The 57,671-nt window shown below is 65.4% G+C and carries 48 protein-coding genes, 1 tRNA gene and 1 pseudogene (2 of these 50 only partly in view); 16 read left to right on the top strand and 34 right to left on the bottom strand.

What is annotated here, in order from left to right:
* Together U1708_RS16940 and U1708_RS16935 are read right to left on the bottom strand one after the other, a co-directional pair.
* On the bottom strand, nt 1-1,266 hold the 5' portion of the coding sequence (locus tag U1708_RS16940) for an ABC transporter permease (protein ID WP_332747140.1). The gene continues 1,233 nt to the left of window position 1, outside the view; the window shows 1,266 of its 2,499 coding nt (coding positions 1-1,266); the start codon lies at nt 1,264-1,266; its stop codon lies beyond the left edge, outside the window.
* Nucleotides 1,263-1,961 carry an ABC transporter ATP-binding protein gene (locus U1708_RS16935; protein WP_332747138.1) on the bottom strand — a complete coding sequence of 233 codons (699 nt, stop codon included), beginning with the start codon at nt 1,959-1,961 and terminating at the stop codon, nt 1,263-1,265. The genes U1708_RS16940 and U1708_RS16935 overlap by 4 nt, the downstream gene beginning before the upstream one ends.
* A 25-nt stretch (nt 1,962-1,986) precedes the next feature.
* Here U1708_RS16935 and U1708_RS16930 point away from each other — a divergent pair, with 25 nt between their 5' ends.
* Nucleotides 1,987-2,700: an arylesterase gene (locus U1708_RS16930; RefSeq protein WP_332747136.1), complete on the top strand. Its 714-nt coding sequence runs from the start codon at nt 1,987-1,989 to the stop codon at nt 2,698-2,700.
* A 123-nt stretch (nt 2,701-2,823) separates the two neighbouring features.
* The gene (locus U1708_RS16925) at nt 2,824-3,552 is read left to right on the top strand and encodes a Crp/Fnr family transcriptional regulator (protein ID WP_332747134.1); all 729 of its coding nucleotides are present in this window, start codon (nt 2,824-2,826) and stop codon (nt 3,550-3,552) included.
* Nucleotides 3,553-3,592: 40 nt separating this feature from the next.
* Here U1708_RS16925 and U1708_RS16920 read toward each other — a convergent pair whose 3' ends face one another.
* The 3 genes from U1708_RS16920 to U1708_RS16910 form a co-directional block, all read right to left on the bottom strand.
* On the bottom strand, nt 3,593-3,928 hold the full coding sequence (locus tag U1708_RS16920) for a hypothetical protein (protein ID WP_128454646.1): 336 nt from the start codon (nt 3,926-3,928) through the stop codon (nt 3,593-3,595).
* An 89-nt stretch (nt 3,929-4,017) separates the two neighbouring features.
* The gene (locus U1708_RS16915; RefSeq protein ID WP_332747132.1) at nt 4,018-4,860 is read right to left on the bottom strand and encodes a transglutaminase-like domain-containing protein; all 843 of its coding nucleotides are present in this window, start codon (nt 4,858-4,860) and stop codon (nt 4,018-4,020) included.
* 14 nt (nt 4,861-4,874) lie between these two features.
* Nucleotides 4,875-5,795 (bottom strand): transglutaminase family protein, encoded by a 921-nt coding sequence (locus U1708_RS16910; RefSeq protein WP_332747131.1) that lies wholly within the window; start codon nt 5,793-5,795, stop codon nt 4,875-4,877.
* 16 nt (nt 5,796-5,811) lie between these two features.
* Here U1708_RS16910 and U1708_RS16905 point away from each other — a divergent pair, with 16 nt between their 5' ends.
* The 3 genes from U1708_RS16905 (at nt 5,812) to U1708_RS16895 (ending at nt 12,042) form a co-directional block, all read left to right on the top strand.
* Complete coding sequence (locus U1708_RS16905; RefSeq protein WP_332747129.1) at nt 5,812-6,612, top strand: N-formylglutamate amidohydrolase; 801 nt, start codon at nt 5,812-5,814, stop codon at nt 6,610-6,612.
* An 81-nt stretch (nt 6,613-6,693) separates the two neighbouring features.
* Entirely contained in the window at nt 6,694-9,588 is a 2,895-nt protein-coding gene (locus U1708_RS16900; protein ID WP_332747128.1) for a PAS domain-containing protein, read from the top strand.
* 291 nt (nt 9,589-9,879) lie between these two features.
* Nucleotides 9,880-12,042: a TonB-dependent receptor gene (locus tag U1708_RS16895; protein ID WP_332747127.1), complete on the top strand. Its 2,163-nt coding sequence runs from the start codon at nt 9,880-9,882 to the stop codon at nt 12,040-12,042.
* Nucleotides 12,043-12,143: 101 nt separating this feature from the next.
* Here U1708_RS16895 and treY read toward each other — a convergent pair whose 3' ends face one another.
* Genes treY through glgX form a run of 4 tightly spaced genes read right to left on the bottom strand, consistent with a single transcriptional unit; the run spans nt 12,144 to nt 20,333 of the window.
* On the bottom strand, nt 12,144-14,561 hold the full coding sequence (treY, locus tag U1708_RS16890; protein ID WP_332747124.1) for a malto-oligosyltrehalose synthase: 2,418 nt from the start codon (nt 14,559-14,561) through the stop codon (nt 12,144-12,146).
* Nucleotides 14,558-16,531: a 4-alpha-glucanotransferase gene (gene malQ, locus U1708_RS16885; RefSeq protein WP_332747122.1), complete on the bottom strand. Its 1,974-nt coding sequence runs from the start codon at nt 16,529-16,531 to the stop codon at nt 14,558-14,560. The genes treY and malQ overlap by 4 nt, the downstream gene beginning before the upstream one ends.
* On the bottom strand, nt 16,528-18,234 hold the full coding sequence (treZ, locus tag U1708_RS16880) for a malto-oligosyltrehalose trehalohydrolase (protein ID WP_332747120.1): 1,707 nt from the start codon (nt 18,232-18,234) through the stop codon (nt 16,528-16,530). The genes malQ and treZ overlap by 4 nt, the downstream gene beginning before the upstream one ends.
* Nucleotides 18,231-20,333, bottom strand: coding sequence for a glycogen debranching protein GlgX (gene glgX, locus U1708_RS16875; protein ID WP_332747118.1), 2,103 nt, complete (start codon nt 20,331-20,333; stop codon nt 18,231-18,233). The genes treZ and glgX overlap by 4 nt, the downstream gene beginning before the upstream one ends.
* 183 nt (nt 20,334-20,516) lie before the next feature.
* Between glgX and U1708_RS16870 the strand changes: the two genes are divergently transcribed.
* Entirely contained in the window at nt 20,517-21,620 is a 1,104-nt protein-coding gene (locus U1708_RS16870; protein ID WP_332747116.1) for an NADH:flavin oxidoreductase/NADH oxidase, read from the top strand.
* 147 nt (nt 21,621-21,767) lie between these two features.
* Here U1708_RS16870 and U1708_RS16865 read toward each other — a convergent pair whose 3' ends face one another.
* Together U1708_RS16865 and U1708_RS16860 are read right to left on the bottom strand one after the other, a co-directional pair.
* Nucleotides 21,768-23,603, bottom strand: coding sequence for a glycoside hydrolase family 15 protein (locus tag U1708_RS16865; RefSeq protein ID WP_332747114.1), 1,836 nt, complete (start codon nt 23,601-23,603; stop codon nt 21,768-21,770).
* Entirely contained in the window at nt 23,596-24,387 is a 792-nt protein-coding gene (locus U1708_RS16860) for a glucose 1-dehydrogenase (protein WP_332747112.1), read from the bottom strand. Before U1708_RS16860 ends, U1708_RS16865 begins: the two co-directional genes overlap by 8 nt.
* A 171-nt stretch (nt 24,388-24,558) precedes the next feature.
* Here U1708_RS16860 and U1708_RS16855 point away from each other — a divergent pair, with 171 nt between their 5' ends.
* Nucleotides 24,559-26,706 carry a catalase gene (locus tag U1708_RS16855; RefSeq protein ID WP_332747110.1) on the top strand — a complete coding sequence of 716 codons (2,148 nt, stop codon included), beginning with the start codon at nt 24,559-24,561 and terminating at the stop codon, nt 26,704-26,706.
* A 47-nt stretch (nt 26,707-26,753) separates the two neighbouring features.
* Nucleotides 26,754-27,122: pseudogene (locus U1708_RS20855) on the top strand (glycosyltransferase); the annotation flags it as partial.
* Between the two features lie 507 nt (nt 27,123-27,629).
* Here U1708_RS20855 and U1708_RS16845 read toward each other — a convergent pair.
* From U1708_RS16845 to U1708_RS16835, 3 genes are all read right to left on the bottom strand, one after another.
* The gene (locus tag U1708_RS16845; protein ID WP_332747108.1) at nt 27,630-28,220 is read right to left on the bottom strand and encodes a class I SAM-dependent DNA methyltransferase; all 591 of its coding nucleotides are present in this window, start codon (nt 28,218-28,220) and stop codon (nt 27,630-27,632) included.
* Complete coding sequence (locus tag U1708_RS16840; protein ID WP_332747106.1) at nt 28,210-28,866, bottom strand: PIG-L deacetylase family protein; 657 nt, start codon at nt 28,864-28,866, stop codon at nt 28,210-28,212. Before U1708_RS16840 ends, U1708_RS16845 begins: the two co-directional genes overlap by 11 nt.
* A gap of 83 nt (nt 28,867-28,949) precedes the next feature.
* Nucleotides 28,950-29,933, bottom strand: a complete 984-nt coding sequence (locus U1708_RS16835) for an acyl-CoA dehydrogenase family protein (RefSeq protein ID WP_332747104.1) — start codon at nt 29,931-29,933, stop codon at nt 28,950-28,952.
* A 305-nt stretch (nt 29,934-30,238) separates the two neighbouring features.
* Between U1708_RS16835 and U1708_RS16830 the strand changes: the two genes are divergently transcribed.
* Nucleotides 30,239-30,391 (top strand): hypothetical protein, encoded by a 153-nt coding sequence (locus U1708_RS16830; protein WP_332747101.1) that lies wholly within the window; start codon nt 30,239-30,241, stop codon nt 30,389-30,391.
* Nucleotides 30,392-30,399: 8 nt separating this feature from the next.
* Here U1708_RS16830 and U1708_RS16825 read toward each other — a convergent pair whose 3' ends face one another.
* Nucleotides 30,400-30,666, bottom strand: coding sequence for a hypothetical protein (locus tag U1708_RS16825; protein WP_332747099.1), 267 nt, complete (start codon nt 30,664-30,666; stop codon nt 30,400-30,402).
* Between the two features lie 131 nt (nt 30,667-30,797).
* On the opposite strand from U1708_RS16825, the gene U1708_RS16820 reads away from it, so the two are divergent.
* A tRNA-Ser gene (locus U1708_RS16820) sits at nt 30,798-30,887 on the top strand.
* A 12-nt stretch (nt 30,888-30,899) separates the two neighbouring features.
* Here the strand turns inward: U1708_RS16820 and U1708_RS16815 are convergent.
* From U1708_RS16815 to U1708_RS16800, 4 genes are read right to left on the bottom strand one after another with little or no spacing between them, the layout of a single operon-like run.
* Nucleotides 30,900-31,331: a DUF1178 family protein gene (locus tag U1708_RS16815; protein WP_332747097.1), complete on the bottom strand. Its 432-nt coding sequence runs from the start codon at nt 31,329-31,331 to the stop codon at nt 30,900-30,902.
* Nucleotides 31,328-32,155 (bottom strand): carbon-nitrogen hydrolase family protein, encoded by an 828-nt coding sequence (locus tag U1708_RS16810; RefSeq protein ID WP_332747096.1) that lies wholly within the window; start codon nt 32,153-32,155, stop codon nt 31,328-31,330. The genes U1708_RS16815 and U1708_RS16810 overlap by 4 nt, the downstream gene beginning before the upstream one ends.
* Entirely contained in the window at nt 32,155-32,409 is a 255-nt protein-coding gene (gene grxC, locus U1708_RS16805; RefSeq protein WP_332747093.1) for a glutaredoxin 3, read from the bottom strand. The genes U1708_RS16810 and grxC overlap by 1 nt, the downstream gene beginning before the upstream one ends.
* 32 nt (nt 32,410-32,441) lie before the next feature.
* Nucleotides 32,442-33,167 carry a ComF family protein gene (locus U1708_RS16800; RefSeq protein WP_332747091.1) on the bottom strand — a complete coding sequence of 242 codons (726 nt, stop codon included), beginning with the start codon at nt 33,165-33,167 and terminating at the stop codon, nt 32,442-32,444.
* A 30-nt stretch (nt 33,168-33,197) separates the two neighbouring features.
* On the opposite strand from U1708_RS16800, the gene U1708_RS16795 reads away from it, so the two are divergent.
* On the top strand, nt 33,198-34,103 hold the full coding sequence (locus U1708_RS16795) for a class I SAM-dependent methyltransferase (RefSeq protein ID WP_443030071.1): 906 nt from the start codon (nt 33,198-33,200) through the stop codon (nt 34,101-34,103).
* Here U1708_RS16795 and U1708_RS16790 read toward each other — a convergent pair.
* From U1708_RS16790 to U1708_RS16750, 9 genes are all read right to left on the bottom strand, one after another.
* A complete protein-coding gene (locus U1708_RS16790; protein WP_332747087.1) occupies nt 34,100-34,492 on the bottom strand; it encodes a response regulator in 393 nt (130 codons plus the stop codon). The two genes, U1708_RS16795 and U1708_RS16790, sit on opposite strands and share 4 nt — an antisense overlap.
* A gap of 64 nt (nt 34,493-34,556) precedes the next feature.
* Complete coding sequence (locus U1708_RS16785; RefSeq protein WP_332747085.1) at nt 34,557-37,037, bottom strand: ATP-binding response regulator; 2,481 nt, start codon at nt 37,035-37,037, stop codon at nt 34,557-34,559.
* Between the two features lie 5 nt (nt 37,038-37,042).
* Nucleotides 37,043-38,395, bottom strand: a complete 1,353-nt coding sequence (locus U1708_RS16780) for an EAL domain-containing protein (protein WP_332747083.1) — start codon at nt 38,393-38,395, stop codon at nt 37,043-37,045.
* Nucleotides 38,396-38,908: 513 nt separating this feature from the next.
* Entirely contained in the window at nt 38,909-40,396 is a 1,488-nt protein-coding gene (locus tag U1708_RS16775) for a flavin-containing monooxygenase (RefSeq protein ID WP_332747081.1), read from the bottom strand.
* A gap of 69 nt (nt 40,397-40,465) precedes the next feature.
* A complete protein-coding gene (locus tag U1708_RS16770) occupies nt 40,466-44,713 on the bottom strand; it encodes a translocation/assembly module TamB domain-containing protein (RefSeq protein ID WP_332747078.1) in 4,248 nt (1,415 codons plus the stop codon).
* Nucleotides 44,713-46,914, bottom strand: a complete 2,202-nt coding sequence (locus tag U1708_RS16765; protein ID WP_332747075.1) for an autotransporter assembly complex protein TamA — start codon at nt 46,912-46,914, stop codon at nt 44,713-44,715. Before U1708_RS16765 ends, U1708_RS16770 begins: the two co-directional genes overlap by 1 nt.
* A 94-nt stretch (nt 46,915-47,008) precedes the next feature.
* Nucleotides 47,009-47,464 carry a hypothetical protein gene (locus U1708_RS16760; protein WP_332747073.1) on the bottom strand — a complete coding sequence of 152 codons (456 nt, stop codon included), beginning with the start codon at nt 47,462-47,464 and terminating at the stop codon, nt 47,009-47,011.
* Nucleotides 47,461-48,216 (bottom strand): prepilin peptidase, encoded by a 756-nt coding sequence (locus tag U1708_RS16755; RefSeq protein ID WP_332747071.1) that lies wholly within the window; start codon nt 48,214-48,216, stop codon nt 47,461-47,463. The genes U1708_RS16760 and U1708_RS16755 overlap by 4 nt, the downstream gene beginning before the upstream one ends.
* A gap of 24 nt (nt 48,217-48,240) precedes the next feature.
* A complete protein-coding gene (locus U1708_RS16750; protein ID WP_307084531.1) occupies nt 48,241-48,492 on the bottom strand; it encodes a hypothetical protein in 252 nt (83 codons plus the stop codon).
* An 88-nt stretch (nt 48,493-48,580) separates the two neighbouring features.
* Between U1708_RS16750 and U1708_RS16745 the strand changes: the two genes are divergently transcribed.
* Nucleotides 48,581-49,774, top strand: coding sequence for an acetyl-CoA C-acyltransferase (locus U1708_RS16745; RefSeq protein ID WP_443030069.1), 1,194 nt, complete (start codon nt 48,581-48,583; stop codon nt 49,772-49,774).
* Nucleotides 49,775-49,850: 76 nt separating this feature from the next.
* The gene (locus U1708_RS16740; protein WP_332747068.1) at nt 49,851-50,234 is read left to right on the top strand and encodes an endonuclease domain-containing protein; all 384 of its coding nucleotides are present in this window, start codon (nt 49,851-49,853) and stop codon (nt 50,232-50,234) included.
* Nucleotides 50,235-50,379: 145 nt separating this feature from the next.
* On the opposite strand, the gene U1708_RS16735 is transcribed toward U1708_RS16740, so the two are convergent.
* Nucleotides 50,380-50,880 carry an SH3 domain-containing protein gene (locus U1708_RS16735; protein WP_332747067.1) on the bottom strand — a complete coding sequence of 167 codons (501 nt, stop codon included), beginning with the start codon at nt 50,878-50,880 and terminating at the stop codon, nt 50,380-50,382.
* A gap of 104 nt (nt 50,881-50,984) precedes the next feature.
* On the opposite strand from U1708_RS16735, the gene U1708_RS16730 reads away from it, so the two are divergent.
* Both U1708_RS16730 and U1708_RS16725 read left to right on the top strand, forming a co-directional pair.
* On the top strand, nt 50,985-51,983 hold the full coding sequence (locus tag U1708_RS16730) for a 2-hydroxyacid dehydrogenase (protein WP_332747066.1): 999 nt from the start codon (nt 50,985-50,987) through the stop codon (nt 51,981-51,983).
* 90 nt (nt 51,984-52,073) lie between these two features.
* Complete coding sequence (locus tag U1708_RS16725; protein WP_093399163.1) at nt 52,074-52,265, top strand: YMGG-like glycine zipper-containing protein; 192 nt, start codon at nt 52,074-52,076, stop codon at nt 52,263-52,265.
* 126 nt (nt 52,266-52,391) lie between these two features.
* Here the strand turns inward: U1708_RS16725 and U1708_RS16720 are convergent, their stop codons facing one another.
* From U1708_RS16720 to U1708_RS16705, 4 genes are all read right to left on the bottom strand, one after another.
* Entirely contained in the window at nt 52,392-52,637 is a 246-nt protein-coding gene (locus U1708_RS16720) for a hypothetical protein (protein WP_307084522.1), read from the bottom strand.
* A gap of 166 nt (nt 52,638-52,803) precedes the next feature.
* The gene (locus tag U1708_RS16715; protein ID WP_332747063.1) at nt 52,804-53,430 is read right to left on the bottom strand and encodes a LysE family translocator; all 627 of its coding nucleotides are present in this window, start codon (nt 53,428-53,430) and stop codon (nt 52,804-52,806) included.
* 214 nt (nt 53,431-53,644) lie between these two features.
* Entirely contained in the window at nt 53,645-55,048 is a 1,404-nt protein-coding gene (locus U1708_RS16710) for an NAD(P)H-dependent flavin oxidoreductase (RefSeq protein ID WP_307084518.1), read from the bottom strand.
* 69 nt (nt 55,049-55,117) lie between these two features.
* Complete coding sequence (locus U1708_RS16705; RefSeq protein WP_332747059.1) at nt 55,118-56,254, bottom strand: glycosyltransferase family 4 protein; 1,137 nt, start codon at nt 56,252-56,254, stop codon at nt 55,118-55,120.
* Nucleotides 56,255-56,525: 271 nt separating this feature from the next.
* Between U1708_RS16705 and U1708_RS16700 the strand changes: the two genes are divergently transcribed.
* The gene (locus U1708_RS16700; protein ID WP_332747058.1) at nt 56,526-56,882 is read left to right on the top strand and encodes a hypothetical protein; all 357 of its coding nucleotides are present in this window, start codon (nt 56,526-56,528) and stop codon (nt 56,880-56,882) included.
* A 49-nt stretch (nt 56,883-56,931) separates the two neighbouring features.
* Here U1708_RS16700 and U1708_RS16695 read toward each other — a convergent pair whose 3' ends face one another.
* Nucleotides 56,932-57,671, bottom strand: partial view of a glycoside hydrolase family 130 protein gene (locus U1708_RS16695; RefSeq protein ID WP_332747056.1) — the 3' portion only. 370 nt of this gene lie beyond the right edge of the window; 740 of the gene's 1,110 nt are visible here — the last part of the coding sequence; its start codon lies off the right edge, out of view — the gene reads right to left on this strand; its stop codon occupies nt 56,932-56,934.

The following is a 57,671-nucleotide window of genomic DNA, read 5'->3' as shown; positions in this document are numbered from 1 at the left end:
GAAGCCTGCGCTGAGGCCGGGCTGTTCCGCGGTCGACAGGGCTAGCGCGACGATCGCCGCTCCGGCACCAAGGACCCAGGGCAAGGTTCGGCGCAACGGGACGGACCGGTTGCCAAAGACCCCGCGCAACAGGCCCGCGGCGGGAATGCTGCCCGCCTCGATCAGGGGCGGTGCGGTGAAGGCGAGCGCAATCAGCATGCCATAGGCCGCGGCCAACGCGAGCGGCGCGAACTGGAGCGAGAACTGCGGCGCGACCGGCAGCACGTCGCCCGCGAGCCAGACGATCAACGGCACCGTCACCGCGCCCGCGACCAGCCCGAGGACGATCCCCATCGCCGCGACGACACAAACCTCCAGAAGATAGATCTTGGCGATCAGACCGGACGTCGCGCCGAGGACCTTCAACGCCGCGATGCTGCTGCGGCGGGCGGCTAGGTAGGAAGACACGCCGTTGCCGACGCCGATCCCGGCGATGACGAGTGCGGACAGCCCGACCAGCAACAGGAACTGGCCCATGCGATCGACGAAGCGTTCGGCACCGGGCGCCGCACGATCGCGCGTCTTGGTTTCCCAGCCGCCGGTCGGGAACGCCGCCTTGAACCGATCGACTGCGGTCGCCGGCGAAGCACTTGGGGAGAGCCGAACGCGGTACTTGCTTTCGTACAGGCTGCCCGGCTGGACCAGACCGGTCCGCGCTATGCCCGCCATCGAGACGATCGCGACGGGGCCGAGCGTGAAGCCTTCGCCGAGCCGGTCCGGTTCGTTCGCGATCACGCCGGCGACGGTGAAGTCGGCGATTCCTAGGCGTATGCGCGCTCCGGTTCCGACGCCGAGCCTCTGCGCCAAGGCCGGAGCGATCCAGATCGCCTTGGGATCGTCGACCTTCGCGACCGATCCTCCCTGTACGGCTAGCGTGCCGTAGAGCGGATAGACCGCATCAACGCCCTTGAGTTGGACCGGGACGCTGTTGGTGCCGCGGATCGCGGTCGCCTGCATTCGTACTGTTTCGGACACCCTGCCGAGCCGCGCCATCGCCGTGCGCTCGTCAGGGGTGGCGGCGCGCTGCGACGTACCGAACTCGACGTCCCCACCGAGGATCGCGCTGCCGCGCGCCGCAAGCTCGCCGTCGATCGACTGCGTCAGGCTGCCGATCGCGGCCAGGGCGCCGACGCCAAGGAACAGGCATGCGAGCAAAAGCCGCAGCCCGCGAAACCGAAGATCGAGTTCGCGACATGCAAGCCGCCACGCCAGTCGCCATTCGCTCACCGCAAACGGTCCGCTACGATACGGCCATCGCTCAATTCGACAGTGCGATCGCACCGCGCCGCCAGCACCGGATCGTGGGTGATGATGATCAGCGTGGCGCCGGTTGCAGCGCGGCGATCGAACAACAGGTCCATGACCGAGGCGCCGGTGGCGGCGTCGAGGTTGCCGGTCGGTTCGTCGCCGAAGACGAGTGCCGGACGCGGGCCTAGCGCGCGGGCGATCGCCACCCGCTGTTGCTCACCACCCGACAACTGAGTGGGATAATGGCCGATCCGATGCGACAGGCCGACAGCCGCGAGTTCGACTTCCGCTCGCTCGAACGCGTCGGGCATCCCGGCCAGTTCCATCGGCACCGCGACGTTTTCGAGCGCGGTCATCGTCGGCAGCAGGTGGAAGGCCTGCAGGACGATGCCGATCCGACCGCGGCGCGCGCGCGCGAGGGCATCCTCGTCGAGCTTGCCGAAGTCGAGCCCCGCCACCTGGACCCGACCGCTGGTCGCCCGCTCCAGTCCGGAGAGCACGGCCATCAGCGACGATTTGCCCGACCCCGATGGCCCGAGCAGCGCGACGCTGGCGCCCTGGGCAATGTCGAGATCGATGCCCTTGAGGATCGTCGTCGCGGCAGTCGATGCGCCGAGTGTCAGCGTGACATCGCGCACCGAGATCACCATATCGGCGGAAGCAGGTTCGAACATGGAGACCAATATTTTGGAGAAACAGATGCGACGCTGGCCTCTTTATGGGGGCGGACTGGCGCTTCTCCAAGCGGGGTTGCTGGCCGGCTGCGACCGGACACCCGAGATCCCTGCCCCGCCGCCCGCGACGAACACGATCGCGCCAGTTGCTGCGACGCCAGCGCCGCAGGGTCCGGAGCGCGTTATCCTCGCCTTTGGTGACAGCCTGTATGCCGGCTATGGCCTCGACCGCGGGCAGAGCCTGCCCGATGCCTTGCGGGACCGGTTGCGCAAGGACGGGATCAACGCGACGATCGTCAATGCCGGGGTGTCTGGCGATACCAGCGCGGCGGGACGGCAGCGGTTCGCGTTCGCGCTCGACAACATGAAGCGCAAACCGGACCTGATTCTGTTGGGGCTCGGCGGCAACGATGTTCTCCGCCAGATATCGCCGGACGAAACGCGCGCCAACATGACGGCGATGATGGACGAGGCGAAGCGTCGGGGCATTCCGGTGATGCTTACGGGCATGATGGCGCCGCCTAATCTCGGTCCGGAGTATTCGCGCCAGTTCAACAGCATATGGACCGACTTGGCCAAATCCTATGATGCCACGCTGTACCCGTTCATCCTCGACGGCGTCATCGGCAATGCCGGACTGATGCAGGCGGACCGTGTCCATCCGAACCGGACCGGGGTCGACCGGATCGCCGCTCGCGTTGCGCCGGTGCTCGAAAGCGCGTTAGGACAGTCACGATGACGGCGTCGTATTGCCGTCGATATATTCTGGAAGGATCGCGCGAACCATGACGCGCGACACGATTATTTGGCGACGTGACCGGCAAGAGCGGCGCGCGGGCAGGGAAAAGGGTGAAGCATGCAATTGAGCGGTTTGATCGCACGACTAGGGCGGCATCTCGATCTCACCGACGCCGAACGCGAGGCGATCCTCCACGCCGAACGCGGCGAGCGGCGGCTACGCGCGGGCGACGTCCTGGTCGCGGAAGGCGGTGAAAGCCACGCGCTGTACGTCGTGCGCCAGGGGTGGCTGCATTCCTCGGCGAAGCTGGTCACCGGCGGGCGCCAGATCCTGCGGTTTCATTATGCGGGCGACCTGATCGGGACGTCGAGCATGGCGTGGTCGCAGGCGGCGGCGACGCTGACCGCGATCTCCGACTGCATCGTGATCGATTTGCCCAAGACCGAACTCGGCCTTCTGTTCCGCGCGCAGCCGCGCATTGCCGGGCTGCTCTACGCGATCGCCGCGGCCGAGAACGTCGCGATGAGCGACCGGCTGACGACGATCGGGCGGATGGGTGCGAGCGAACGGCTGTCGACGCTGTTGCTCGACATCATCGCACAGTTGCGGGTCACGGCAGGCGGGATCGTCGACTCGTTCGACCTGCCGCTCACGCAGACCGATATCGGCGACGCGCTGGGGCTGACCAAGGTCCACGTAAACCGGACGATCCGCGCGCTGGAGAAGACGGGCGTTATCGAGCGCACCGGACGACGGGTACGGATCGTCGACGAAGCGGCGCTGGTCGCGGCTACCGGATTTACCGATCGGTACGGCGAGATCGAGACGGCATGGTTGCCGCCTGCGATGTGACGCTATCTGATCCTCCCCCTGCGAGGGGGAGGATTTAGGCTTAGGTGCGGTCGACGACGAACAGGGTCACCCGGTCGTACTTGATGTCGCCGGGGTTGAAGATCGCGTCGGGGACGAACGGGCGGTCGATGACCTCGATATCCTTCAGCCCTGCGAGCTTGAACGTGCCGAGCTTGATTTCCTTCGGTGGCTGACCGTCGCGTTCCAGCGTGATCGCGTCGACGAACACGTCGTCATGCTTGGTATAGAGAATGTGCGGCGCCAACGTGCAGACCATCCGGTTATAGGTTGCCGTGATGCACTGGCGCAGCGCGATCGCCTGCAATAGCAGCGCGTTCGCGTTGGAGGGAGCGGACTGATCTGGGGTCGAGGTCATGTTGTGCATCGCAGCATAAGTTAAGGGATCGGTGGCGTTAGGCCCATCGCGGCTGCCGCGACAAGACCTAACTTGACGCTACGGTGGGATTACTTCGTTGGCGCTACACCATCGGCGCGGGCTTCGAGACCGACTTCGTCCGTATGGACGTCGAAACCGACCAGGCGTGCCGGACCGAAGGTCGTGGTCAGCGCGGTATCGGTCGCGTCCCTGCCCCGCGCCATAAGGATGCGGCCGATCCGCGGTCGATTATGGCGCGCGTCGAACGTATGCCAGGTGCCGCCGAGATACACGTCGAACCAGGCGGAAAAATCCATCGGCGCGTCGACCGGCGGGATGCCGATATCGCCCAGATAGCCGGTGCAATAGCGTGCCGGAATGTTCATGCAGCGGCACAGCGTGATCGCGAGATGCGCGAAATCGCGGCACACGCCCTGGCGTTCCTGATAGACGTCCCATGCAGTCTTGGTCGGACGGGCGAAGTGATAGCCGAACTCGACATGGTCATGCGCGAAGTCGACGATCGCCTGGACGCGCTGCCAGCCCGCGGGGACATGCCCGAACAACGACCACGCCGTCTCGGACAGGCGGTCCGTCTCGCAATAGCGGCTGCCGAGCAGATAGATCAGGATGTCGTCGGGAAGATCCTCGACCGCGTGCTGGATCGCCTCCGGCGTCACCGGATCGGGCTTGCCGCTGTCCTGAACGGTGAAGTCGCACGACAGCGTCAGGCCGCCCTTCGGCACCGTGATCCGCGTGCAGACGTTGCCGAACGCATCGAGATAATCATAGGCCGGCACGTCGGGATCGTCGACGATCCGGTGCGGGGTGACGAGGTCCTTGTTCCGCGACGGATGCAGGCTGAGCATCGCCATCATCGGAGTCGCAACGTCGGTTTCAAATCGAATGTTATAGCCTGCCCTGATCAGCATAGAAGTCCCCCGGTTCAGGCCGTTATCGCCGTGTGTTGAGAATTGTTGGCATCGCCCGTGGCGGCATCGTCGACGGCGATGTTCACGGACACGCTCATGTCGAGAAAGCTTCCCGGAAACCCGCTCCAGGTGCCCGAGATCGGCACCGCCTGGTAAATGTCGCGCGCGACCGCGACGCGGATCAGGCCGCGATTGCCGACGATACCGTTGGTTGGATCGAACTCGACCCAGCCCGAACCGGGAAGATAGACGCGGACCCAGGCATGGGTGTTGCCGCCTCCGGTGCGCTGCTCGCGGCTGCTGGGGTTGTAGACATAGCCCGAGATGAAGCGCGCCGCGAAGCCGAGCGCGCGGACCGCCTCGATCATCAGCATCGCATAGTCGCGGCACGTGCCCTTGCGCATCGCGAGCGTCTCCATCGGCGACTGCGTGCCTTTCTCGGGCCGCGGCACATAGGTGAACTCGCGCTTGATAGCGGCGGTCATCTCCGACAGCATCGCCAGCGTATCGGTCTGCCCCCCGGTGCTGACGAAACGCCGCGCCCAGGTGTCGATCTCGCGCAGCGGATCATGATGCTGGCGCTCGATCGACCGCAGCAGGTCGGGCATTTCCTCGGACGAATAAGTGAACGGATAGAAACGCGCGTAACGTTCGATATCGACGTTCTGCAGTTCGGCCGGACTGTGGTTCAGCCGTATTCGGCTGTCGATGACGAGATCCTTCGCGCGCTTGTCGAACGTCGCGATCGCCACGGAGTTGCCGAACACGTCCTGCAACCAGCGAATGTCCGACGGCTCCGGGGAGATCGTCAACTGGGCGTCGATCAGGTGCTGGTCATAGCTTTCCCGCGGCCGAACCATGATCCGATGCTCGCCAAACGCTACCGGCTGGCGGTAGGAGTATTTCGTTACGTGGGAGAGCGTTAGAGATGGCATCCAGGGTCCGTGTCGCATGAACAGCAATGTCAGCCAATCGCTGCTAACGACCGAGGATACCTCTCCGGTCACGGTGATCAACCCGGCAGGCGCGTCATCGTTCCTGCTGATCGGCGACCATGCCGGGAAAGCGGTACCGGCACGGCTCGGGTCGCTGGGCCTGAGCGATGCGGAACTGTCTCGCCATATCGGCTGGGACATCGGCGTGGGTGAACTTGGCGTGGCATTGGCGGAGCGGCTCGACGCTGTATTCGTCCGCCAGAGCTATTCGCGGCTGGTGATCGATTGCAACCGCAGCCCGGATCAGCCGGACGTCATCGCCGCGGTCAGCGACGGCACGGTCGTGCCGGCCAATGCCGCGCTGAGCGAAGCGGATCGTGCGGCACGGTTCAGCGAGATCCACGAGCCTTACCACGCCGCGATCGATGCCGAACTGGCGCGACGCGATGCACTCGGACTTCCTACGACGCTGATCGCGCTGCACAGCTTCACCCCGATGATGAGCGGGCCGCTCCGGGACCAGGCGCGTCCGTGGCAAATCGGCATTCTCCACGACGGCGGCGACACGAGGTTCGCACAGGCCCTGCTGGCGGTGTTGCGGACCGAAGGCGACCTGACGGTCGGCGACAACGAACCTTACCGGATGGACCTGATCGACTACACCATTCCGCGGCATGCCTACCCTGCCCGCGGCTATGCCGAGATCGAGATACGACAGGATCTGCTGGAGTCTGCCGAGGACTGCGCAGCGTGGGCCGATCGCCTCGCCCGGCTGTTGCCGGTCGCGCTCGAACGGGTCACAGCGCACCCGGTCTAACCACGGGATCGGAACTCTCGTTGGTGCGTTTGCTCGCCGGCCTTGTTGCGTAAGGTCGCGTCCTCCGACCTTCGAGATACGATGTTACGACCGACGACCCAGGCTGAGCGTGCCAATCCGGCCCAAGAACGTTACGACGCGTTGTTCGAAGCGATCGACGCGGGGTTCTGCATTATCGAGATGGTGTTCGACGGCGATCGCGCGACCGACTACCGCTTTGTCGAGGTCAATCCGCGGTTCGAAAGCCAGACCGGACTGGTCGACGCGGTCGGTCGAACCGCGAGCGAACTCGTTCCGGATCTCGAGCGCGTCTGGTTCGACACCTATGGCAAGGTCGCGCTGACAGGCGAACCGGCACGGTTCGATCATGGTTCGGACCCGATGGATCGGTGGTTCGACGTCCATGCCTTCCCGATAGGCGCTGCCGCGCCGCACCTCGTCGCGGTGCTGTTCACGGACGTGTCCGCCCAGCGCCGGGCCGCCATTGCCGCGCAGGAAAGCGAAGAGCGGCTCCACCAGGCGCTCGCGGCCGGCAACGGTATCGGCACCTGGGACTGGGACGTTCCGAACGATCGTGTGAAGGCCGACGACCGCTTCTCGCGCCTCTACGGCGTTCCCGAGGAACTCGGACGCAAGGGCGCGCCACTCGAACGATTTTTCGGCGGCATTCACCCCGACGACCTGCCTGCGACCCGCGCCGCAATCGCCGATGCGCTCGAGGGTGGCAGCGATTTCGCAGCCGAGTACCGGTTGGTCCAGCCGGACGGCGCGGTTCGCTGGGTCGCCGCGCAAGGCCGTTGCCGGCTCGCCGCCGACGGCACGCCGTTACGCTTTCCTGGCGTCAGCTTCGATATCACCAAGCGCAAGCAGGCTGACCTGAGGCAGAGTGCCCTGCTGGAACTCAGCGACGCAATCCGCGACCTGATCGAACCCGACGAGATCGCCTATGCCGCGTCGGCAATCCTGGGCAAGGCGCTGCAGGTGAGCCGGGTCGGCTACGGCGTGATCGACAAGAGTAACGAAACGATCACCGTCGAGCGCGACTGGAACGCGCCGGGGATCACGACGCTCGCCGGGACGCTGCAGTTTCGCGACTATGGCTCGTACATCGAGGATCTGAAGGCCGGGCGGACCGTGGCCATCGCGGATGCCGACCTCGATCCCCGGACCCGCGATACGGCCGATATGCTCAAGGCGATCAGCGCAGCGTCGTTCGTGAACATGCCACTGGTCGAACACGAGGATTTGGTGGCGCTCCTCTATGTGAACCACAGGGCGCCGCGGGTCTGGACGGATGACGATCTGGCACTGATGCGCGAAGTCGCCGAGCGGGTAAGGACAGCCAGCGAACGACTGCGGGCGGAAGCGGCGCGTCGCGAGAGCGAGGAACAGTTCCGGGTCTTTGCCGAAGCCGTGCCGAACCAGATCTGGGCGGCCCGACCGAACGGCGACCTTTATTGGTTCAACCGTCAGGTCTACGTATTCAACGGCCTAGAACCCGGTTCGCTTGGCGCCGCCGGCACCTGGCGGGACCGTGTCCATCCAGACGATTATCCCGCTGCCGCAGAAGCTTGGAACCATTCCCTCGCAACCGGTGACCGGTATAGCGTCGAATATCGCGCACGCAGCAAAGACGGTGAATATCGGTGGTTCCTTGTCCGCGCGGACGCGGTTCGGGCGTCCGACGGCACGATCCTGCGCTGGGTCGGCACCAATACCGACATTGACGATAGTCGCCGTCAGACCGCACAACTGGCGCAGTGGAACGAAACGCTGGAGGAACAGGTCGCGACGCGCACGCGCGAACTGATGCAGGTCGAGGAGGCGTTGCGGCAAAGCCAGAAGATGGAGGCAGTCGGCCAGCTCACCGGCGGGATCGCGCATGATTTCAACAATTTACTGACCGGCATTACCGGCAGCTTGGAACTGCTTGGGATACGGATTGCGCAAGGCCGGCTGAACGATGTCGAGCGCTATTCGCTAGCCGCGCAAGGTGCTGCCAAGCGTGCCGCTGCGCTGACCCACCGGCTGCTCGCCTTCTCGCGCCGACAGACGCTCGATCCGAAGCCGACCGACGTCAACCGGCTGGTATCGGGGCTGGAGGATCTGGTGCGGCGGACGGTCGGGCCCGAAGTCGAGGTCGAAGTGGTGGAGTCGGTCGGGCTGTGGGCGACGCTGGTCGATCCCAACCAGTTGGAGAACGCGCTCCTCAACCTGTGCATCAACGCGCGCGATGCGATGCCCGAGGGCGGGCGGCTGACGATCGAGACCGCAAACCGCTGGATCGACGCACGGACGGCGCGCGAACGCGAACTCGATCCGGGGCAGTACGTCTCGTTGTGCGTGTCGGATACCGGCACCGGCATGACACCCGAGGTGATCGCGAAGGCGTTCGATCCTTTCTTCACGACCAAGCCGCTGGGGCTCGGTACCGGTCTCGGCCTGTCGATGATCTACGGGTTCGCGCGGCAATCGGGCGGTCATGTCCGAATCTATTCCGAGGTCGGCGAAGGGACCAACGTCTGCGTCTATCTCCCGCGCCACTTCGGTACTGCCGAAGACGCTGCTCCCGAAGTCGAACTGTCCGACGCCCCGCGCGCGCAGGCCGGCGAGACCGTACTCGTGGTCGACGACGAGCCGACGGTCCGAATGCTGGTCGTCGAGGTGCTGGAGGAACTCGGTTATGCGGCGATCGAGGCGGCGGATGGCGCGGCGGGGCTGAAGCTGTTGCAATCGGACCTGCGCGTCGACCTGCTGGTGACCGACGTCGGGTTGCCGGGCGGTATGAACGGACGACAGATGGCGGATGCAGCGCGCGTCGGGCGGCCTGACCTGAAGATCCTCTTCATCACCGGCTATGCCGAGAACGCGGTCGTAGGGAACGGGCATCTCGACCCAGGGATGCACGTCATGACCAAGCCGTTCGCGATGGAAGCGCTCGCCGGGCGGATCAAGGAGTTGATCGTCTCGGCGTAGGGTTGCCGGGGGAGCAGTCGCCCCCCTGTCCTTTGCCATCGCCGTCATCCGTTATCCGTCATCCTGACGAAAGTCAGGACCCAGGATGAAGGACGCCGTCGATCATGCCTCCGGATCCTGACTTTTGTCAGGATGACGACGGGCATTTCGGTCCCCGCGGATGACACCAAGCCATGTTGCATCGCGGCAACAGTCGCGGCGCCATTAGCCTACATGGCATAATTGTCACTTGATATGATGTATCATCAAATATACCCGATTGGTCGTACAGGGACGACACAAGGGAATTCCATGAAGACGATGCTGTTCGGCGCCACCGCCCTGGCTGCGCTCCTATCCTCTCAGGCGCACGCCCAGACCGTCGCGACGGATCCTGCCACGCCGGCCCCCGCTCCGGCGTCGGTCGGATCGACCAACCAGCGCGACATCATCGTCACCGCGCCGATCCAGACCAGCGAGCGCGACGTCCTTCAGGGCACTACCGTCCTCACAGGTCAGGAACTCACCCGCCAGTTGCGCCCGTCGATCGGCGAAACGCTCGCGCGCCAGCCCGGCGTGTCGGCCAGCTCGTTCGGGCCGAGCGCTTCGCGCCCGATCCTGCGCGGCTTCCAGGGTGATCGCATTCGCGTGCTGACCGACGGTATCGGCTCGATCGACGTGTCGAACACCTCGGTCGACCACGCGGTCATCATCGATCCGCTGCTTGCCGAGCGCATCGAGATCCTCCGCGGGCCCAGCGCATTGCTGTACGGCACGTCGGCGGTCGGCGGCGTCGTCAACGTCATCGACACGCGCATCCCACGGTCGGTGCCGGAGAACGGCTACCGGGTGAACGGCATCGCCAATTACGGCTCGGCGGCGAACGAACGCTCCGGCGGCATGGCCGGCGACGTCGCGGTCGGCCGGCACCTCGTGCTACACGCCGATGGATCGTACCTGAAGTCGGGCGACCTGCGCACCGGCGGCTATATCCTGTCGCGCGACGCGCGTGCACAGGCGCTGGCGACCGCCGCGCAGCCGGTCGACCCGAACGAAGCCGATCCGATCGACTATGCCGCGTCGGCGCAGTTGAAGGGCAAGCTTCCCAACACGCAGTCGGAGACCTGGACGGCCGGCGCTGGCGCGTCGATCATCACCGACAACGGCAATCTCGGCATCTCGTACCGCCACTATGACAGTCTCTACGGTGTGCCGATCCGCTACGCCACGCAACCCGGCCAGGAGCAGGAGGCGCCGCGCCTCGACGTAGTCCAGAACCGCGTCGACCTGCGCGGCGAGATCGACACCGGCGGCGACGTGCTCAGCAAGATCCGCGTCCGCGTCGGGCAGGCAAGCTATCGCCATTTCGAGCTGGAGGAGGACAACTCCGTCGGTACCGCCTTCTACAACAAGGGCCTCGAAGGACGCTTGGAGGTCATACAGGCGAACCGTGGCGGTTGGCAGGGCGCGTCGGGCGTCCAGTTCTACAACCGGATTTTCAACGTGGCCGGTGAGGAAGCCTTCCTGCCGAAGAACGAGACCAACCAGACCGGGCTCTTCACGCTGCAACAATACGAGTCCGGCAAGTTCCGCGCCGAGGGTGGCGTGCGTTACGAGATCACGGATCTCGCCGCGCGCACGCCCGAGGACGATCTGCGCTTCTTCCGCGGAAGCCAGAGCTATCACTCGGTCTCGGGGTCGCTCGGTGCGTCCTACGCGCTGACCGACAGCATCCGCGTCGGCCTGAACGGCTCGCGCACCGAGCGCGCACCGTCTGCCGAGGAGTTGTTCGCGAACGGCGCGCATGCCGGCACGCAGGCGTATGAACTCGGCAACCCGAACTTCCGGCTCGAGAAGTCCTGGGGCCTCGAAGGTACGCTGCACGCGCATGGCGACGGCTTCAGCTTCGACGCGTCGGCCTATTACAACTGGTTCTCGAACTACATTTCGGAGAACCAGGTCGCGTCGTCGGTGTGTCAGGCGGCCGCCGATCCTTCGGGCCGGACCGTCGACCTGCCCTGCTTCCAGTATCAGCAGGCCGACGCCCGCTATTACGGGTTCGAGGCGGATGCGTCGGTAAAGGTCGCGCAGATCGGCGGCTATGCGGTCAATGCCGACGTGCTGGGCGATTACGTCCACGCCAACATCGTCGACCAGGGCCCGGTCCCGCGTATCCCGCCGATGCGCGTGCTCGGTGGGATCGAGGCACAGGGCGACCGGCTGAACGGCCGCGTCGAGGTCGAGCACGTCTTCGACCAGAACCGCATCGCCGCGTTCGAGACGAAGACCAACGACTATACGATGGTCAACGCCTCGATCGGCCTCAGCCCGTTCGGCAAGGATTCGAAGACGACGTTGCTGCTGAGCGCGAACAACCTGTTCGACGTGAACGCACGCCGCGCGACGAGCTTCCTCAAGGACTTCGCACCGCTCGCCGGTCGCGATTTCCGCGCGACGCTGCGCTTCGGGCTCTAAGGGGATGGGAATGGGAGGTTGGTTTCGGTCCTGAGAACGCAACCTCCCATGCTTGCGATAGGCGCTGACACTGTAGCAGGGGTAGCCACCTCTCAGCCGTCCTAGGGCAGTAGCTCGACCGATAGCGCGCGTTCGCCGAGCAGATCGGCGAGCATCTCACCGGATGCGAGCGCAGTGTCGCCCCACCAAGTGCGCACGTCGATCCGGTCGAGATGGCGCTCGGCACCGCGCAACGGAACGACGCAGCGCAGGCTTGCTTGCTTGCCGAACCGCCGAAACGCGATGGCCCGATCCGCGCGGATGCCGGTCAAGGCGACCGGCTCGTAGCCACCGTCCGCGAACACCTCCGGATGCTCCCGTCGCAGCGTGAGAAGCCGCTTGATCAGCGCCATCTTCGCCGGCGTCTCTCCGTCCGACCACGCCCGAAGGCACGCGTAATCGACGGGGCGGCGGTTGTCGGGATCGACGAGACTCAAATCGGCGGCCTCGGTTCCCTGATACAGATCCGGTACGCCGGGAACGGAGTAGCGCAGCGCAACTTGCGCAAGGCCGTTGGCCGCCGCCGCTGGCGCAAGACGCGTCACGAACACGGTCATGTCGTAGAGGAACGCCCCCGACCTCTCGGGATCGAGCAGCGTGCGGGCCAGATCGTGGCAGCGGCTCTCGTACGCCTCGTCCGGGGCCTCCCAGGACGACCGGAGCTTGGCCTCGCGCAACGCCTTTTCCTGCCACGCGACGATCCGCTCGGCATAATCGCATAGCCCCTCGGCATTGAATGCGTCGAGGTTCGCCGGCCATGCGCCGAACAGCGTCTGGAACAGCATATAGGTGTCGGCCGGACCGACACCTTCCGCATACGGGGCCGACAGTTCGAGCCAATGCTCGACGCGCGCGCGCCACAGGTCGGGCACCTCGCTCAACACCGCGAGCCGTGCGCGTACGTCTTCGCCGCGTTTGTGGTCGTGGGTCGCGGTCGCGAGCATTGCCGCCGGCCAATCACGGGCGCGATCGACCATTGCCGCGTGAAAGTCGTCGATCTTCAGCGACATACGCGCCGCATCGAACCCGACGTCGTTGCGCGAGAGCAGGCGGCCGTAGCGGTAGAACGCGGTGTCCTCGACCGCCTTGGCGGCGATCGGTGCGGAGAGTTGCTGGAACTCGCGCACCGCCTCGGCTGCAAGCCTGGTGTCACCGGGCCCCTCGCCCGCCAGCCATGCGAGAATCCGCGCGATCACCGCGCCCTCGCCCGGTGGCACGAACTGGGCGACGCGTTGTCGGACCGTCTCGCGGACCGCAGCGTCCGCCGCCGGGGCGGCGTCGCCCGTCCCGTAGGTGCGATAGACCGGGAAGACCCAGAGCAGTCGCTCGATCGCACGGTCGAGCATGCCGCGGGTAAGCCCGTCGCACTCGGGCGTAGAGTGCGCCAAGGCCACGAAAGCTTCGACACAGCGGCGAAGCTGCGCGTCGAACTGCCACGCAAGCAATTCTTGGCGAGCGCGCAGTTCCTCGGGTGCGAAGTCGGCGGAGCGGCCACTCGTTTCCGCCCATAATCTGGCGAGCGGTTCGGCCCCGGCCGGGGCGTGCAGCAAGGCGGTGACCTGTTCCATGAAGTCGTAGCCGCTGGTGCCGTCGACGCCCCAGTCGGTGCTGAGCGGTTCGCCGTCGGCAAGAATCTTCTCGATAACGATATAGGCCGGACCGGGTGGCGCATCGGCAGAACGCTCGATCGCATCGAACCTTGCACGGAGCTGGCGGCAATAGCCGCCGGGGTCGGTCAGCCCATCGACGTGATCGACGCGAACGCCATCGATCAGTCCCTCGGCGTACAGGCGGAAATAGAGCGCATGCGTGGCGTCGAACACGACCGGGTCTTCGGCGCGGAGGCCGGCAAGGTCGTTGATCGTGAAGAAACGCCGCCAGTTGAGTTCGTCATTGGCAACGCGCCACGAGGCGAGGCGGTAGTGCTGGCGGTCGACCAGCGCGGCGATGTCGTCCGTCGCAGCGGTAGCCTGATCCTCGTCGCGGATCGGCAGGCGGTGTTCGCCATACGCTTCGAGGACATAACGACCGTCGGCTTGCTCGACCTTCAGCGCACCGCTCGCGAGCGTTTGGGCGAGCGGATCGCCGAGGATCGGGAGGACCAGCTTCTCGTGCCAGTCGATATCGAAGTAGCGCGCAAATTCGCTGTCTTCACCGTGTGTTAGGACATCATTCCACCACGCGTTCTCACCACCTGTGACTCCCATGTGGTTGGGGACGATGTCGATGATGACGCCCATGTCGCGGGCGCGGAGTGCTGCAACTAGGCTGCGGAAGGCCTCTTCGCCGCCGAGTTCGGGATTGATCCGGGTCGGGTCGACGACGTCATAGCCGTGCGTCGAGCCACTGCGGGCGGTGGTGATCGGCGAGGCGTAGAGATGGCTTATGCCAACCTCGTCGAGATACGGCACCAGCGCTTCGGCGTCGGCGAAGGTGAAGTCCTTGTGGAACTGGAAGCGATAAGTTGCGCGGGGGGTCATGCGGGTCTCGCGGCGTTGAGCGTGGCGATGCGGGTGGCGACGTCGGGGCGTTGCAGGATAGCGTCAGTCGTGTCGGGCATGCGGCGGCGCCAATTGGGGTGTTCGTCGATCGTGCCTGGGAGATTGGGTTGCTCGATCAACCCGGCCAGATCCTCGATGGGTATGATCGCGATCGCGCAGGTCGTACCGGCGACATGCGCGATCGCGGCATCGACGACCGGGTCGGTATCTTCGGGGAGAGGCTGCTCTGTACCGGTGTCGAAGACCGACCACAGCGCCGCACGATCGTCGGTACGGGCGGCGCGGTCTGCGGGTTCGTCGACCGCATCGGACTTGCGACCGAGATCCCACGTCCAGTCGATGTCGCGGCCGCTCCACCAGCCCGCGATCGTCGCGAGATCGTGCGTGCCGGTCATCGCGACGGCGTCGGCCGACCATTTCGCGGGTGGCACGAAGCCTTCCGCATCACGCTCGAACCAGAGCACGCGCATCCCGAGCATGGCACGCGCGTCCATCGCCTCGCGGAAGCCGTCGGGCACGGTGCCGAGGTCTTCGCCGATGACGATCGCCTTCGCGCGTTGGGACTCCATTGCGATGATCCGCATCATGTCGTCGAACGGCATGTCGAGGTACGCGCCCTCTGCGGCGGAGGCGCCTTCGGGGACGATCCAGAGGCGGCGAAGGCCGAACGCGTGGTCGATGCGGATGCCGCCAGCGTGCGCGAGGGCTGCGCGGATCGTCGCGACGAACGGAGCGAACCCGGTGTCGCGGAGCGCCTGCGGATCGAAGCCGGTGATACCCCAGCTTTGGCCGTCTGGCCCTAGAGGATCGGGGGGAGCGCCGATCGACAGGCCGGTCAGCAGGTCGCCGCGGCGGCTCCAGCCGTGACTGCCGCCCGGGTCCATGCCAACGGCGAGATCGGCGATAAGCCCGATCGCCATGCCTGCCTCCTTCGCCGCCTTTTGCGCGACATCGAGATCGCGGCGGGCGAGCCATTGGAGGAAAATGTAGGAAGTGACGTCTTCGGCATGCTCGGTGACGAAGCGGCGGACGGACGGGCTGGCGGGGTCGTGATACTCGGCGGGCCATTGCTGCCAGCCGCGCGCGCCGGTGATTGCGAAGAAATGCGCGTGGAGGGCGTCGAACTCGGCGTGGCGTTCGAGGTCGTCTCCGGCTTTCTGCCTGAATACGTCGAGGGTTCTGCCAAGTTGTCGAGCATCTTGGTCATAGGTCTTGCGAAGGCGTGCAAGCTTTGCGGGTATCGCGCTCTGCCAATCGATCAGGTCTGGCGCGGGGTCGTCCGCCGTCCCGGCGAACGCAGACGGATCGGCATAGAGGCCGTTGAGGAATTGCCGACTGGATGGCGCGTAAGGGCTGTACCGGTCGGCGTCGGCGGGGAAGAGCGCGTGGGTCGGACTGATCGCCAGAGCGTCGGCGCCACGCTCGCCGAATGCTCGCGCGGTCTCCGCGAGTGTGCCGAAGTCGCCGAATGCTTTGGCAGTCTCGCTGCGTAGGCTGGGAATCTGGACCGCGGACGCCCAGATCTTGCGTCCCGGTACGGCATCGGCGATCGTGTAGCAGCGGCGCGGGGCGACGAGCAGATCGATCACGTCGTCGCCGATTTCTAGACGATGATAGCCGGTGTGCGCGATGGGCTTCAACGCGCCCCGGTCGATCCCAACCGACGTCCGCGTCCCGTTTTCGAGGGTGAGTTCGGCCTTGCCGGATAGCGGCGTCGCAAGCTGGATCGGATCTCCGACGTCGACGGACAGGAAGCGGGGCGCCCGCGCGGTCCTGGACGCCATCGCAGCGAGGCTGTCGGCGATTTGCGTGGTGCTCGCGGACGGGTGGCCGAGGCGATCGAGGATCGCACGCAACGCCGCGTCCGACACCGTCTGACGGCGACCGGCGGCGTCCTGCCATTCGAGTTGCAGACCGGCGGCGGTCGCAAGCGTTTGCAGGGTGCTCATCGTTCCAGCCAGACCGCGACGCTGCCGGATTGGCCGAGTTCGCCGTCGGCGAAGATCGGTGCGGCTTCGATCTTGGGGAACGCTACAGCCTCATCGCCAAGGTTCAGCGCGATCGTGAGCACCGCGCCGCCGGCCATCGTCCACCGGGCGACGACGGCCCCCTCCCCGATCGCTTCTGCGCCGATCGCGGTCGTGCCGCGCAGCCGAGGGATGATCGCATCGTGACGTATTTTCAACAGGTTGCGGTAGAGGTCTTGCCACCCGATCGCATCGGGGCCGGGTTTTGCGCGCGACTGGTGGAAGGTTTCGCGTGCGTTCGGATCGGGGATCGCTTTGCGTGCTTCGGGGTCGGCGAAGGCGGCGAACTTGGCGAATTCCTTGCGGCGGCCTTCGCGCACCGCGTCCGCCAGCTCGTCGTGGAAATCGGTGAAGAATAGGAACGGGCTTTCGCTGCCATGCTCGTCGCCGATGAACAGCAGCGGGATCTGCGGACCTAACAGCAACAACACAGTGGCGGCGCGCAGCTTCTGGTGGTCGGCGAGCAACGTCAGCCGTTCGCCGAGCGCGCGGTTGCCGATCTGGTCGTGGTTCTGGAGGAACGCGACGAACGCGGTCGGCGACAAATGCGCGCTGGGCTTGCCGCGCGGCTTGCCGTCATGGTTGGGAGAGCCCTCCCCCTGGTAGATGAATCCTTCGCCGAGGCAGCGCGCCAGGCGGTCGGCAGGGCGGTCGGCAAAGTCGGCATAATAGGCGCTGGTTTCGCCGGTGAGCAGGACGTGGAGGACGTTGTGGAAGTCGTCGTTCCACTGCGCGTCGAACGCCGCCGAGTGAAGACGCTCGGCGTCGTTCCCCTCATTCTCGAGGACGAGATGGACGTGCCGGCCCGCCGTCTTCTTGCGGAGTTCGGCGGCCATCGCGTCAAGAAAATCGTCGTTCGCGATCGCGTGGACAGCGTCGAAGCGGAGGCCGTCGAATCTGTATTCGTTCAACCACATCAGCGCGTTGTCCACGAAGAACCGGTTGACCGGCGCCTGATCGACCGCGACCGCACCGCCCCAGGGAGTATCGACGCCGGCGTGGAAGAAGCCCTTCGCATAGGCGCCGAGGTAGTTTCCGTCGGGCCCGAAGTGATTGTAGACGACATCGAGGAACACAGCGAGGCCGAGTTCGTGGGCGCGGTCGACAAGTGCTTTCAGGTCGTCGGGGGTGCCGTAGCTCTCGGCCGGAGCATAGGGCAGCACGCCGTCATAGCCCCAGTTTCGGGTCCCGCCGAACGCGTTGACGGGCATGAGTTCGATCGCGGTGATGCCGAGTTCGGCGATCACCGGGAGGTGATCCGCGACGCCTGCGAAACCGCCGAGCGTGCCGACATGGACCTCCTGGATCACCATTTTTTCCCACGGACGGCCGCGCCAGTCGGGGGTCCGCCACGTATAGGCTTCGGGATCGACCACGACGCTCCAGCCGTGGACACCGCCGGACTGCACGCGAGAGGCGGGATCGGGGACCGCAAGGTCGTCGGTCAGGCGGAACCGGTACCGCGCGCCTGCCCCCACCGACTCCTTGGCGCTGAACCAGCCTTCCGGTTCGCGGGTCATGGGGACCGGCTGGCCGTCGGCGATTTCCAGCGTCACGGTGTCGCGGTCGGGTGCCCAGAGGCGGAAAATGGTCCCGTCCTCGGCGAGCGTCGGTCCCCAGGTCATGCCGCTGCAATCGTCCAGGAGAGCAACGCCGCCCCCTGCGGGGGAAGCTCGTAGCTGTTCTCGATCGGCGTGGCGGCCTGGTCGGGCCTGCTGCTGTCGATCAGCACGGTGCGCTCGACGTCTTCGGGCGGCGGCATGTGAAAGGTCAGCGGCCCCTCCGACGCGTTGAGCAACAGCGAGATGACCTGGATCTCACCCGACTCCATCTCACAAGCGCGACGCATCACCAGCGCGCGGCCGTTGGTGTTTTCCCAGTCTTCGGACGTAAGTTGCTGGCCGCGCTCATCCCACCATTCGATGTCCTTCAGACCCTCTGCCGGCGTATCCTCGCCGTACAGGAAGTTGCCGGCGCGCAGCATGGCGTATTCGCGGCGCAGGGCAATCAGCCGCGCGGTGAAGTCGATCATCGCGTTGCCCTCGGGAGACTTCGCCTTCTCCCAGTCGAGCCAGCTGATCTCGTTGTCCTGGCAATAGGCGTTGTTGTTGCCGTTCTGCGTACGGCCGAACTCATCGCCGGCGACCAGCATCGGCGTGCCGAGCGACGCAAACAAGGTGGTCAGCATCGAGCGCATCACACGCTGGCGGGTTTCGAGGATCGCGGGGTCGTCCGTCGGGCCTTCGACACCCCAGTTGCGCGAGCAGTTGTTCGAATGACCGTCGTTATTGTCCTCGCCGTTCGCTTCGTTGTGGCGTTCCTCGTAGGCGACCGTGTCGGCGAGCGTGTAGCCGTCGTGCGCGCCAAGCAGGTTGACGCTCGCCCAGGGGCGGCGCGCGCGACGGTCGAACAGGTCGGCCGAGCCGGTCAGGCGCGCGGCGAGATCGGCGCGCTGCGCGTGGTCGCCGCGCCAGAATTTGCGCACCGTGTCGCGGTACTTGTCGTTCCATTCGGCGAACCCTGGTGGGAAGTTGCCGAGCTGATAGCCGCCGGGGCCGATGTCCCACGGTTCGGTGATGAGCTTCAGCTTGCCGAGCACCGGGTCCTGCCGGAGGACGTCGAAAAAGCCGGCACCAGGATCGAAGCCGGTGTCGGTCCGGCCCAGCGTCAGCCCGAGATCGAAGCGGAAGCCGTCGATGCCGAAGCTGGTCGCCCAGTAGCGCAGCGAATCCGCGACCATCTGGATCACGCGCGCCTTAGTCAGGTTGAGCGTGTTGCCGGTGCCGGTGTCGTTGATCGCATAGCGGGGATCGTCCTTGACGAGGCGGTAGTAGCTGGCGTTGTCCAGGCCGCGCCAGGATAGCGTCGGCCCCTGTTCCGAGCCTTCGCAGGTGTGATTGTAGACGACGTCGAGGATGACCTCGATCCCCGCCGCGTGGAGGCGACGGATCGAACGGCGGAGTTCGTTGTGGCTGTCGGTCGCGAAGAACGAGCGTTCGGGCGTGAAGAAGCTGAGGGTGTTGTAGCCCCAGTAATTCCGCAGGCCCTTTTCCTGCAGGAAACGGTCCTGGATATAGGTGTGGATCGGCAGCAGCTCGAGCGCGGTGACGCCGAGGCGCTTGAGGTGATCGATGACCTTGGGATTGCCAAGCGCCGCGAAGGTGCCGCGTTCGGACGGCTGGACTTCCTCGAACAGCTTGGTCAGGCCCTTGACGTGCGCCTCGTAAATCACCGTCTCGGACCAGGGCGTGTTGGGCCGCACGTCGCGCGACCAGTCGAAATGGCTGTCGGTCACGACACCCTTCGGCATCGTCAGCGCACTGTCGCGCTTGTCGAAGCTCAGGTCGGCACGGGGCGACTTCACCTGATAGCCGTACATCGCGTCGGTCCAGCGGAGTTCGCCGATCATCTGCTTGGCGTACGGGTCGAGCAGCAGCTTGTTCGGGTTGAAACGGTGGCCTTCCTCGGGGGCGTAGCGACCATGCGCGCGGTAGCCGTAGACGAGGCCCGGCTGCGCATCGGGGAGATAACCGTGCCAGACCTCGTCGGTCCACTCGGGGAGCGCGTACCGCTTCAGTTCGCGACGGCCGGTCTCGTCATAGACACAAAGCTCGATCTTTTCGGCGTTGGCGGAATACACCGCGAAGTTGACGCCGAGGCCGTCGAAGGTCGCGCCAAGGGGATAGGCCGAGCCGGCGTCGAGCGTGTCGGGCAGTAGATGCAATGCGAAGACCCTTTTCGTGTCGTAATCGTCTCGCTGCGGACGCGGCTTTATCGCGGTGCAGCATTCCTTGGCGTGAAACCCGTCCGTCGCTTCCTATGTTCCGCAACCAGCAGCGAGTTTCGCCGCACCTTCTCACAGATCAAGGGACATGCGCATGCCTTCCTCCTTCCGATCGATCGCCGCATGAGCGGACCGAAACTGTTCGAGCCGCTCAAGGTCGGCAACCTTACGCTCGCCAACCGGATCGTGATCGCGCCGATGTGCCAGTATTCGGCCGTCGATGGCTGCATGAACGACTGGCACCAGATTCATCTCGGCCAGCTCGCACTGTCCGGCGCGGCCCTGCTGACGATCGAGGCGAGCGCGGTGCTGCCGGAAGGGCGGATCACCTATGGCGACGTCGGGCTGTACGACGATGCGACCGAGGCGGCGATGGCGGGCGTGATCGAGAGCGTGCGGCGCTGGTCCGACATGCCGATCGCGATCCAGTTGTCGCATGCCGGACGCAAGGCATCGTGCGAGGTGCCGTGGAAGGGCGGGCTCCAGATCGCGCCGGGCGAACTCAATGGTTGGCAGACCGAGGGGCCGTCGACGGTGCCGTTCCTACCCGAGGAGAACGCGCCGGTCGCGCTAGACCGCGAGGGGCTGGCACGGGTGCGCGATGCGTTCGTGGCGACGACGGTGCGCGCGGCGCGGCTCGGGATCGATGCGGTTCAGTTGCACGCCGCGCATGGCTATCTGCTGCACGAGTTCCTGTCGCCGTTGTCGAACCGGCGTGAGGACGAATATGGCGGCAGCCTCGAAAACCGGATGCGCTTCCCGCTCGAAGTGTTCGACGCGGTTCGCGCTGCGTTTCCTGCGGATCGCGCGGTAACGATGCGGGTGTCGGGGACCGACTGGGCCGAGGGCGGCTGGGATTCAGAGCAGACGGTGGCGTTCGCGAAGGCTCTGGAGGCGCGTGGGTGCAGCGCGATCCATGTGTCGAGCGGCGGAACGACCCCGGCTCAGCAGATCCCGGTCGGGCCGAGCTACCAGGTCCCGCTCGCGCGAGCGGTGAAGCAGGCGGTATCGATCCCAGTCGTCGCGGTCGGGCTGATCACCGATTTCGAGCAGGCGGAGGCGATTGTGGGCACGGGCGACGCGGACATGATCGCGCTGGCGCGGACGATCTTGTATGATCCGCATTGGCCTTGGCATGCGGCGGCGCACCTTGGCGGCAGGGTGAAGGCGCCGAACCAGTATCTTCGGTCGCAGCCTCGTCAGTTCAAGGATCTGTTCGAGGGGTAACGCAGCCCCCAAGCCGCCACTTTCCTGTTCCCCCGCTTCCGCGGGGGAACACCTGAAGGTCAGCCCGCGACGATCATCGGCGTCAGGACGAACGCGATTTTGCCTACGATGCCGAGGGTCATGATCGCCACCTCATTGCATCGGCGGTCACGCCCAGGCCTTGGGCCCGCCATCGTCTAGCGCGCGGTCGAGGTAAAAGGCCGCGCTGATCAGTGCGAGGTGGCTGAAACCTTGAGGAAAATTGCCGAGGAAGCTGCCGTCCTGCGCGATCTCCTCAGCAAACAGGCCAAGATGGTTACCGTGCGCGACCAGCTTCTCGAAATTCCAGCGCGCTTCGTTCAGCCGCCCTGCCCGCGCCAGGCATTCGACATACCAGAACGAGCAGGCGACGAACGTCCCCTCCCGCCCGGGCAAGCCGTCATCGATCTTGTAACGATAGACCTGCCCGTCATCGGACAGATCGTTACCGATCGCCTCCAAGGTCGCGAGCCATTTGGGATCGGTCGGGCCAATGAAGCGCACCAGCGGCATCATCAGCAACGCGCCATCGACCGCCTTGTCCTCGGGCGCATCGCCGATCGCGCGAACGAAGTGACCAAGGTCATCGTCCCAGAAATTCGCCCAGATATCCTCGTTGATCGCGGTACGAACCTCCGACCAGCGCACGAGCGGTGCGGGCAGCGAGCGCTTCTGCGCCAGCCGCACCGCGCGGTCGACCGCGACCCAGCTCATCAGCCGGGAATGAAGATAATGCTTCTTCGGCCCGCGGACCTCCCAGATGCCAGAGTCCGGCGTGGCCCAGGTTTCGCAGACCTGATCGACGATCCGGCAGATCGCCATCCACGAATCATGCGCGATCGGCTCGCCATATTTGGTGCCGAGATAGGTCGCATCGAGCAGCGCGCCGTAGATATCGTGCTGCGTCTGGTCCTTGGCCTCGTTGCCGACGACCACCGGCGACGCCCCTTCGAACCCGGCAAGGTCGAGCGCGCGTTCGTCGGCGATCGGGCCGCCGTCGAGCGCGTACATGACGCCGAGATGGCCCTTCGAGCACGCCTGCGCGCGGTCCATCGTCCAGTGGAGGAAGTCGACCGCCTCGCTCTGGAAGCCGAGCCGGAGAAGCGCGTAGACGGTGAACGAGGAGTCCCGGATCCACGTCGCGCGGTAATCCCAGTTGCGGACGCCGCCGGGCGCTTCGGGCAGGCCGAACGTCGCCGCCGCCGCGATCGAGCCGTGGCGGCGCGACGTCAGCAGTTTCAGCACCATCGCCGAGCGTTCGACGGTCTCGCGCCAGCGGCCGCGATAGCGCGACTGGCGGCTCCATGTCCGCCAATAGGCGATGTCCTTCTCGACGATCGCATCGAGCGCCTCCGTATCGAGCGAGACGTCGTCGGGGTTGCTGAGGATCAGCGAGACGGTGTCGCCTTCGCGCAGCGAGATCTCGGCGGTGAGGTCGCGACCATCCGCGACCAGCGACGCCGCGCCGTGCAAGGCGAGCGCAAGGCCGCACTCGTGATCGAACCGCCCGCGTGAGACGTCCGCGCCGTTGGTGGTCACCGACGCGTTGCACCCCGCCGCGGCGTAATCGAACCGCGGCGCGCACCGCACGCGGATCGTCGCCGCCCCGCGAGTGCAGGTCAGCCGCCGCACCAACCGCGGCGGCGCATCCTCGACATCGTTGCCGACCGGCATCAGGTCGACGAGGTCGATGCTCGCGGAGTTCGCCATCCAGCGGGTGAGCAGGATGTTGGTCTCGGGCAGGTACATCTGGACGAGGTTCGCGCCTGGGAGGTCGGGCTCGACCGAGAAATGCCCGCCCTTGTCACCGTCGAGCAGCCGCGCGAACACCGAGGCACTGTCGAGGCACGGCCAGCAGAGATAGTCGATCGTGCCCGCCGTATCGACCAGCGCGATCGTCTCCAGGTTACCGATCGCGCCGTGATCCGCGATGGGTATGGCGGGCTTGTCGCCAAGCTCACCCATTATCGCGGAAACCGGGATACAGGCTCATGCCGCCATCGATGGTGAGCGTCGACCCGACGATATAGTCAGCGGCCTCGGAGACGAGGAACAGCGCGGCACGGGCGACATCCTCGGGGTCGCCGATCCGACCGTAGGGGATGAGCTCGAGCAGCTTGTCCTGGTCGGCAGTCGCGTCCTCGTTGATCTCGGTCGCGATCGCGCCGGGGGCGATGCCGTTCACGCGGATGCGGTCGTCGGCGATCTCCTGCGCGAGAGTCCGCATCAACATCCCGCTTCCACCCTTCGACGCGGCATAGTTGGCATGGCCAGCCCAGGGGATGACCTCGTGCACCGAACTCATGAACAGGATTTTCCCGATCGCGCGGCTGAAACCGCGGTCGCCCTGTTTGCGGAAGCGGCGTACGGCCTCGCGCGAGACGAGGAACTGGCCGGTGAGGTTTACGTCGATGACGCGCTTCCAGTCTTCGAGCGTCAGGTCGGCATAGGCCGCATCCTTCTGCATGCCCGCGTTGGCGAAGACGATGTCGACGCCACCGAACCGCTCGACCGTCTCGTCGAACAGATTGAGGACCGCCGCCTCGTCCGACGTGTCGGCTTCGCAGGCGAACGCCTCGCCGCCGGCCTGCTCGATCTCGGCGACCACCTCGTGCGCCTTGTCCGCGCTGCTATTGTAGTTGATCGCGACCTTTGCACCGGCCTTGGCGAAGGCGATGGCGGAGGCGCGGCCGAGGCCCGAACTCGCGCCGGTGACGATCGCGGCCTGGCCGGTCAGGTCGATATGCATGGCTGATCCTTCGTTGGGAATATCGCCCGCTAAACGCGCCCCGGAACAAGTTTCTCCCCACGGCGACCAACCGCATCCCAATCGCGCTGATTTGCATCAAGCCACCGATTTCGTTGCAACTCTTACCCCCCGCCACGCGCTGTGGGTCCTGAGACGCTACGAGGACCGTACATGACGAAGACCATCGCCAAGGATACCGGCACGCCACCGCAGGGCGCGACGTTCGAAACGCAGGTTGGCCAGGGCGGCGAACTCCATCAGATCGCCAGCGGCAACGGCGACGTGCTCACCACGCAGCAGGGCATCCCGGTTTCGGACGATCAGAACTCGCTGAAGGTCGGCGATCGCGGACCGACGCTGCTTGAGGATTTCCATTTCCGCGAGAAGATCTTCCACTTCGATCACGAGCGCATCCCTGAGCGTGTCGTCCACGCGCGTGGCTACGGTGCCCATGGCACCTTCACGCTGAACGAGAGCCTTGAAGAGTTCACCAGCGCAGGTGTGCTGACCGAAGTCGGCGAGCAGACGCCGATGTTCGTCCGCTTCTCGACGGTCGCGGGTAACAAGGGCTCGGCCGATCTGGCCCGCGACGTGCGCGGCTTCTCGGCGAAGTTCTATACCACGGAAGGTAACTGGGACATCGTCGGGAACAACATCCCGGTGTTCTTCATCCAGGACGCGATCAAGTTCCCCGACCTGATCCATGCCGCCAAGCAGGAGCCCGATCGCGGCTTCCCGCAGGCGCAGACCGCACATGACAATTTCTGGGACTTCATCAGTCTGACGCCGGAATCGATGCACATGGTCATGTGGATCATGTCCGACCGCACAATCCCGCGCGGCTTCCGCTTCGTCGAAGGCTTCGGCGTGCACACGTTCCGGCTGATCAACGCCGAGGGCAAGGGCACCTACGTCAAGTTCCACTTCAAGCCGAAGCTGGGCCTGCAGTCGGTCGCTTGGAACGAAGCGGTCAAGATCAACGGTGCCGATCCCGACTTCCATCGTCGCGATCTATGGGACTCGATCAGCCAGGGCAACTTCCCCGAATGGGATCTGGGCGTGCAGTTGTTCGACGACGAATTCGCCGACAATTTCGAATTCGACGTGCTCGATTCGACCAAGATCATTCCCGAGGAGCAGATCCCGGTCCGCATCATCGGCAGCTTCAAGCTCGATCGCCTCGTCGACAATTTCTTTGCGGAGACCGAGCAGGTCGCGTTCTGCACGCAGAACATCGTCCCGGGGATCGGCTTCACCAACGATCCGCTGCTACAGGGGCGTAACTTCTCGTATCTCGATACGCAGCTGAAGCGCCTCGGCAGCACCAACTTCACGCATATCCCGATCAATGCGCCGAAGATCCCGGTGAACAACTACCAGCAGGATGGCCACATGGCGATGCATGCCCGCAAGGGTCGTGCGAACTATGAGCCGAACAGCTGGGAAGGCACGCCTCGCGAGAGTCCTACCAAGGGTTACAAGCACTTCCCGTCGCAGGAGACGGGGCGCAAGGCACAGGTCCGTTCGGCGACGTTCGCCGATCACTATAGCCAGGCACGCCAGTTCTTCATCAGCCAGACCGAGATCGAGAAGAAGCACATCGGCGATGCGCTGACGTTCGAGCTGTCGAAGGTCGAGCGGGTCGACATCCGTGAACTGATGGTCGGGCATCTGCTCAACATCGACGAGAAGCTGGCAAAGACGGTCGCGACCGGTCTTGGCCTCAAGGCTATGCCGCCCAAGGCTAAGGCTGCGGTCGAACCCCGCACCGATCTGCCTGCTTCGGATGCGCTCAGCATCGTGAAGAACACCACCGGCACCTTCGAGGGGCGCAAGCTCGGTATCCTCGTCACCGACGGGGCACCGGCCGCGATCGTGCAGGCACTGGTCGATGGTATCGTCGCGGCGAAGGCCACGTACGAGATCATCGCGCCGAAGGTTGCCGGTGCGACGCTCGACGACGGAACGCTCGCCGAAGGCAAGCAGAAGATCGATGGTGCGCCGTCGGTGCTCTACGATGCCGTCGCGATCGTCGTGTCGGCGGACGGTGCCAAGAAGCTCGGCAAGGACAAGCCTGCGAAGGACTTCGTCAGCGATGCGTTCGGGCATGCCAAGTTCATCGGCTTCAACGCCGAAGCGAAGCCGTTCCTGGAAAAGGCCGGCATCGAAGACGAGGATATGGACGACGGCGTGATCGCGCTCGGCGGCAAGGGCGACGTTGACGCGTTCCTCAAGACGCTCGGCAAGTTGCGTATCTGGGATCGCGAACTGAACGTCGATCTCGATGCTGCTGCGTTCGAAAACCCCGAGGCGGCTTGATCGCTTCGATACAGCCTAAGTCGTCGCCACCGTACGCTCAGCGTGCGGTGGCGGTGGCCATTCCCGTCAAGAACGAAGACCAGTATCTCGGCCAATGCCTGGACGCACTGGATCGTGCGGCGGGGCGGTTCGGTGGCAAAGTCGTCATCGTCGCAATGGCGAACGATTGTACCGATGGGACGATCGAAATTTTGAAGACCTGGCGGCCGAGCCATGCAACGCTTGCATGGTCGGCCGTTTCGCTTTTACCGGGCGCTCGGCACGCCGGTTGGGCGCGACGCCTTGCCCTGGATGCAGGTGCGGACCTGCTGACCCATCATACGGACTTGCTGCTGTCGACCGACGCGGATACGAACGTTGCCGCCGACTGGATCGTACGGATCGTCGCGCATATCGATGCTGGCAACGATGCCGTGGCCGGACGCGCGCTGACGCTAAAGGCGGATCGAGCGTCGCTGGGTTCCACGGCACGGCGGCGGCTGGACCAGCTCGGACGCTATTACACCGCGCTCGATTATCTCCGCGCTCGTGCTGGGACGGAGGTGCACGATCCATGGCCGCGCCATTTCTACGAAGGCGGTGCGAGCATCGCGGTCACGCACGCGATGTACCGTCGGATCGGCGGGGCGCCCACGCCGTCCGTGGCCGAGGACCGTGCCCTGTTCGACCGCATCCGCGCGCATGGCGGCCAAGTGCGTCACCCGCTGAACGTCCGGGTGTTCACGTCATGTCGTATCTCGGGTCGCGCGCCGGGCGGCATGGCTGATGCAGTGGCACGGTGGATCGATCAGCCGATCGACGCGCCGTTGCATGAAACCTATGCCGTGGCTGCGGCGCTCGATCCCGCCGTCGCGAGCGTCCAAGACCAGTTGAGCTTCGCGACGCTGCCCTTGGCAATCCGGGAAGCGCAGTCGCTGATCCGCCTAACCCGCACTTTCCAGCCGCCAGAGATCGAGCCGGTACGCCTCGTGCCGGTCGCTGCGAACGACCGCGACGCGATCGTCGAGCGCAGCGTGCAGTTCGGCAACGGCCTCGTCCCCGCTTTTGGGATAATCGGTCTCGCCGATCCAGTGGACCAGCATCACATACCCGCCTGACGCCACCGCACCGCGCAGATAGCCTGCGAGCCGGATGATGTCGGCGCTATCCCAGTAATAGACGACCTCCGACAGCAGCACGAGATCGAAGCGGCCTTCGGGTGCCTCGTCGGGCAGGCGGCGCTGTTCGATCGTGACGTTCGGCTGGTCCGCGCACCGTGCCCGAGCCGAGGCCAGCGCGGTTTCCGATACGTCGACCGCTAGCAGGGTCTCGCAGCGGGGCCCGAGTTGTGCGGTCAACACGCCGTTCGCGCACCCGACTTCTAGAACGCGATCGAACCGAGCGGCCGGCAGGGCGGCAAGCGTCTCGGCGTATTTCTCGGCTTCGTATTCGCTGGTTTCGAAGTCCCAGGGATCGCCCTTGTCCTTGTAGAGCGCTTCGAAATACGCAGGATCGATCGAGTGTTCACGTCGCACGGGGTATCTCCAGCAAAAGTGTCGCCGGTCGATCGAGCAACCGGAGCATAAAGTCGGGAAGACGGAAGTTCTCGGCGGCGCCGACGATGCGACCGCCGCGCTGGCTCCGGTGGCACGCCATCGCGCGGCGTTGCTGTGGCCGCTTCGCGCTGGTATCGATCGACACAGCGTGACGATTGCGGATACGCCGGGCGACATCCGCGACGGTCCAGCCCCAGACGAGATACTGGTAGAGGCGAACGGTAGTTCGGTCCGCGACGGCGCCCGCCAAGGCAGCGGCGGCTTCGTGATCGCAATGCGGTTCGCCGTCCCAGGTGACCGCGATCCGGCGGATATTTCGTGCACGGCACCACGCCGCCAACCGATCCGCCGTCCGTTCGAACATCGGGTCGCAGGGCTTGGGGGGGGCCGCATCGGGCCAGTCGAGATGTAGCGCGCGCTCGCCGCCCAATATATGTAACGCTCCCGCGGCTTCGGTCCGACGCAATGCGGCAATGCGATTGCGGCTCCAGCCAGGTGCATCGGGATGCGACCCCGCGCCATCGGTGACGAACGCGGTATAGGCTTTCCCGCCCTGTGCAGAAATCGCCGCGATCAGCGCGCCGCAGCCGAGCGTCTCGTCATCGGGATGCGGCGCCAGGATCAACCAGGGGCCCTCCCTTGCCGCGGTCCTTGCCGATATCGATCGAGCCCGACGGAAGAGATTGCTCCAGGCGCGATGGCCTGGCGCTACCACCACCGATCGTCGCCCCAGCAGTCGTCCTCCAGCCATGCCGCCGCCGCCCGGTCGCGTGCCTGGTCTGGCACCGGCTGACGCAAATACAGGCCGAGATCGCGCGTGATCCGGTCGATCCTGCTGGCGGCAAAGAACGACGCGGTGCCGACCGACCGCGCGGCTGCCTCCATGGTCTTCAACCCCGCCTCCTCGACGATACCGCGGGTCATCAGCACGAACGGGATCGCCTCCGCCGCCTGGGTCTCCGCAAGATGCGCGGCGCGTCGGACCCAGAGCCCGGCGCTGCGCGTCTCGGTCAGGCAGGTTGCGAACCGGGCGCGCTGGATCGGATCGTCGGCCTTGCCGGTCGCGACCAGATGATCGCGCAGATGCCGCACCAGCGCCTCTACCGCGCCGAGCTGAACCGCCGTGAACCGCCACGCGCCCGCGCTGAATCGCGGCTCGGTCTCGTACACGTCGGGCGCGCCGATGATCCCCTCGGGACCGATCGGCATGTCGGAGAAGTCGAACAGCCCGCTGCACGTGCCCCGCATCCCCCGGACCTGCCAGCCGCTATTGTCGGCGCGTGCTGTCTCGTCCGCGATCGGGACCAGCACGAGTTGCTTGCCGCCGCTCGCATCGCGCGCGGTGACCAGGATGCGATCGAGATGCCCCGCCCCGGTCGCGAAGCTTTTTCGACCATCGAGCGTCCACCGATCGGGTCCCTCCTGTCGGATCGACAGGCCCGGCGTAGGCTCCGTGTTCCAGACGCCGAATACGCAACCGGCGTTGAGGTCGTCCGCCAGGGTGCGCCGCTGCGCGTCGTAACCGTACGCCGAGACGAGCTGGGCTGCGTTGACATGACCCTCGAACACCCGGCCGAGACTGAGGTCGGCACCACCGATCGCGCGCAACACGTCGACCAGCGCGTCGGTACGCTCGGGTGTCGACACGTCGACGCAGGCCGAGAGCGCGCCCGCGGCGTGCAAGGCAGCCACGCGATCGGCTGGAAACGCCTCTTCCCCGTTGCTGCGATCCCAGTCCGCCGCCAGCGCGCGAACGGATTCCAGGGTCGTCCAGCCTTTGGGAGGAACGAGCGGTTGTACCGGCGATAGTCTGGTCAGTGGATCAATCCCCGCGCACTGCGAACCGTGCGCTACGGCCGCTCTGCGACTAGAACGCCGGACCGCCTCGTGCGTTGCGTGTTTTACCGGTGCGAACGGCTAACCGTATCCGAATCCGTCCCGAACCTTTGGTTAACGCTTGGCTGGCATAGTTGCGTGATCGGAAGGGAGGCGGATCGATGGTACGCAAGCAGGATATCTTCGCGCTGGTCGGCAAGCAAATGTGCGCCTCGCCGCGACACGGCAATCTGACGCCAGGCTATGGCCGGCCGCAGATCGCAGACCTGATCCGCCGGATCGACCGCGCGCTGCTGGAACGTCGCGCAGCCTGATCGCCCCCCTAATCGTCAGATCGTTCGACGTATCCAATCGCAGCAGCATAGGCTTCGGCGGCGCGGATCTCACGCGGGTCCTTGAACGCCACGTGCGGCGCAGGCGCACGGCCCGTCGCTCGAAGAACGGCCCATAACGCGAACCTCCGCCCCGGCTCCCGCTCGGTCCCGAACGCGATCGATACCCGCTCGCGTCCCGCCTCCAGCGCATCAGGATCGAGCGTGTCGATGTCGGTCGTGTCGAAGAAATGCTGCGAGATCGCGTCGAGGTCCATGCCCCGCGGCCTAGCCGATGGCCGACCGTCGGCGCAATCGGTTGCGCCCATGTCGCACGCGTATCGCAACGGTTGCGATCGCGACGCTCTCCGCTTAGAGGCGGCCGTCCGGCGCGATAGCGCGGCGATGCGGAAGAGTGTCCGAGTGGTTTAAGGAACTGGTCTTGAAAACCAGCGATGGGGTAACTCATCCGTGGGTTCGAATCCCACCTCTTCCGCCAAAGGCGCGGTACCTAGTTGGCTTTCCCCGGCGGAACGACCGGTAGGAGAAGCGGCGCGACGGGGACGCCGTCTTCGACCAGCGCCTTGGCTTCGGCGAGACTGGCTTGGCCGTGGATCGTCGCCTGTTTCTCATCACCGAGGTGCATCGCACGGGCGCGGTCGGCAAACGTCGTGCCGACCCATTCCGACGTTTCCAGTGCCTTGGCCTGCTGGGTGGCCAGAATCTTTATCGCGGCCTTCACCGCCTCCGGGGTCGGCGGCGGCGGCCTGCTGTTGCTCTTGGCCGAGATTGCCGGTGCCATCACCGCCTTGGTTACGGCACCAGCGTCGCAGATCGGACAGCGGACGTGTCCGGCCGATCGCTGGCTTTCATACGCGTCACTGGAGCCGAACCAGGCTTCGAACACATGCCCACCGCCGCAGCGGAGATCGAAGACGATCACGCGACGGTCGATACGGGCGGGATCGTCCGACGGTGCGCTATCACCGGAATACGCGAGCGAACCTGGTCGACGCGGGCAAGGTCGATCTCCGCGAACGCCAGTCCCGCGGCCTCGCCCACGTCGAGCAGGACGTCGCCCCACGGATCGACGACCAGAGAATGGCCATAGGTCTCACGCCCGTCCGCATGAACACCGGTTTGCGCCGCTGCCACGACGAACGCCCCGGCCTCGATCGCCCTTGCGCGCAACAGAACGTGCCAATGCGCGGCGCCGGTCGGCTGGGTGAATGCTGCCGGCACCGACAGGACCGTCGCGCCGGCATCGCTCAGCGCGCGGTAGAGGTCCGCGAACCGAAGGTCGTAGCAGATCGACGTGCCGAGCTTTCCCACCGGCGTGTCGATCACGACGGCCGTGTCGCCACCGACATAGGCAGAGGATTCGCGCCAGCTTTCGCCGCTAGGAAGGTCGACATCGAACAGGTGAAGTTTGTCGTAGCGCGCGCGAACGGCGCCCATCGGGTCGATCACGAACCCACGATTGGCGAACTTGCCGTCCGGGCGACGGACCGCGAGCGAGCCGAGGTGCACCCATAGGCCGGCTTCTGCCGCCGCGCCACGGACAGCGGCCAATACCGGGTCATCCGCTTCGGCAACGATCGAGGCCGCCGCGCGCGAGCGGTCGCGGTCGATCAGCCCCGACATTTCGGGCGTGAAGAGCATCGACGCGCCTGCCCCGGCGGCCTCGGCTATCGCGCTTACCAGCGTCGCCGCGTTGACGGCGGGATCAATCCCGCTCGTCATCTGGAGGACGCCGATCTTCGCCATCAGGCGAGCAGCGGGTCGAGACCACCCCTGGCGTCGAGTGCGGCGAGGTCGTCCGATCCGCCGATATGCTTACCGTCGATGAAGACCTGCGGCATCGTCATGCGGCCACCCGACCGCTCGACCATCTCGGCCTTTTTCGGACCACCCATCGTGACGTCGAACTGCTCGGGCTCGACCCCCTTCGATGCGAGGAGCTTCAGCGCGCGCGTGCAATACGGACAGAACGCCTTGGTGTAGATTTCGACTTTAGCCATAGCCGGGGAAATGTGGTCTCGGTCCGAACTTGTCAATCGTCGGCAGTGGACGAAAGGACACGCGCCCAGCACAGGATCGTGACCGACCGCGCGCCCGCCTTCAACAGCACCCGGGTACAGGCGTCGGCGGTGGCACCGCTCGTGTAGATGTCGTCGACCAGCACGATCGCCCGCCCGCGTACCCGGTCGGCAGCCGATACCGCGAACGCGCCCGAGACGGCCTTGGCACGCTGGCGACCCCCGAGCCCGCGCAACACGATGGTCCGGCGTGGACGGACGAGAACGTCGCGATCGTGCGCCACGCCCGAAGACTTGGCGAGCGCGTCGGCGATCAATGCCGCCTGATTGAAACCGCGCGCCCATATCCGCCAGCGGTGCAACGGAACCGGCACCAGCAGATCGACATCAGCCGGCAATAGCCGCCTCATCTGGCGCGCCATCGTGTCCGCGAACGCGATCCGCCCGCCGTATTTGAGCCTTAGCGCGAGATCCCGCGCAACCGGTCCATAGGCGACTGCGGCGCGAACGCCGGCGTGGCGCGGCGGTTCGGCGAGGCACGCCGCGCACAGAACGCCTTCTCCGCGGTCGAACGCGAAGGGAAGATTGCACCCGGCGCACCACGGCGGTCCGAGAAATCGCAGGCTGGTCCAACATACCGCGCAGAACCGATGATCTTCGGCGACCGGTACGCCGCACCCGGCACAACGCGGCGGCAACGCGAGCCCCGCGACATAGCGAAACGGGGCGAACATGCTCATCCAGCCCCCTCGTGCCGCAGCCCTGCCCCCTTGTCGGGGGCACGCGACCGCGGCACAAGCGGAGACGTGTCCGATATCGTTTCAGAAAATTCCGCCCCCGAGATCTTCGACCGCTCCGCGCGCCGCGCCCGCCGGGACCGTGCCGCGCCGCGCTATGCCGAGCATGATTTCGTACGGGCGACGATGCTCGACGGGATTGCCGAACGGCTCGATGCGGTGACGCGGGACTTTACCGATATCCTCGATCTTGGCTGTTTCGACGGTGCGTTCGGCGCGCCACCGGGTGCGCGGGTGGCACGCTGCGATGCCGGCTTCGCCTTCGCCGCCACCTCGAACGGCGTGCAGGCCGACGAGGACCGCCTTCCCTTCGCCGACGCGTCGTTCGACCTGGTGGTGAGCGCAGGCGTACTCGATCAGGTGAACGACTTGCCCGGTGCACTGTCCCTCATCCGCCGCGTGTTGCGCCCCGATGGCCTGTTCCTGGGCGCGTTCGTCGGCGCGGGAAGCCTGCCCGCCTTGCGCGGCGCCTTGCGATCGGCGGAGAGCGAGCGCCCCGCCGCGCGGCTTCACCCGCAGATCGACGTGCGATCCGCGGGCGACCTGCTGATGCGCGCAGGGTTCGCCTTGCCCGTCGCCGACGTCGAGACGCTCGACGTAGGGTACCGCGATCTCGGCCGACTGTTCGGCGACCTGCGCGGGATGGCGGCCAGCAACATACTCGCGCAGCGCCAGCCACTGGCGTCGGGCACGGTCGGTCGGACGATCGCTGCGTTCGCGGATGCGGCGGACGATCGCGGCCGAACCCACGAGACGTTCCAGATCGTGTTCCTGACAGGCTGGTCGCCGGACCCCTCGCAGCCGAAACCGGCAAGGCGCGGTAGTGCGACCGCATCGCTGGGCGCCGCGCTCGGACGCGGCGATCACGGCAAGGCCTAGGCGATCAGCCCTTCGCCCTCGGCACCGCGGGCCAGGATCATGCCCATCGCGTCGAACAGCGAATCCATCGCGACCGGCTTGAAGATGACCTCGTCGGCGCCGGCACCAAGGCAGCGTTCGCGCAGGTCCGGCGCGATATCGGCGGTGACGACGATGATCGGGGTCCTCGCCTTTGCATCGCCACGCGCGCGGATGTGTTCGATCGCAGTGATGCCGTCCATGCCCGGCATCCGCAGGTCGACGAGTATGATCGCGAAATCCTGCTCGTCGATGATTTCGAGGCCGCGTTCCGCGCTTTCCGCCTCGACCATCGCAACGCCTGCGACATCGAGCATATCTCTGACGACGCGGCGGTTCATCCGGTCGTCTTCGATGAACAAAACGTTCACCGACGCCTCCGCGGAATGTCGATCGGCGGAAGATACATTGCAGTCATGACGCGGCCTCTACGCCTCATGCGGCATGCGATACAAGGTCCACTTTTGCGTTGTTTTCCGAAACCGATCCGTCGAACATGGCGGCAACCAGCGCGCTGCCGGTGACCGGTTTCGCGATCACGCGCGTGATCCCCGTCTGCAGCAGTTCGATACGCTCGGCTTCGGCCGAGACCGGCCATAACAGTGTCGTATCGGCACCCGAGACACGGGCCGCGTCTGCGATCCTCGACAAACCGGCCAGCGCTTTGCCGTCGCTACGAATTGTCGCGTCGTCGATCAGGACTCGAGCGACATTGCCGCCGCCGAGGTAACCGACGGCGTCGTCGACCGTTGCCGCGAAAACGACGGGTCCGCCGTGTGGCGCCATCAACGTCCTGAACATGCTGCGCGTGATCGGGTTGCGATCGACGACCAGCGTGATCGGTCGCGTATCCGTTTCGACGGCATCGACCACGGCCGCGTCGGCCCGGACCAGCGGCAGGACCAGGGTAAAAGTCGCGCCCTGCCCCACGACGCTGCTGACGGACACGTCGCCACCCATTGCGCGCGCAAGATTGCGACAGATCGACAACCCGAGCCCGGTCCCGCCGAACTGGCGGGTCGTTCCGGCATCCGCCTGTTTAAACGATTCGAAGATATCCTCGATCTTGTCCGCCGGAATGCCGATCCCAGAATCGCTGACGGCAACGCGCAATCGATCGTCGTCGCCGACCTCGATGTTCAGCGCGACGTGCCCGACCTTGGTGAACTTCAACGCGTTGGACAGCAGGTTGAACACGATCTGGCGTACCCGCGCGGCGTCGCCCATGATCATCGAGGGACAGCCATCGAGGGTGACCGTAAACGACAAGCCCTTCGCCCGCGCCTGTTCCTCCCACATCCGCGCGGCGTCGGTCACGGTGGCGCAGACGTCGAACGGTGCGGTCTCGATCGTTAGGTTGCCCGTCTCCATCTTGGCGACGTCGAGGATGTCGTTGACCAGCGCCCGCATCGTGATTCCCGCACCGTGCACGACACCCAGCCGATCGCGCATGTCCGCCGACAGGTTCGGATCCGCCAACATCACCTGCGTCATGCCGAGGATACCGTTCAACGGGGTCCGGATTTCATGGCTGGTCGTCGCGAGAAACTCGGTCTTGGCGGAGAGCGCCTTGCCTAGCGCGCTGTTGGTGATGGCGAGATCGTCGTTCGCGGCACGGACCTGGTCCCGACTGCGACGAAGGGTGACCAACCCGATCGCCAGCAACGCGATCACGACCGCCACCGCCCCACCCGCTCCGAAGAATATATGACGCTGCGTTCGCGCCTGGGCGCGCTCGAACGCGATGCCGCGCTGTAGTTCGCTCGCCTTCAACTGGCTGATCTTCAGTTCCTGGTTCGCGAAATCGAACCGTGCCGCCATCAACGCGGTCTTCGTATCGGTGGCGAGCTTCGTCCCGGCGTCGTCCAGTCGCTTCAGCGCCTGGAGATGCACCAGTGCCGACCCGGCATCACCCGTTGCCTCGAAGATGTCATACGCAGTCTGGTGGAAGTCGCGGTACGACGTTCCCGTCGTCTTCGGATCGATCCCGACCAGCGCGCTTTGGATCAACCGATTTGCCCGCGGCAGGTCGCCACGTTGCAACGCCAATTGCGCCGCGATCGCCGTCAGACGTCCGGCAAGACTGGGATCGGAAGGGTCGGCCATCGCCCGCCCGTTCGCGATCGCCCGGTCCGCCAGCGTCAGATTGCCGAGCTCCAACTGCACGCGCGCGATATTCATGTAGATCAGTTGGAGCAGGTTTCGGCTGTTGAGCTGTTTGGCGAGGTCGAGCGCCAGTTTGAACTGTTCCGCGGCCTTCTTATACTGATGATCCTCTGCAAGGACCAAGGCGCGGTTGTTATAGACCGACACCGCGATATTGACGTCGCCCTGATAGATATCGAGCGCCTGCTGGTAATAGCGGTCGGCGGTCTGAGGCTCCTTGGCCTGCGTATAGAGCATGGCGATGAAGACCAGCGCGCGCGACTGCCCCCTGGGATCGCCAAGTTTCCGATAGATGGTAAACGCCAATTGGTAATCTATCAGCGCGCTGCCGACATGACCCTGATAGCTGTCCAACCACCCCGTCGAGATGAGCAGGTCGGCGTGAAGCTTCGACCTTGGCTGATAGCGCTTCACCGACGCGAGCGCGCCCCGGATCAGCGGATCCGCCTTGTCCGGGTCGTTGATGCGGAGAAGGGCCTCGCCTTGCAACCACTGCGCGGTGGCGATCGCAACGCCGCGCGCGTGCTCGCTGGCGATCTGCGCGCCGTAGCGTTCCGCGACGACCGCCTTCGGCAACGCCTTTGCCGGGTCGACCAGCATCGTCGCATTGGCGTCGGCAACGGTCGCCTCGTACCGGCCGACCGCGACGTCCGGCACCGGAACGTCGGCGGGCTGCGCGGACACCAATGAGAAAGCCACCGCGAGCGATAAGGCCGCGGCCACCAGCGCTACGATCCACCGATACATCATCGCGATCAGCCTCGCTGCCAGACGGTCGCCAGTCGATTGAACGGCGCGCGTATATCCGCCGCCATCTCCCGGTATTTTCCGTCATCGAGGAAATGGATCAGCGCATCGAGATTGATCGGCCGGCTGATGAGAAACCCCTGGATCATGTCGCAGCCCATTACCGAGAGCAAGGCCATCGCGGCCTGGCTCTCGACGCCTTCCGCAACGACCTCCATCTCCAGCGCGTGCGCCAGATCGATCGTCGAGCGGACGATTAACGGGTCGCGATTCGAGCTGGTGAGCTGCGTGACGAACAGCTTGTCGATCTTCAACTCGCGCGCCGGCAATTGCTTGAGATAGGCCAGCGACGAGAGCCCGGCCCCGTAGTCGTCGATCGCGATCACGATCCCGATATCGGCAAAGACCTGGAGGTTGGCGATCGCACTGTCAGGATCGCGGATGACGGACGTCTCGGTGATCTCGAACCCGAGCTGGGCGCCGCTCGACTCGACCAGCACACACGCACGGCGGACGAAGCGCGCGTCCGCCAGAAGTGCGCCCGCGATATTGATGAAGATCCGCAGGTCGTGGCCTTGCTCTGCGAGAACCTTCTGATCGGCGATCGAACGACGGATCGTCCATAGCGTCAGCGCGACGATATCCTCGGATTCCTCGGCCAACGGGATGAAATCATTGGGCAGCACGAGTCCGCGCGTCGGATGGTTCCAGCGGACCAGCGCCTCGACGCTCGTCACCTGCTGGCGACGGAGGTGGACCTTCGGCTGGTATTGGAGGAACAATTCCTCCCTCTCGATCGCGCGCGTGAGATCGAGCGACAACTCGGCACGATCCATTGCAGCCGGACTGCCGGTTACGTCCCGCGCGATCGCGACTCGTTCCGCGCGGGCTTCGCCCAGGGCATGCTCGGCCTCTTCGATCAGCAGAACCTCGTCGCGGTGTGCCGCCGCCGCCGCGGCGCCGAGCCGGATATGCACGACATAGGATTCGCCATCGATATCGAACGGCTCTTCGAATGCCGCCTCCACGGCTGCGATGGCGAGGTCGAGCACCAGACGCGCCTCGCTTTCGAAGGCGATTTCGACAGTCTCGCGGCCGGCGACCATGATTCTCGCGCCGGGCAGCGCTTCGACGATTCGCGCAGTCACGTCGACGATCAGCCTGTCTGCCCTCGGCTTGCCGAGATGGCGTCGCAACACGGGGAAATTGGCGATCTCCGCAAGCATGAGGAACCGCCACGACGCGTGAGACGCATGGTAAATAGCGTCACGCGTACGCTCGACCGAAGGTCCGAAATCGATCCGTCGCGCGTCCGCCCCCGCTGGGCTCACCTCGATATTCGCGTCCGGAATGTCCCTCATTCCACCGGGATAGGCGGGACGCCTAAATATACCCTTAACCCTCTATCCCGCTCGCCAGCCTAGAAATGGTTAACAACTTACAAATCTAATTGTTTAACGATCCGTTAAGATATATGCGGAAACGGCACCCATCGGGTGTCAATAAAGGAGTAAAACATGCTGAATTTCATTATCGCGCTCGTCTATGGCGAACACATTCGCCCCTGGTGAATGACTAAGTCGGTCCGGACACCTGTAGCTCGTCGAATAAGGGCGGGTTTCGGTGTTCGGGCCGACACTCAAGCTTGGCTTTAGTAAGATATGTTACACCTACGTGACGCTATGGGTGCGGACGCTCGCGCGTAGTTGCCACTTCGATCTGCGCGCGCCTTGAGGACTTGAGACTACAAATATCGAAGCGAATCAGACCTGCGAATAGACCGTTGGGTACTGATGAACGGCATGGCGCCTGCTGACAGAGACAGGACGATCGCATTTACCGTGGCAACGGACGCAACGGGTTACGCGCGGCGCTTAGGCAGTCGATAAAGCATCCGGCCGCGCCGGAGCCGACGCGGGGTTCGAGAACCGCATCGCATCGTCGACCGACCCGAACTTCAGCGCCATGACATCGAGGGCGTAGTTTTGATTGAGCTTCCACGGCTTGCGCTCGCCCTGGATGGGAAGCGACGCGGCGGCGCGCTGGACATAGCCCGACGTGAAATCCAGGAACGCTTCGCTCTTCATCGTCGGATCGTCGTTATGCGGGGTCGCCTGGCGCAAACCTCGCTTGGTCATCGTGTTGAGCAAGCGGCACATGTAGATCGCCGTCAGGTCCGCCTTCAGCGTCCACGACGCATTGGTATAGCCGAAGGTCGAGCACAGGTTCGGCACGCCGTCGAACATCATGCCCTTGTACTGGAGCCGCCCGGCAAGCTCGACAGGCTGGCCGTCGAGGCTGAACGCGACGCCGCTCATCAGTTGCAGCTCCAACCCGGTCGCCGTGACGATCACGTCGGCGGGCAGGTCCCTACCTGAATCGAGCCGGATGCCCTCGGGCGTGATCCGCGCGATCGTATCGGTGACGATCGAGGCATTGCCCGTGTTGATCGCCGCGAACAGGTCGCCGTCGGGGACGAGGCAGACGCGCTGGTCCCACGGATTGTAGCGCGGCGTGAAATGCGTCGCGACGTCGTAGTCGGGGCCAAGATGATCGCGGACCATCCCGATCATCCGCTCCTTCATCTTCGCGGGCTTCTTGCGCGCGAGCCGGTAGAAAAACATGCCCATCAGGACGTTCTTCCACCGCGTGATGCCGTACGCGGCCTTCGACGGCAGCTTGCCGCGCAACCAGTTCGCGACGCGGTCCTCGCCGGGCCGCGCGACGATATACGTGGGCGAGCGCTGGAGCATCGTCACGTGCGCGGCGGTCTGCGCCATCGTCGGCACCAAGGTCACCGCGGTCGCACCACTGCCGATCACGACGACGTTCTTGCCGGCATAGTCGAGGTCTTCGGGCCAGAACTGCGGATGCACGATCCGCCCGGCAAAGCTGTCTGCGCCCTCGAACTCGGGCGAATACGCCTTGGCGTAGTTGTAATAGCCCGCGCACATCGACAGGAAATTGCAGGTCAGCGTGACCGGCGTGCCGTCAGGTCCGGTCGCCTCGACCGTCCAGCGCGCGTCCTCGGTCGACCACGCCGCCGACTTGACGTGATGACCGTAGCGGATCTTCCGGTCGATGCCGTACTCCCGCGCCGTCTCCTCGACATACGCACGGATCGAGGGACCGTCAGCGATCGACTTGGCAGCGGTCCAGGGATGGAAGGCGAACCCCAGCGTGTGCATGTCTGAATCGGACCGGATGCCGGGATAGCGGAACAGGTCCCACGTCCCGCCCATCGACTGCCGGCCTTCGAGGATGGCGTAGCTACGGTCCGGGCAACGCGTTTGGAGATGGTAGCCGGTGCCGATCCCGGAGATGCCGGCACCCACCACGATTACGTCGACATGCTCGGCCATGCTGCATCCCCTCGCCCCGGCATTACGCCGTAGGTTTCATAACCGAACCTATCTAACTCCGTTCCGAACTCAATAGTCCTTCGAATATTTGAGGCTAGCGCTCTGGCCGCCGCTCGATCCTGCCGCCGACAACAGGCTCAGGGCCTTGGTCAGCGCGATTTCGAGCTGCGTCGAGGTGAAGCCCTTCGCGTCGGTGACGATCTCCACATAGATGTTGTCGGTCAGGTACTTGCCCGCCGCCAGGCTGGTACCGCGGCCGCTCGCTTCGTCCGCGCCGAGCACGCGCAACCGGTCGAACCCGGTCGCCGAGCGCAGCTTGCCGAGTGGGTTGAGGCCGCCACCGCCCGACCCGCGCAGCGAGTTGAGTGCGGATGCCAGCTGGATGGCCTCGGTCGCCGATAGGTTCGCCGGGCTCGCCCCGAACAGCAAGCGACTGAGTACCTCGTCCTGCGGCAATGTCGGCGTCGAGGTGAAGGCAATCTGCGGCCGCTGGCCCGTCCCCGTCACGTTGATCACGACGGTGATACCGTTGGTCGTGGTGGTCGCCTGGATGTTGATGTCCGGATCGGTCAGCGCACCGCCACGGAAGCGGATCTGGCCGCGGTTGACCTCGAACCGCTTGCCCGAGAACGAGTAGGTGCCACGAACGATGTCGAGCCCGCCGGTGACGATCGGAGCAGCGGAGGTACCGCCGATCCGCATGTCCATCTCCCATTCGGATTCGAGGCCCATGCCCGACACGAACAATTGGTTCGGCGCACGCACCCGGAGGTCGAGCTTGAACAGGCCGACCGCTGGGGCTGCCGGACGATCGGTCGGTCGCGCGACGACGACGTCGCTTTTGCGCCGCACGCCGGTCAGCTCGGCCACTTCGGCCTGCCCCTGGCGAATGATCTGATACCGCGCTTCGGGGATCTGTAGATCGCCCTGGATCAGACCGCCGTTGCGACCATTGGTGAGATGGATCGTGCCACTCGTGGTGGCACTGATCGCATCGCTCTTGGCGAGCTGTGCATTGTTCAACGTCGCACGCAGATCGATCGGGAAGCCGCTATCGGCTGCAAAACCGATCGAACCCTGCGCTTGCACGGTACCGTCGCCGGCCTTTGCACTGAGTTGCGTCAGCTGCAGGTCGGTGTTCGAGAACCGCCCGGCGATCCGCATCTGCGACAGCCGCGTCCCATAGGTCTCGTTGTCGTACGTCAGATTGTCGGCACGGACGACGCCGTTGAGTTGCGGTGCCTGCAGACGCCCCGAGAAATCGGCGGCGACCGCGATCGGGCCCGACAGCTGCTGGTTGGGGATCGCCGCGAAGCTGAACAGCACCGCGGACGGGCCGTTATAGCGGATCCCGCCCGACAGCGGCGCGGCCATCAGTCGCGTGCTCCACGAACCACTGCCCGCTGGCAGCGGCCGCAGGTTCGCGACCATCCGGCCGATGACGGACGTCCCGCGACGGACCAGCGCACGACCCGTGCCGCCCTCGCCGCCGAGCGTCCCGGCGAACACGATGTCGACGGGGTCGGAGACGGCGGCAAGGCCGGACCGCGTGAAGTTGGTGACGGTCATGCGTGCGTCGGCGGTCGGCAACGCGGCCGAATTCGCCTGCGAGAAGTCGAGGCTGCCGGTTGCCTTGCCACCAATCCCGAGGTTCGGGACCAGCGCGGACAGCGTCGACAGATCGAGGCGATCGAGCCGGACCTGCGCGTTCGTGCCACGGCCATAGCTGCCAGCCAAGCGCGCCGAGCCGCCACCCGCTCCACCGAAGTCGATCTGGGTCGGCGACAGGCGGTATACGCCTCCCGCGGCCTGGATGCGCGCCGGATTGACGGTGCGGAAATCGATCCCGTTCGCCTGGCCCTGTGCGGCGACGAGGTAGTTGTTGGGGCTCAGCTTCGCGTTTACGGCGAGACGGAACGGAACGCCGTTCGACCCCGTCAGCAGCGCTTGCGCGGTGCCGTTGCCGCCCACGTAATTGACCTTCGCACGCGCCGCCGAGAGGACGATCGCACCGTAACGCATGTCCGCAATCTGCGCGTCCGCCACGATCTGCGGCGTCGGCGTGAGGACCGCACTGGCCGAGACGATCGCGCGGCCGATGGTGAAGTCGACCATGCCGGGAATCCGGGCACCGTTGGCACGCGCCGCGACGTCAGCCCGCTGATAGTTACCTTGGTTGGCAAGCCGGACGTTACCCGACAAACCCTGCCCCGCGAACTGGAGTGCACCCGCGAACGGACCTGCGGCGGTCTGCACGACGCGCCCACTGCCGACGATCCCGGCGAACACCACGCGGCGCACGTCGACCGCGAGTTGCGTGCCCGGCGTCACCAGCACATCGGCGGTGAACGGCCCGTAATTGGTGCCGCCGCTCGCCGTGACGGCGTAGGCGCCACCGCGGCCGACGATCCGCGCGTTCAGGTTAACGAGTCCGACGCCAACCCCCGGACGCGGTGCGCGCAGGACCACGACCGGCGCGGTCGCGCTACCCGTCACGCGGGCGGACAGCGGGCCGTAGACGGTGGAATACGCGTCTGCATTGACCAGAACCGCGCCCGTGGCAGGATCGAACCGGCCCTCACCGCGCGTCACACGGAACTGTGGCGCGTTCATGCGGAGATTGCGGAACGTGACGATGCCCTCCGGGCTGTAACCGATGTCCGAGCGGACGATCGCGTTGCCGCCGAGGAAGCTGCGCGCGCCTTCGTTGAAGATCTGCGAGGTCTGCGCGACGACGCGGCCGGTGATGCCGAACCCGCCATTGGGGCCCGGTACCAGCTTCGCGTCGGTCGTCAGGTTGACGATGCCGATGCCGTCGACGCGGTAATTGTTGACCCGCCCCTTGAGCGCGCCGGTGTAACGCCCGGTCGCCATGTTCGCGACCACGACCGCAGTCGCATCGATCTTGTCCGAGCGAATTTTCAGGTTGTCCGACAGCACGTTCACGCCCGAAATCGCGAAATCGCCATCGATCGCGACGTTGGTCGCAAGACCCCCAACCGCGGCGTTCAGGCCGGTCACGCGACGCGCCCGCGCCTTGATCGGCACGAGGATACGGTCCGAGTTCACGCGGGCAAGGCCCTCGGCGTAGAGATTCTCGACGCCCATATCGCCGAACGCGATCGTCGCCGCACGGACCTTGTAGTCCACCGTCGGCGTCGCGAACGCACCGTCGAGAACGACACGCGCCGTTACGTCACGACCACGCAGGTTCGGCAGGATCGCCCCCGGCGTCAGCAGCTTCGCGTTCACCGCGAAATTGCCGAACCGGCTGTTGGCGAGATCGATCAGCCCGCCCGCGTCGACCGCGAGCGCGTCCGACTTCAGCGTCATCCGCGTATCGGCCTTACGGTCGTTCAACGTCGTATCGATCGCAACATCGAGCTGTGGCGCGGTCAGCCGCTCGACCGGTCCTTCGAGATACAAACCCGGACGCGCCGACCCGCGCACTTGGATATGCCCGTTCTTCGCAGTCAGCCCGAGGTTCGCCAGTTGCCCGCCGCCCAGAGTCGCAACTGCGCGACCCTGCCACGAAGCCCAACTACCGCGCCCATCGACGGTCGCAGTCAGCGGCGCCTTCAGCGAACCCATCGTCGCGACCACGCCGCCAACCGGTGCGGTCAGCTTCACGTTCACGTCGAGCTTGTTCTGCTCCGGCACCGCATCGAGCTTCAGCACCAGACGATCGCCACCCGCGATCCCCGGCCCGGTCAGCGCCGCCGCGTTGGTCGTCAACTGCGCGCGCTTGTCGGCGATGTGTACCGCGCCGTCGATCTTCACGATATGCGTCTGGCCGGTCACCGGCTTGGCGATCAGGAAGCGCTCGATCACCAGCCGGTTCACGTCGATGTCGAGATCGGGCAGCAACGGCGCGTTCGGATCGCTCGGCGTCGCGTTCAGCACCGGGCGGCGCTGCAACGTGACCAACGGCGTCGTCAGCGAGCGCACGTCGACATGGTTCTTGGCGAACGCGAACGGGCGCCAGTCGACGGCCAGCTTCGGACTCGTCAGGAACACGCCCTTGGGATCCGACACCCGCACATCGCTAAGCGTCATCGCGCCGTAGATCGACCCATCGATCCGCCCGACCTTGATGTTCAGCCCCGACGCGGTCGTGTACCCGCCGATCTGGTCCGCGACGAGCCGCCGGCCGGGATCGGTGTTGATCCCGAACAGCACGATCAGCACGAGCGCGATCAGGCTCACGACCAGGATCGCGAGCCACTTCAGGATGCGCTGCCACAGCGGTCGCCGCTCGACGATGACGGTCTGCTCGACCGGGACCTGCTCAGCAGGAAGAGTGCCGTTGTCGGCCATCAGAATGCCTGCCCGATCGAGATATAGAGCGCGACCTTGCCGTCGCCCTCGCGTGGATTGAGCGGCGTTGCGATATCGAAACGCATCGGTCCGAAATTGGTATAGAAACGCCCGCCGATGCCCGCACCATAGCGCATGGACGAAAGGTTCGGCGTGCTGCTCTCATAGCTGTTGCCGGCATCGATGAACGGCACGATGCCGAAATCGCCGAACCGGTACCGAGCCTCCAGCGCGAACTCGTTGAGCGAGCGCCCGCCGACCGGATTGCCGTCGGGATCGAACGGCCCGAGCCGCTGATAGCCGTACCCGCGCACCGATCCGCCACCGCCGCCGTAATAGCGCCGCGATGGCGCCAGATCGTCACGATCGACACCCTGGATCGAGCCGGCCTTGGCGCGGCCGGCGATCACAATACTGCTGGAGACGGGGTAATAGAACGTCCCCTCGATCATCGTCCGGATGTACGGCTTCACCGACCCCTGCACCGACGTTTCCGGGCTGAGGTTGAGGGTAAGGCGGAAACCCTTGGACGGATTGAGCAGGCTGTCCGAGCGATCGAACCGGACCTGGCCCGGCAGCGCGACGATGCCGTAGGTCCGCCGCACGCTCTCGCCGCGACCGAAATCATAGACGCTCTCGTTCGTCCCGACGAGCTCGCCACCATAATAATAGGTCAGCGGCTTCTGCCAGATCGGCGTCGAATCATAGCTCCAGCGTACGCCGACGCTGGTCGTGAACGCCTCGTACGCGTCGTAGTTCGAATGGTTCGCACCCGCGGTGACGCTAAACGTGCGATCGCGGCGACCGGCGTTCGCGCGGCGGAACGTGCCCGACAGGCCCTGCTCCTGCGTACCCGCGATCACCGATCCGATCAGCGCGCCCTCGTATGGGAACAGGTTGCGGTGCTGCCACGTCCCCTCGGCACGGAAGCCCTGCCCCGTCGAAAAGCCGAGATTGCCGCCGAGCGTCCGGACCTTGCCCGCGCTTTGGCGGACCAGCAGGTCGACCTGTTCGGTACCGTCGGCGTTGAGCGTACCCGTCCGCACCGGCTCCACCGACACGGTCGAGAACATCGACGTCGCGACGAGTGCATCGCGCAGATCGTCGGTCAACCGGTTGTCGTAGAGTTCGCCTGCCTTGAACCGCGGGAAGACGTTCAGATGCTCGAGATTGAAGACCGGATCGCCCTCGGTCCGCAACTGTCCAAACGACGAGCGAGGCCCCGTGTCGACGGGCAAGGTGTACGCGCCGGTCGGGGTCTGGTCGTCGAGCAGGATGTCGCGCTCACCGACCTTGACGAACGGATAGCCGCGTTGTGGCAGCACTAGGCTGACATTCGCCTCGGCTCCCTCGACGCGCGCAGCCTCGATCGGATCGCCGACCTTCAGCGGCAACTGCGTCCGTACCAGATCGGGCGGCGTCGTCGCGTTCGCCTGCACGGTGACCGACGACAGCGAATAGAGCCGACCGGGCCGCGCGCTGACGGTCGCCCGCAGGCGGCTAGCCTTGGTCGTGTCGGCGTTGGGGATCGTCTCGATCGTCGAAATCGCGGTCGCGTCGTAATAGCCGAGCGACTTCAGCAGCCGGACCGCCAGCGCCTCGTCTTCGCGAGCGCGGGCCGCAACCTGCGTGGCATTCGCCGCCTTGCCCTTGCCTTCGGACAACGCTGACAGCGCCTTGTAGCGCGCCTCGAGCCCGTCGCCCGCCTCGTCCAACCCCTTGATCGCGGTGTCGTACCGGATCTCGGGTGCGTCCTTGTCGACGATGTCGGCCGCAGTCTGCAGCGGCGTAGTGTCGAAGCTCGACAGCGGCGTCAGCGGCTGCGCCAATTGCGGATCGCTGGGACCGGTCGGGGGCAGCACGTCGCCGGTCACCGTGGTCGTCGCCGTCGCAGGCGTCGCGGCTTGCGGCGTAGCGGTGGACATCGGTTCGAGCGGTGCGTTGAGATCGCTGCTCAGCGGCGGCAACGAACTGTCGAACTCGGCATCGGGCACGATCGCCGCATCGGACCGCGGGTCGTTCGCCTGCCCGTTCGCCTGCCCGTTCGATTGCGGCCGATCGCTGGGCTTGGGCGCGTTGGGACCCTTGGCCGGGGCGGTGCCCGGCTGTGCGATCTGCGCGGAAACCGATCCCGCGAACCCCGTAGATGACGCTACCAACGCCAGAGCGAGCCAATGATGCCGGCTAGTCGAAGCTGTCACACGATCCCCTTCATGGGAGGCGTTCGTGTTCGACTAAACCCCCATCTCCGTCCCGTAACGCACGGACGACGGCTTGGTTTCACTAAAATTTACCTCAAACGCAACCGATCAATCCGCCGACCGGTACGACCACGGTATCGCGGCTCGGGCGGTCGATCCGTAGCGTCGCCGCGGTGACGGTCGCGCCCGCGGTGATGTCCGCACGCGTCGAGATCGCGAGGTCCAGCGTCGCGGTCACGTCGTCGCGTCGATACTGGGTGATCCCGCCAAAGCCGAAGCCGATCGGGTCCGACTGGGTCGCACGGGCGAAATCCAGGACCTTGCCATCGATCGCGAGCCGGATCTGTGCGGGGTCGGCGCTCGCCATCGCCACCATCTGGCGGTTGACGTCGAGCGTCCAGAGATAGGCCGCACATCCCCGCGCGGGAAGTTTCTGCTGCCCGATCGCGCTGAGCGGACTCGCGCCCGGGTTCGGCCCCGCGTTTGGCCCCGGGCTGGGTGAGGTCGATGGTGTAGCGGCCTGGAGCGCGAGGACGAGGGCAAGCATCATGGCGCAAGACCTATCATGAAGAGCCAGGCCGGATAAGCCGCGATCGCCAGCAATGCGCCGAACGGCAGCGCGGTATCCGCGGCCATCGCCCGCCCCTTGAGATGCGCGGCGAGCACGACACCAAGCCCGATCATGCTCGCGATCAACAGCACGGCAGGCAACATCTGCCAGCCGAGCCACAGGCCGATCGCGCCGAACAGCTTCGGATCGCCGCCGCCCATCCCGTCACGTCCTCGCAAACGTCGATAGCCGAACGCGACCAGCCACAAAATGCCGAAGCCGGCCGCACCACCGATCAATCGTTCGGCGATCGGCGGCTCGATGCCGAGTGCTGCGCTCGCCAAGCCGGCCAGCGCCAGCAACAGCGTGAGACGATCGGGTAGCCAGAACGCGACGAGATCGAGGCTGGCAAGCGCGAGCAGCAGCCAGCCGAACACCGCACCGGCGATCCCGACCGGTCCCGGCGCAACGATCCCTGCGGCTACCCCGATCGCAAGGGCGGCCAGCTCGATACGCCAATGCACCGGACTGATCGCCACACCGCACCCGCGACACCGTCCGCGCAGCACAAGCGCGCTCAGCAACGGCACCAGCTCAACAGGCTTAAGGGTCCGCCCGCACCCGTCGCACGCCGACCGGCCCTGCATCACCGAACGATCGTCAGGCCAGCGGATCACCAACGCCGCGATGAAACTTCCGAGGATCGCGCCGAGCACGCCCAGCGCCATCGCCCAGACAGTGAGCTCAGACATCAGCGACCTTAGACAGCGGTCATCTCAGACACCGGTCTTGCGGATAAGATAGCGATAGACGCCGAGGAGGTTGATGCCGAACAACACGATGTTCTGCGTGCCGAGCGCCCAGTCCCCGGTCAAGGCCGCACCGCTCAGCCAGGCGATCGACGAGCCCACGAACAACACGAACCCCCACCCCGTCACGCGTCGCCCGAAATCGAGCGACACCATGAATGCCGCGATCACGCCAGAGGCTGCGGCACACCATTTGAGCGTCGTGATGAGTGTTTCCATGCCGACGGGTCTAGGCGCATCCCGCCCTGCTTTGTATTGCCGCACATCAACCCCAGATACGGGGACATAAGAATATATGGAGAGTGAAGTGGCCGCCGATCGAGATCCCATCGTCATCCTGTCCTACGCGCGTACGCCGATGGGATCGTTCCAGGGCGCACTTGCGGGCGCGACCGCGACGCAGCTTGGCGCCGACGCGGTGCGCGGCGCGGTCGCGCGGTCGGGCGTGTCCGCCGCCGAGATCGAGCGGATCTACATGGGCTGCGTACTGCCCGCGGGGCTCGGCCAGGCGCCTGCCCGACAGGCGGCAATCAACGCCGGGCTGGGCGATCACGTCGAGGCGACCACGGTCAACAAGATGTGTGGATCTGGCATGCAGGCGGCGATCCTTGCCGCGGATGCGCTGGCGGCCGGCTCGGTCGATCTGCTCGTGGCGGGCGGGATGGAGAGCATGACCAACGCGCCGTACCTGTCGAAGAGCCACCGCGGCGGTGCGCGGATCGGTCACGACCGGATGTACGATCACATGTATCTCGACGGGCTCGAGGATGCGTACGAACCCGGCAAGCTGATGGGCAATTTCGCCGAGGATACCGCGCACGAATACCAGTTCACGCGTAAGCAGATGGACGATTACGCGATCGAATCGCTCCACCGCGCGCAGGCCGCGCAGAAGTCCGGCGCGTTCGACCGCGAGATCGTCTCCGTCGATATTGCCGGCCGCAAGGGCACGACGACCGTCTCGCTCGACGAGCAACCGGCCAAGGGCGACGTCGCCAAGATCCCGACGCTAAAGCCCGCCTTCTCGAAGGACGGCACGATCACCGCCGCCAATGCGTCGTCGATCTCCGACGGTGCCGCGGCCCTGGTCATGACGCGCGCGAGCGTCGCCGAGCGACTTGGGCTCACGCCGATCGCGCGGGTCGTAGCCCATGCGGCGCACGCGCATGCGCCGTCGCTTTTCACCACCGCGCCGGTATTCGCTATGCGCAAGGCAATGGAAAAAGCCGGCTGGTCGGCGTCGGACATCGACCTGTTCGAGGTGAACGAAGCCTTCGCCGTCGTCGCGATGATCGCGATGCGCGACTTGGGATTGCCGCATGACAAGGTGAATATCCACGGCGGCGCGTGTGCATTGGGCCATCCGATCGGCGCAAGCGGCGCCCGGATCCTCGCGACTTTGCTGTCGGCACTCGAAACCACCGGCCAGAAGCGCGGCCTCGCCTCGCTCTGCATAGGCGGCGGCGAAGCGACAGCAATGGCCGTGGAATTGATGCGCTAGTCCCCTTCCCCCCTCCCTGAAAGGGAGGGGCCGGGGGTGGGTTGCCCTCCGCATCTCCCAAGCGCAGTTTGGATAAATGCCGCGCATTCCTCCAGAGATGACGCGACGTGCTCGGGAGTTGCGCAATCATCCAACAAACGCCGAGATCGCAATCTGGCACAAGGTCGCGTATTTCCGCCCTCGGTTTACGCGACAGTTGGTGGTGGACCGGTTTATCATCGACCTCGCATGCCGAGAGGTTCGGCTCGCGGTCGAGTTCGACGGAAGCCAGCATATCGACTCGGCTCGCGACATCGCGCGCACGCAGCGTCTGGAAGCTTTAGGCTGGACGGTAATCCGGTTCTGGAACTCCGATGTAGCTCGAAACCCAGACGGCGTCGCGGAAACCATCCTGGCAAAGGTCATCGACCTTCAGCGGCCAACCCACCCCCAACCCCTCCCTTCCAGGGAGGGGAGCTAAAAGAAGTGGTGCGTCAGATAGGTTGATGCGACAAAACCTAAGCCCCTCTTCTTACCCCCCTCCCTGAAAGGGAGGGGCCGGGGGTGGGTAGGCTTCCGCATCACGCGACGCCCGCCCAAGCCACACCCCCTCAACCCTCAACCCCTCAAGGCAAAACCTCACCAGCCTCCACACCCCAAAGCCCAGCAATCTGAACGAACCCCGCCTGCCCCTTCACATCCATCCGGCACCAGCCATTCCCGCACTGGCTCAGCCGCCCGACCACCCCAGGCGCCGCGCGCCACAACAACCGGCTCCCCCAAACGGGCTTCTCCCGCAACGCCACAGCCCCCGCTCCCCGCACGATCGCGGTCCGCGTGCCGCTCAGCAAATTCGCCTGCATCCAACCTTCGGTCCCGTCGGGATCGGCGATCCTGCGCCATTGCTTGAAGATCGCCACCACCTTGATCGGCAAATCCTGGCGTTGGTACAGCCAGCTTGCCGGATACGTCCGTGCAGGACCGGTCCGCATCCGCGCGCGGCTAGCCGAGATCGACGCATAATAGGGCACGCTTCGCTTGGTCGCGTCGGCCGCGGCCACCGGGTCGGGCACCAGCGCGGTGGCAACGAAAACGGAGAGCGCGGCGGCGAGAATGCGCATGGTCATGTCCTAACTGGCGAGGCGACGTCCTATCGCGACGAACCGCTTTCCTCAACCGAAGTTGACGGCCCGACGTTGACGGGCACGAACCGCTTCGCCAAGCCGTCCACATGACCGACACACGCCGCTGTCCGAACCCCAAGGTCGTCGTCACCCGCGAGCTGGCCGATACGCTCATGGACCGGATGGAGGCGCTGTTCGACACGCACAACAACCGTGCCGACACCAAGCTCGACCGCGACCAGCTCGCCGCGGCGATGGCCGATTGCGACGTGTTGGTGCCGACCGTCACCGACGACATCGACGCGGCGCTCATTGCAGGCGCGGGCGACCGCCTGAAGCTGATCGCGAACTACGGCGCGGGCGTGAACCACATCGACCTGAAGGCGGCGCGGGCACGCGGGATCATCGTCACCAACACGCCGGGGGTCCTTACCGAGGACACGGCGGACATGACGATGGCGTTGATCCTGTCCGTCCCGCGCCGCCTGGCCGAGGGCGAGAAGCTAGTGCGATCCGGCCAATGGAAGGGCTGGAGTCCGGGCGGGATGCTCGGCCACCGGATCGGCGGCAAAGCGCTCGGCATCGTCGGGATGGGGCGGATCGGCCAGGCGGTCGCGCTGAGGGCGCGCGCGTTCGGACTGACGATCCATTATCACAATCGGCAGCGCCTGCCCGCGGTCCGCGAGGCACAATTGGCAGCGACGTTCCATGCGTCGCTCGACGACATGCTTGCCGCCGTCGACATCGTCACGATCCACACGCCGCTCAACCCCGACAGCCGCAACCTGCTGGACGCGCGCCGGATCGCGCGGATGCGGCCGCATGTGTATCTGATCAACGCGGCGCGCGGCGGGATCGTCGACGAGGCGGCACTGGTCGAGGCGCTGGAGAACGGGCGACTGGCTGGCGCGGGGCTCGACGTCTGGGCGCACGAGCCGGCGATCGATCCTCGACTGCTCGCCTTACCCAATGTCGTGATGTTGCCGCACATGGGGTCCGCCACGCTCGAAGGCCGGATGGCGTCGGGCGAACGCGTCATCCAGAATATCCGGATGTGGGCGGATGGCCATCGCCCGCCCGACCAGGTGCTCGACGGCTGGATCTAAGTCGGCCGATACAATCGGCGTCGATATTTCGGAACCGATACCGCGATGCAGCATTTGTTGGATATCCCCGGGAAAACAGGAGTATCCGAGATGAAGAAGTTTGCCGTTTCCGCCCTGCTGGTCGCTTCCGCCGTATCAATGAGCGCATGCTCGACGCTCAAGGGCGCGGGCATCGGTGCAGCCGGTGGTGCAGGCGTCGCCGCCGCGACCGGTGGCAGCGTCGAGAAGGGTGCGGCCGTCGGCGGCGCTGGTGGCGCCGTGGTCGGCACCGTCGCCGACTGATCCAAGCGTTTTTTGCGGCCCCAGGCCGCGCCCCGGGGGGAGGACACGGAACCGAGGTTCCGCTTTCCTCCCCCCGCCTGGCAAGTGCCAGCCACCTCCCCTTGCGGGGAGGATCAAGACAATCGCTTAAACCGCGCGCATCCAGTGCGTCCGTGCGACCGTTCCGGTCAGCACCTTCGATCCGAACGCCTTGATGATCTTCGCGGCGTCCGCGCTGTTCATGAGCACGACCCGCGTTCCACCCGATGGCAGCGTCTCGATCGCGCTGATGATCGCGTCATGCTTCTTGCACATCGCGACGACCTGGGGCTGCTCGACGCTGACGTTCACAGCGCGCGAGATCGGCACGACCGTGTCGCTACCCGTCGTCACGATGCGACCCCTGAGATCACGATGGCAGAATAGATGGTCATGCGGCATTCCCGGCTTGGAGCGGGAGCGCAAAGCATCTCTCAGTCGCAGCCTGCCCGTACGAAGCGCCGCGATGCGTCGGCTATGCGCGCTATCGCCCCGAACGGCAATGGCGCAGCAAGCGTCGCTACGTTCGCACCCGCAGCAACGCGAGGCCGAAACCGATGAAGATCACGCCCGTCATACGGTCGAACGCACGACGCAGCGCCGGTCGTGTCAGCGATCGCGCGAGCGTCCGTCCACCGGCCGCATAGACGCCGTACCAGAAGCTCTCGACCACCGCGAAGGTCGCCACCAGGATCGCGAATTGCGGTACCCGCGGTGATGCGTTGTCGATGAACTGCGGAAGGAACGCGGCTGCGAACAACAGCAGCTTGGGGTTGCTGATACCGATCGCGAACCCGCCCCGAAAAAGTCGCGCGGCAGACCGGGTCACAGGCAGGCTGTCGCTGCCGACATCGAGCGGCGATCCTGCCCCACGCCAAGCCTTGATCCCGAGGAAGATCAGGTATGCAACGCCCGCATAGCGCATCGCCTCGAAAACGCGCGGCCACGCCGCAAGCAGCGCGGACACGCCCGCCGCCGATGCTGCGAGCACGAGGACCAACGCGGTAAGGCACCCGGCCATCGCCGCCATGCTGCGCCGCGCGCCGAACGCGATGCTGCGCGTCATGATGTGCAGCATGTTCGGCCCCGGCGTCCCGCACAACAGGAACACCGCGACCACGAACAGCCACCATGCGTGTAGCGTCATCTGCGGTTCCTATTCCCAGCGGCCGACCTGTTCGGTGCTTTTCTCTTCGAAGCAAGGACGACCACATTCAAGATATGGCCTGCGCTCACTTGTTCTCCCGCGAAGGCGGGAGCCCAGACTGGGTCCCCGCCTTCGCGGGGAAACACGCTACCCCGGCCACCGCCTGACATCGCACCTCACGCACTAGCCTGAGGATTGTACGACGCCCACCACCTCAATCCCCCGTAAGGATCCGATCGACCAGCTGCCCGACACTCGGCACGAACCCGTTCGAATAGAACGGGTCCTTCTTGAAGTTATACGCCGCATGCCCCGCGAACATCAGGTTCTGGTCGATGTCGCCGCCATGCGCGATGTCCTGCAACGTCTTCTGGATGCAGAAGCTGCGCGGGTCAGCCAAGCGCCCGGTCGAGTTCGTCTCGGTATCCGCCCAGCTCGAGAACGAGCATTGCGACAGGCAACCCATGCAGTCCGCCTGGTCCTTGCGGATCATGCCCTTCTCGGTCGGACTGACGAACACGAGCGTGTTGTCCGGCGTCTTCAGCGCGTCGGTATAGCCCTCGCCGAACCACTGGCGCGCGCTCAGCAGGTCGTTACGCGTGACCCAGAAGTTCTTGCCCTTCACGCCGACGTCGAGCTGGAAGATGTGATCGCCAGCTTCCTGCGTCGAAAACGCGATCTGGCGCTCCGAGCGTGCTTCCAGCGACCGCAAGAACGGATTGCGCACCGCCGACGAATAGAACCCGGTCGGCGAGAATTTGTGCAGCAGCACGTCGCCTTCCTCGATCTGCGTCAGCGCGTCCTTCCACCCCTGCGGGATCGGGCTTTCGCGCGTCAGCAGCGGCCGCGTGCCGAACTGGAACGCGATCGTGCCCAGCTCGGGATTGTCGATCCAGTCGTTCCAGTCGCGCAGATACCAGACGCCGCCCGCCATCACGATAGGCACGTCGTCGCTGATGCCGCCTTCGCGCATCACGTCGCGCAGTTCCTTGACGCGCGGATACGGATCCTGCGGCTTCAACGGGTCCTCGGCGTTCGACAGGCCGTTATGCCCGCCAGCGAGCCACGGATCCTCGTACACCACCGCCGCCAGCCACTCGGCCGCCTTCGAATAGGCACGCTTCCACAATGCACGGAAGGCACGGCCGGAGCTGACGATCGGCAGGTAACTGACGCCGTACGATGCGGTGATCTCGGACAGCTTGTACGGCATGCCTGCGCCGCAGGTGACGCCTGCGACCTTGCCGCGCGTGCGTTCGAGGACACCGTGCAGGATCCGTTGGGCGCCGCCCATTTCCCACAGCACGTTGATGTTGATCGCGCCCTTGCCGTCGGCGATCTCGTAGGCGCGCTCGACCTGCTGGACGGCGCCTTCGATCGCGTACTGGACGAGTTCCTCGTGCCGGTCGCGCCGCGTCAGCGCCGCATAGACCTGCGGGATGATCTTGCCTTCGGGATCGTAGCTGTCGGCGTTGACCGCCGAGACGGTGCCGATACCCCCGGCCGCAGCCCAGGCGCCGGCCGACGCGTGGTTGGTCGCGGCGACGCCCTTGCCGCCCTCAACCAGAGGCCAGACTTCCCGACCGTTATAGACGATAGGCTTCAGGCCCTTGAACACGACGTCACCTCTCCCGGAAAATACGGCCCCCTATATCGCAAGGACGCAGCGTGCGAGCAATATTACGACCTAGGTTAGCGCGCCCGGACGGTTCAGGGCATCTTCGTACAGCGCGCGATAGCGAGCGATCATAACCGCTTCGTCGAATTCAGCCCTCGCCTTGGCCTGGTTCGCCGCGCCTACGGCAGCTCGCAAGGCAGGATCGGCGACCAGAGCCTGCAACGCATCGCGCAGCCTCACCTCGTTGGCGATGTCGGTCACGAACGGTAGATTCTCAGGGGAAACCATCCGCTTGATGTCACCGACCGGATAGCTCGCGATCGGCAGGCCCGCCGCCATCGCCTCGACCACCGAGATCGGAAACTGTTCGCTGCGCGACGACACCGCCAGCATGTCGAAATGGCCGATATACCGGTAGGGACGATCGAGAAATCCGGGCAGGACCAGCTTGTCCGCCATCCCCATCGCCGCGGCCGCCTGCACGATGTTCGCGCGCTCCGGGCCCTCGCCGACGATCACGAGGCGCACGCGTCCGGACACACCGCCGACCGCACGGACCAGCGCGGTCAGGTCCTTCACGTCGCGTAAGCCAGCCAGCGCGCCGATCACGACTTCCTTGGCGTTGCGCGTGAACCCCGGGATCGCCTTTGGCTCGGGCTTCTGCGCGTAATAGGCCGTGCCGATCCCGTTGACGATCCGGTGCACGCGCTCGCGCGGCTGTTTCCAGGTTTTCAGCGCGATGCCTTCGAGCACCTCGGAGGGCACCGCCAGCGCATGCGCCGCACCCAGCGCGAGCCGCCGGTAGATGTTGCGCTCGATCTTGAGCCCGCCCGCCTCGTCGGCGTTGAACCCATCCTCGTGATGCACCAGCGGCGGCGCACCCTTGGCGAACGCGCGGCGCGCCATCGCCCCGTCGATCGCACCCCAGTTGTAGGTCAGCACGAGATCGAACCGTCGCATATACTGCGCGATCGCCTCGTAGCGCTTGACCGACGGCTTGCCCGTCAGCGGCGGCGGGTTCTGCGCGATCTCGTAACGGATACCCTTCGCGATCGAGTCCCGCGCGCTCAACGCGTCGGGCATTCCGGAAACGATGGTGTGTTTCGCGCGATCGCCAAACGCGTTCATCAACCGAACCGCCCGCGCCTCCTTGCCGCCGAGATCGAACGAGGAGTGGAGGTGGAGGATGTTCACGGGAGCGGCCATGGCCGACGCGATGCCGATTTCTCGACGAGCTTTCAAGAGCTTCCGCATCGGCAGTGATCGCGGTCATAACTCTGGAGCACTATGATGACCGCCCCTTTCCATAAGCCATGACTAGATACTGAAGTTTCATTAACTACGTGAATTTCAAGATGTTAGTTTTATGTATTCGTTTCGGATCATTTAACTACGGATATGGACCATGATGTCCACGCAACAATATCGAATCATTGCTAGTCATTACTTCTAAGCAAATCTTAGGAGGGACCTAGCCATGACTCATTATGATTTCGACAGCAAAGCAATCGATAGCGTACTTGAAGCAGCGCAGCAGCACAACACTGCCCTCAAGCAGTCTTCGGTAAACCATCAGACCGACATCTCATCTGGTGGAAAGCTCGTTCTCGGCGCGACCTGCATCTCCGTCACAGTCCAAAACGGCAAGGTCTGCATCAACCTTCCGCTCGGCTTTGGCTCGGTCTGTCTGCCAATCCCGGCGATCTTCCCGAGCGGCACCGCGGCGCAGGCCTGCCTCGACATCTGCACGACGTGGGGCGTGCCGACCGGGATCAAGGTGAGCGTGTCAGTCGCCGGCCGGACCGTAGTCCAGCAGACGTTCGGCTATTGCTGATCTGAGATGGCCCGGCCGATGCACGAAAAATGCGTCGACCGGGCCGCTTTCACGCCGCGAACACATCCTTGGCGACATGCGTGATCCGGCATGCCAGATCCGCCTCCCCGCTTGCCACCACGTAGAAGTCGCCCGCGTCGGCGATGCCCGTCGTGAAGACCACGTTGTCGACGTACATGCTGTCCTTCAAAGGCTCGGTCAAAGCCGGGTTGGCTTCCAGCAGCGCGCTATGCTCGGTCGCGACGGTGATCGACGGATCGTCCTTGTCCAGGATCGACCAGTACGTCCGGTAGATCCCGACCACGCCCGACGGCTCCACCCCATGCCACAGCGTCAGCCAGCCTCGATCGGTCAGGATCGGCGGCGAACCGCCCCCCATCCGCGCGGTCGAGACGGTGGCGGCGTGCGGCCGGATGCCTGGCTTGTCGTGCGGCTTCCAATGCAGCGCGTCCGGTGAACGCGACAGGTTGATCGACGGGCCGGCACGCCATTCGCTGCCCGGAGAATAGGCGAAATACAGGTCGCCGAGCGGTCGGGTCTGCGCCCAATACTGCCCGTCGATCAGCCCCTCGAAGATCAGCATGTCCTTGTTCTGGTGATCGAGGACGATGCCCTCGAGCTGCCAGTCGAGCGCATCGGCGGACGAATACAGCGTCGTCGAATGTCGCTCCGGGCTGACCGAGCACGTCGTCATCAGGTAGCGGTCGCCGACCTTCGAGATCCGCGCATCCTCGACGCCGTAGCATTGATAGGATTTCTGCGGGGCGATCGCCTTGTCGTAATGCACAG

This window comes from Sphingomonas arabinosi (assembly GCF_036663715.1).
Taxonomy (GTDB): domain Bacteria; phylum Pseudomonadota; class Alphaproteobacteria; order Sphingomonadales; family Sphingomonadaceae; genus Sphingomonas.
Note: the sequence above shows the minus strand (reverse complement) of the source record. Positions and strands in the feature narration are given on the sequence as shown.

Bases quoted from the DNA above. Each gene is read 5' to 3' on its own strand.
- U1708_RS16935 (WP_332747138.1), bottom strand. From the start codon at position 1,961: ATGTTCGAACCTGCTTCCGCCGATATGGTGATCTCGGTGCGCGATGTC.
- U1708_RS16830 (WP_332747101.1), top strand. From the start codon at position 30,239: ATGGTACGCAAGCAGGATATCTTCGCGCTGGTCGGCAAGCAAATGTGC.
- U1708_RS16800 (WP_332747091.1), bottom strand. From the start codon at position 33,167: ATGAGCATGTTCGCCCCGTTTCGCTATGTCGCGGGGCTCGCGTTGCCG.
- U1708_RS16740 (WP_332747068.1), top strand. From the start codon at position 49,851: ATGCCGCGCATTCCTCCAGAGATGACGCGACGTGCTCGGGAGTTGCGC.
- U1708_RS16785 (WP_332747085.1), bottom strand. From the start codon at position 37,037: ATGATGTATCGGTGGATCGTAGCGCTGGTGGCCGCGGCCTTATCGCTC.
- U1708_RS16810 (WP_332747096.1), bottom strand. From the start codon at position 32,155: ATGGCGAAGATCGGCGTCCTCCAGATGACGAGCGGGATTGATCCCGCC.
- U1708_RS16825 (WP_332747099.1), bottom strand. From the start codon at position 30,666: ATGGACCTCGACGCGATCTCGCAGCATTTCTTCGACACGACCGACATC.
- U1708_RS16780 (WP_332747083.1), bottom strand. From the start codon at position 38,395: ATGAGGGACATTCCGGACGCGAATATCGAGGTGAGCCCAGCGGGGGCG.
- U1708_RS16775 (WP_332747081.1), bottom strand. From the start codon at position 40,396: ATGGCCGAGCATGTCGACGTAATCGTGGTGGGTGCCGGCATCTCCGGG.
- U1708_RS16865 (WP_332747114.1), bottom strand. From the start codon at position 23,603: ATGGGTGAGCTTGGCGACAAGCCCGCCATACCCATCGCGGATCACGGC.
- U1708_RS16870 (WP_332747116.1), top strand. From the start codon at position 20,517: ATGAGCGGACCGAAACTGTTCGAGCCGCTCAAGGTCGGCAACCTTACG.
- U1708_RS16755 (WP_332747071.1), bottom strand. From the start codon at position 48,216: ATGTCTGAGCTCACTGTCTGGGCGATGGCGCTGGGCGTGCTCGGCGCG.
- U1708_RS16895 (WP_332747127.1), top strand. From the start codon at position 9,880: ATGAAGACGATGCTGTTCGGCGCCACCGCCCTGGCTGCGCTCCTATCC.
- malQ (WP_332747122.1), bottom strand. From the start codon at position 16,531: ATGAGCACCCTGCAAACGCTTGCGACCGCCGCCGGTCTGCAACTCGAA.
- U1708_RS16770 (WP_332747078.1), bottom strand. From the start codon at position 44,713: ATGGCCGACAACGGCACTCTTCCTGCTGAGCAGGTCCCGGTCGAGCAG.
- U1708_RS16860 (WP_332747112.1), bottom strand. From the start codon at position 24,387: ATGCATATCGACCTGACCGGCCAGGCCGCGATCGTCACCGGCGCGAGT.
- U1708_RS16760 (WP_332747073.1), bottom strand. From the start codon at position 47,464: ATGATGCTTGCCCTCGTCCTCGCGCTCCAGGCCGCTACACCATCGACC.
- U1708_RS16930 (WP_332747136.1), top strand. From the start codon at position 1,987: ATGCGACGCTGGCCTCTTTATGGGGGCGGACTGGCGCTTCTCCAAGCG.
- grxC (WP_332747093.1), bottom strand. From the start codon at position 32,409: ATGGCTAAAGTCGAAATCTACACCAAGGCGTTCTGTCCGTATTGCACG.
- U1708_RS16920 (WP_128454646.1), bottom strand. From the start codon at position 3,928: ATGACCTCGACCCCAGATCAGTCCGCTCCCTCCAACGCGAACGCGCTG.
- U1708_RS16700 (WP_332747058.1), top strand. From the start codon at position 56,526: ATGACTCATTATGATTTCGACAGCAAAGCAATCGATAGCGTACTTGAA.
- U1708_RS16900 (WP_332747128.1), top strand. From the start codon at position 6,694: ATGTTACGACCGACGACCCAGGCTGAGCGTGCCAATCCGGCCCAAGAA.
- U1708_RS16915 (WP_332747132.1), bottom strand. From the start codon at position 4,860: ATGCTGATCAGGGCAGGCTATAACATTCGATTTGAAACCGACGTTGCG.
- U1708_RS16705 (WP_332747059.1), bottom strand. From the start codon at position 56,254: ATGGCCGCTCCCGTGAACATCCTCCACCTCCACTCCTCGTTCGATCTC.
- U1708_RS16725 (WP_093399163.1), top strand. From the start codon at position 52,074: ATGAAGAAGTTTGCCGTTTCCGCCCTGCTGGTCGCTTCCGCCGTATCA.
- U1708_RS16730 (WP_332747066.1), top strand. From the start codon at position 50,985: ATGACCGACACACGCCGCTGTCCGAACCCCAAGGTCGTCGTCACCCGC.
- U1708_RS16715 (WP_332747063.1), bottom strand. From the start codon at position 53,430: ATGACGCTACACGCATGGTGGCTGTTCGTGGTCGCGGTGTTCCTGTTG.
- treY (WP_332747124.1), bottom strand. From the start codon at position 14,561: ATGACCCCCCGCGCAACTTATCGCTTCCAGTTCCACAAGGACTTCACC.
- U1708_RS16910 (WP_332747131.1), bottom strand. From the start codon at position 5,795: ATGCCATCTCTAACGCTCTCCCACGTAACGAAATACTCCTACCGCCAG.
- U1708_RS16735 (WP_332747067.1), bottom strand. From the start codon at position 50,880: ATGACCATGCGCATTCTCGCCGCCGCGCTCTCCGTTTTCGTTGCCACC.
- treZ (WP_332747120.1), bottom strand. From the start codon at position 18,234: ATGACCTGGGGACCGACGCTCGCCGAGGACGGGACCATTTTCCGCCTC.
- U1708_RS16905 (WP_332747129.1), top strand. From the start codon at position 5,812: ATGAACAGCAATGTCAGCCAATCGCTGCTAACGACCGAGGATACCTCT.
- U1708_RS16855 (WP_332747110.1), top strand. From the start codon at position 24,559: ATGACGAAGACCATCGCCAAGGATACCGGCACGCCACCGCAGGGCGCG.
- U1708_RS16750 (WP_307084531.1), bottom strand. From the start codon at position 48,492: ATGGAAACACTCATCACGACGCTCAAATGGTGTGCCGCAGCCTCTGGC.